The 54392-nt window shown below is 73.1% G+C and carries 54 protein-coding genes and 3 pseudogenes (1 of these 57 running past the window's edge); 30 read left to right on the top strand and 27 right to left on the bottom strand.

Features of this window, described 5'->3' with window-relative positions; genetic code table 11:
* Positions 1-1207: the 5' portion of an urease subunit alpha gene (locus tag ACFV8H_RS29240; protein ID WP_380405860.1), read on the bottom strand. It extends 515 nt beyond the left edge of the window; only the first 1207 of its 1722 coding nucleotides appear in the window; the start codon lies at positions 1205-1207; its stop codon lies off the left edge, out of view.
* On the bottom strand, positions 1204-1878 hold the full coding sequence (locus ACFV8H_RS29235; protein ID WP_380405857.1) for an urease subunit gamma: 675 nt from the start codon (positions 1876-1878) through the stop codon (positions 1204-1206). The genes ACFV8H_RS29240 and ACFV8H_RS29235 overlap by 4 nt, the downstream gene beginning before the upstream one ends.
* Positions 1879-2406: 528 nt before the next feature.
* On the opposite strand from ACFV8H_RS29235, the gene ACFV8H_RS29230 reads away from it, so the two are divergent.
* The gene (locus ACFV8H_RS29230) at positions 2407-2922 is read left to right on the top strand and encodes an ATP-binding protein (RefSeq protein ID WP_380405854.1); all 516 of its coding nucleotides are present in this window, start codon (positions 2407-2409) and stop codon (positions 2920-2922) included.
* A 358-nt stretch (positions 2923-3280) separates the two neighbouring features.
* On the top strand, positions 3281-5557 hold the full coding sequence (locus ACFV8H_RS29225) for a SpoIIE family protein phosphatase (RefSeq protein ID WP_380405852.1): 2277 nt from the start codon (positions 3281-3283) through the stop codon (positions 5555-5557).
* 79 nt (positions 5558-5636) lie between these two features.
* Here the strand turns inward: ACFV8H_RS29225 and ACFV8H_RS29220 are convergent, their stop codons facing one another.
* The 5 genes from ACFV8H_RS29220 to ACFV8H_RS29200 all read right to left on the bottom strand — a co-directional run bounded on the left by ACFV8H_RS29220 (position 5637) and on the right by ACFV8H_RS29200 (position 10922).
* On the bottom strand, positions 5637-6752 hold the full coding sequence (locus ACFV8H_RS29220; protein WP_380405849.1) for a DUF2637 domain-containing protein: 1116 nt from the start codon (positions 6750-6752) through the stop codon (positions 5637-5639).
* Between the two features lie 230 nt (positions 6753-6982).
* Entirely contained in the window at positions 6983-7981 is a 999-nt protein-coding gene (locus ACFV8H_RS29215) for a (2Fe-2S)-binding protein (protein WP_380405846.1), read from the bottom strand.
* Positions 7982-8149: 168 nt separating this feature from the next.
* Positions 8150-8986 carry a hypothetical protein gene (locus ACFV8H_RS29210; protein ID WP_380405844.1) on the bottom strand — a complete coding sequence of 279 codons (837 nt, stop codon included), beginning with the start codon at positions 8984-8986 and terminating at the stop codon, positions 8150-8152.
* Between the two features lie 285 nt (positions 8987-9271).
* Positions 9272-10132 carry a hypothetical protein gene (locus tag ACFV8H_RS29205; RefSeq protein ID WP_375890190.1) on the bottom strand — a complete coding sequence of 287 codons (861 nt, stop codon included), beginning with the start codon at positions 10130-10132 and terminating at the stop codon, positions 9272-9274.
* Between the two features lie 175 nt (positions 10133-10307).
* The gene (locus tag ACFV8H_RS29200) at positions 10308-10922 is read right to left on the bottom strand and encodes an NTP transferase domain-containing protein (RefSeq protein WP_380405841.1); all 615 of its coding nucleotides are present in this window, start codon (positions 10920-10922) and stop codon (positions 10308-10310) included.
* A gap of 141 nt (positions 10923-11063) precedes the next feature.
* On the opposite strand from ACFV8H_RS29200, the gene moaA reads away from it, so the two are divergent.
* From moaA to ACFV8H_RS29185, 3 genes are all read left to right on the top strand, one after another.
* Entirely contained in the window at positions 11064-12059 is a 996-nt protein-coding gene (moaA, locus tag ACFV8H_RS29195) for a GTP 3',8-cyclase MoaA (protein ID WP_380405838.1), read from the top strand.
* A 241-nt stretch (positions 12060-12300) separates the two neighbouring features.
* Positions 12301-13017 carry an HNH endonuclease family protein gene (locus tag ACFV8H_RS29190; RefSeq protein ID WP_380405868.1) on the top strand — a complete coding sequence of 239 codons (717 nt, stop codon included), beginning with the start codon at positions 12301-12303 and terminating at the stop codon, positions 13015-13017.
* A 170-nt stretch (positions 13018-13187) separates the two neighbouring features.
* Positions 13188-14771, top strand: coding sequence for an alpha/beta hydrolase (locus ACFV8H_RS29185; protein ID WP_380405835.1), 1584 nt, complete (start codon positions 13188-13190; stop codon positions 14769-14771).
* 192 nt (positions 14772-14963) lie between these two features.
* Here the strand turns inward: ACFV8H_RS29185 and ACFV8H_RS29180 are convergent, their stop codons facing one another.
* Complete coding sequence (locus ACFV8H_RS29180) at positions 14964-17438, bottom strand: ArnT family glycosyltransferase (protein ID WP_380405832.1); 2475 nt, start codon at positions 17436-17438, stop codon at positions 14964-14966.
* Positions 17439-17613: 175 nt separating this feature from the next.
* Entirely contained in the window at positions 17614-18735 is a 1122-nt protein-coding gene (locus ACFV8H_RS29175) for an alpha/beta hydrolase (protein WP_375890200.1), read from the bottom strand.
* A gap of 160 nt (positions 18736-18895) precedes the next feature.
* On the opposite strand from ACFV8H_RS29175, the gene ACFV8H_RS29170 reads away from it, so the two are divergent.
* The 5 genes and pseudogenes from ACFV8H_RS29170 (at position 18896) to ACFV8H_RS29150 (ending at position 23325) form a co-directional block, all read left to right on the top strand.
* Entirely contained in the window at positions 18896-19789 is an 894-nt protein-coding gene (locus tag ACFV8H_RS29170) for a hypothetical protein (RefSeq protein WP_380405829.1), read from the top strand.
* A gap of 122 nt (positions 19790-19911) precedes the next feature.
* Positions 19912-20838 carry a hypothetical protein gene (locus tag ACFV8H_RS29165; protein WP_380405826.1) on the top strand — a complete coding sequence of 309 codons (927 nt, stop codon included), beginning with the start codon at positions 19912-19914 and terminating at the stop codon, positions 20836-20838.
* A gap of 186 nt (positions 20839-21024) precedes the next feature.
* Positions 21025-21642, top strand: a pseudogene (locus tag ACFV8H_RS29160) (trypsin-like peptidase domain-containing protein); the annotation flags it as partial.
* Between the two features lie 201 nt (positions 21643-21843).
* Positions 21844-22572, top strand: a pseudogene (locus ACFV8H_RS29155) (putative Ig domain-containing protein); the annotation flags it as partial.
* Positions 22573-22650: 78 nt separating this feature from the next.
* A complete protein-coding gene (locus tag ACFV8H_RS29150) occupies positions 22651-23325 on the top strand; it encodes an HAD family hydrolase (protein ID WP_380405823.1) in 675 nt (224 codons plus the stop codon).
* Here the strand turns inward: ACFV8H_RS29150 and ACFV8H_RS29145 are convergent.
* Positions 23313-24047 (bottom strand): SDR family NAD(P)-dependent oxidoreductase, encoded by a 735-nt coding sequence (locus ACFV8H_RS29145; protein WP_380405820.1) that lies wholly within the window; start codon positions 24045-24047, stop codon positions 23313-23315. The genes ACFV8H_RS29150 and ACFV8H_RS29145 overlap by 13 nt on opposite strands.
* A 102-nt stretch (positions 24048-24149) precedes the next feature.
* Between ACFV8H_RS29145 and ACFV8H_RS29140 the strand changes: the two genes are divergently transcribed.
* The 3 genes from ACFV8H_RS29140 (at position 24150) to ACFV8H_RS29130 (ending at position 26324) form a co-directional block, all read left to right on the top strand.
* Positions 24150-25004: a helix-turn-helix transcriptional regulator gene (locus ACFV8H_RS29140; protein WP_380405817.1), complete on the top strand. Its 855-nt coding sequence runs from the start codon at positions 24150-24152 to the stop codon at positions 25002-25004.
* 56 nt (positions 25005-25060) lie between these two features.
* The gene (locus ACFV8H_RS29135; RefSeq protein WP_380405814.1) at positions 25061-25297 is read left to right on the top strand and encodes a hypothetical protein; all 237 of its coding nucleotides are present in this window, start codon (positions 25061-25063) and stop codon (positions 25295-25297) included.
* A 115-nt stretch (positions 25298-25412) separates the two neighbouring features.
* The gene (locus tag ACFV8H_RS29130; RefSeq protein WP_380405811.1) at positions 25413-26324 is read left to right on the top strand and encodes an aminoglycoside phosphotransferase family protein; all 912 of its coding nucleotides are present in this window, start codon (positions 25413-25415) and stop codon (positions 26322-26324) included.
* Between the two features lie 17 nt (positions 26325-26341).
* On the opposite strand, the gene ACFV8H_RS29125 is transcribed toward ACFV8H_RS29130, so the two are convergent.
* Both ACFV8H_RS29125 and ACFV8H_RS29120 read right to left on the bottom strand, forming a co-directional pair.
* A complete protein-coding gene (locus tag ACFV8H_RS29125; protein WP_380405808.1) occupies positions 26342-27112 on the bottom strand; it encodes a GNAT family N-acetyltransferase in 771 nt (256 codons plus the stop codon).
* A gap of 47 nt (positions 27113-27159) precedes the next feature.
* A complete protein-coding gene (locus ACFV8H_RS29120) occupies positions 27160-27975 on the bottom strand; it encodes a hypothetical protein (protein WP_380405805.1) in 816 nt (271 codons plus the stop codon).
* Between the two features lie 71 nt (positions 27976-28046).
* On the opposite strand from ACFV8H_RS29120, the gene ACFV8H_RS29115 reads away from it, so the two are divergent.
* Positions 28047-28355, top strand: coding sequence for a cupin domain-containing protein (locus ACFV8H_RS29115; RefSeq protein ID WP_380405803.1), 309 nt, complete (start codon positions 28047-28049; stop codon positions 28353-28355).
* Between the two features lie 55 nt (positions 28356-28410).
* On the opposite strand, the gene ACFV8H_RS29110 is transcribed toward ACFV8H_RS29115, so the two are convergent.
* Together ACFV8H_RS29110 and ACFV8H_RS29105 are read right to left on the bottom strand one after the other, a co-directional pair.
* Positions 28411-28608, bottom strand: a complete 198-nt coding sequence (locus ACFV8H_RS29110; RefSeq protein WP_380405800.1) for a DUF397 domain-containing protein — start codon at positions 28606-28608, stop codon at positions 28411-28413.
* A complete protein-coding gene (locus ACFV8H_RS29105) occupies positions 28605-29468 on the bottom strand; it encodes a helix-turn-helix domain-containing protein (protein WP_380405797.1) in 864 nt (287 codons plus the stop codon). The genes ACFV8H_RS29110 and ACFV8H_RS29105 overlap by 4 nt, the downstream gene beginning before the upstream one ends.
* Before the next feature lie 294 nt (positions 29469-29762).
* Here ACFV8H_RS29105 and ACFV8H_RS29100 point away from each other — a divergent pair, with 294 nt between their 5' ends.
* Genes ACFV8H_RS29100 through ACFV8H_RS29090 form a run of 3 tightly spaced genes read left to right on the top strand, consistent with a single transcriptional unit; the run spans position 29763 to position 30546 of the window.
* Positions 29763-30131 carry an ATP-binding protein gene (locus ACFV8H_RS29100; protein ID WP_375890224.1) on the top strand — a complete coding sequence of 123 codons (369 nt, stop codon included), beginning with the start codon at positions 29763-29765 and terminating at the stop codon, positions 30129-30131.
* A complete protein-coding gene (locus ACFV8H_RS29095) occupies positions 30128-30403 on the top strand; it encodes a hypothetical protein (RefSeq protein ID WP_380405794.1) in 276 nt (91 codons plus the stop codon). The genes ACFV8H_RS29100 and ACFV8H_RS29095 overlap by 4 nt, the downstream gene beginning before the upstream one ends.
* Positions 30391-30546, top strand: a complete 156-nt coding sequence (locus tag ACFV8H_RS29090; RefSeq protein WP_380405792.1) for a hypothetical protein — start codon at positions 30391-30393, stop codon at positions 30544-30546. Before ACFV8H_RS29095 ends, ACFV8H_RS29090 begins: the two co-directional genes overlap by 13 nt.
* A gap of 351 nt (positions 30547-30897) precedes the next feature.
* Here ACFV8H_RS29090 and ACFV8H_RS29085 read toward each other — a convergent pair whose 3' ends face one another.
* On the bottom strand, positions 30898-31626 hold the full coding sequence (locus ACFV8H_RS29085) for a GntR family transcriptional regulator (RefSeq protein WP_380405789.1): 729 nt from the start codon (positions 31624-31626) through the stop codon (positions 30898-30900).
* A 627-nt stretch (positions 31627-32253) separates the two neighbouring features.
* Here ACFV8H_RS29085 and ACFV8H_RS29080 point away from each other — a divergent pair.
* Both ACFV8H_RS29080 and ACFV8H_RS29075 read left to right on the top strand, forming a co-directional pair.
* Positions 32254-32391, top strand: coding sequence for a hypothetical protein (locus ACFV8H_RS29080; RefSeq protein WP_380405786.1), 138 nt, complete (start codon positions 32254-32256; stop codon positions 32389-32391).
* On the top strand, positions 32388-33545 hold the full coding sequence (locus ACFV8H_RS29075; protein ID WP_380405783.1) for a methyltransferase domain-containing protein: 1158 nt from the start codon (positions 32388-32390) through the stop codon (positions 33543-33545). The genes ACFV8H_RS29080 and ACFV8H_RS29075 overlap by 4 nt, the downstream gene beginning before the upstream one ends.
* 229 nt (positions 33546-33774) lie before the next feature.
* Here the strand turns inward: ACFV8H_RS29075 and ACFV8H_RS29070 are convergent, their stop codons facing one another.
* From ACFV8H_RS29070 to ACFV8H_RS29060, 3 genes are all read right to left on the bottom strand, one after another.
* Positions 33775-34002 (bottom strand): hypothetical protein, encoded by a 228-nt coding sequence (locus tag ACFV8H_RS29070; protein WP_380405780.1) that lies wholly within the window; start codon positions 34000-34002, stop codon positions 33775-33777.
* On the bottom strand, positions 33999-34871 hold the full coding sequence (locus ACFV8H_RS29065) for a hypothetical protein (RefSeq protein ID WP_380405778.1): 873 nt from the start codon (positions 34869-34871) through the stop codon (positions 33999-34001). Before ACFV8H_RS29065 ends, ACFV8H_RS29070 begins: the two co-directional genes overlap by 4 nt.
* A 208-nt stretch (positions 34872-35079) precedes the next feature.
* The gene (locus tag ACFV8H_RS29060; RefSeq protein ID WP_380405775.1) at positions 35080-35820 is read right to left on the bottom strand and encodes an SMI1/KNR4 family protein; all 741 of its coding nucleotides are present in this window, start codon (positions 35818-35820) and stop codon (positions 35080-35082) included.
* A gap of 45 nt (positions 35821-35865) precedes the next feature.
* On the opposite strand from ACFV8H_RS29060, the gene ACFV8H_RS29055 reads away from it, so the two are divergent.
* Together ACFV8H_RS29055 and ACFV8H_RS29050 are read left to right on the top strand one after the other, a co-directional pair.
* Positions 35866-36705 carry a methyltransferase domain-containing protein gene (locus ACFV8H_RS29055; RefSeq protein ID WP_380405772.1) on the top strand — a complete coding sequence of 280 codons (840 nt, stop codon included), beginning with the start codon at positions 35866-35868 and terminating at the stop codon, positions 36703-36705.
* Positions 36706-36905: 200 nt separating this feature from the next.
* Positions 36906-37610: a DUF4328 domain-containing protein gene (locus tag ACFV8H_RS29050; RefSeq protein ID WP_380405770.1), complete on the top strand. Its 705-nt coding sequence runs from the start codon at positions 36906-36908 to the stop codon at positions 37608-37610.
* A 30-nt stretch (positions 37611-37640) separates the two neighbouring features.
* On the opposite strand, the gene ACFV8H_RS29045 is transcribed toward ACFV8H_RS29050, so the two are convergent.
* Positions 37641-38132, bottom strand: a complete 492-nt coding sequence (locus ACFV8H_RS29045) for an SMI1/KNR4 family protein (RefSeq protein WP_380405767.1) — start codon at positions 38130-38132, stop codon at positions 37641-37643.
* 34 nt (positions 38133-38166) lie between these two features.
* Positions 38167-38721, bottom strand: a complete 555-nt coding sequence (locus tag ACFV8H_RS29040; protein ID WP_380405765.1) for an HAD domain-containing protein — start codon at positions 38719-38721, stop codon at positions 38167-38169.
* 132 nt (positions 38722-38853) lie between these two features.
* Between ACFV8H_RS29040 and ACFV8H_RS29035 the strand changes: the two genes are divergently transcribed.
* Entirely contained in the window at positions 38854-39987 is a 1134-nt protein-coding gene (locus tag ACFV8H_RS29035; protein WP_380405762.1) for a hypothetical protein, read from the top strand.
* A gap of 54 nt (positions 39988-40041) precedes the next feature.
* The gene (locus ACFV8H_RS29030) at positions 40042-40614 is read left to right on the top strand and encodes a hypothetical protein (RefSeq protein WP_380405759.1); all 573 of its coding nucleotides are present in this window, start codon (positions 40042-40044) and stop codon (positions 40612-40614) included.
* Positions 40615-40628: 14 nt separating this feature from the next.
* Here ACFV8H_RS29030 and ACFV8H_RS29025 read toward each other — a convergent pair whose 3' ends face one another.
* Genes ACFV8H_RS29025 through ACFV8H_RS29015 form a run of 3 tightly spaced genes read right to left on the bottom strand, consistent with a single transcriptional unit; the run spans position 40629 to position 43830 of the window.
* Entirely contained in the window at positions 40629-41222 is a 594-nt protein-coding gene (locus ACFV8H_RS29025; RefSeq protein ID WP_380405756.1) for a class I SAM-dependent methyltransferase, read from the bottom strand.
* Positions 41222-41923 (bottom strand): aspartate/glutamate racemase family protein, encoded by a 702-nt coding sequence (locus tag ACFV8H_RS29020; protein ID WP_380405753.1) that lies wholly within the window; start codon positions 41921-41923, stop codon positions 41222-41224. Before ACFV8H_RS29020 ends, ACFV8H_RS29025 begins: the two co-directional genes overlap by 1 nt.
* Before the next feature lie 47 nt (positions 41924-41970).
* A complete protein-coding gene (locus tag ACFV8H_RS29015) occupies positions 41971-43830 on the bottom strand; it encodes a CocE/NonD family hydrolase (protein ID WP_380405750.1) in 1860 nt (619 codons plus the stop codon).
* A 311-nt stretch (positions 43831-44141) separates the two neighbouring features.
* Between ACFV8H_RS29015 and ACFV8H_RS29010 the strand changes: the two genes are divergently transcribed.
* Complete coding sequence (locus ACFV8H_RS29010; protein ID WP_380405747.1) at positions 44142-45278, top strand: HoxN/HupN/NixA family nickel/cobalt transporter; 1137 nt, start codon at positions 44142-44144, stop codon at positions 45276-45278.
* A 106-nt stretch (positions 45279-45384) separates the two neighbouring features.
* Here ACFV8H_RS29010 and ACFV8H_RS29005 read toward each other — a convergent pair whose 3' ends face one another.
* Positions 45385-46323: an SGNH/GDSL hydrolase family protein gene (locus ACFV8H_RS29005; RefSeq protein ID WP_380405744.1), complete on the bottom strand. Its 939-nt coding sequence runs from the start codon at positions 46321-46323 to the stop codon at positions 45385-45387.
* 358 nt (positions 46324-46681) lie between these two features.
* Here ACFV8H_RS29005 and ACFV8H_RS29000 point away from each other — a divergent pair, with 358 nt between their 5' ends.
* The 3 genes from ACFV8H_RS29000 to ACFV8H_RS28990 all read left to right on the top strand — a co-directional run bounded on the left by ACFV8H_RS29000 (position 46682) and on the right by ACFV8H_RS28990 (position 49338).
* A complete protein-coding gene (locus ACFV8H_RS29000; protein WP_375890259.1) occupies positions 46682-47104 on the top strand; it encodes a (2Fe-2S) ferredoxin domain-containing protein in 423 nt (140 codons plus the stop codon).
* Positions 47105-47221: 117 nt separating this feature from the next.
* Positions 47222-47476, top strand: a complete 255-nt coding sequence (locus ACFV8H_RS28995; protein WP_350510191.1) for a hypothetical protein — start codon at positions 47222-47224, stop codon at positions 47474-47476.
* Between the two features lie 194 nt (positions 47477-47670).
* Positions 47671-49338, top strand: coding sequence for a fibronectin type III domain-containing protein (locus ACFV8H_RS28990; RefSeq protein WP_380405741.1), 1668 nt, complete (start codon positions 47671-47673; stop codon positions 49336-49338).
* A 45-nt stretch (positions 49339-49383) separates the two neighbouring features.
* Here ACFV8H_RS28990 and ACFV8H_RS28985 read toward each other — a convergent pair whose 3' ends face one another.
* Together ACFV8H_RS28985 and ACFV8H_RS28980 are read right to left on the bottom strand one after the other, a co-directional pair.
* The gene (locus tag ACFV8H_RS28985; RefSeq protein ID WP_360245635.1) at positions 49384-49716 is read right to left on the bottom strand and encodes a YnfA family protein; all 333 of its coding nucleotides are present in this window, start codon (positions 49714-49716) and stop codon (positions 49384-49386) included.
* A 19-nt stretch (positions 49717-49735) separates the two neighbouring features.
* Positions 49736-50950, bottom strand: a complete 1215-nt coding sequence (locus ACFV8H_RS28980; protein ID WP_375890264.1) for a pyridoxal phosphate-dependent aminotransferase — start codon at positions 50948-50950, stop codon at positions 49736-49738.
* 97 nt (positions 50951-51047) lie between these two features.
* On the opposite strand from ACFV8H_RS28980, the pseudogene ACFV8H_RS28975 reads away from it, so the two are divergent.
* Together ACFV8H_RS28975 and ACFV8H_RS28970 are read left to right on the top strand one after the other, a co-directional pair.
* Positions 51048-51431, top strand: a pseudogene (locus tag ACFV8H_RS28975) (winged helix-turn-helix transcriptional regulator); the annotation flags it as partial.
* Between the two features lie 286 nt (positions 51432-51717).
* On the top strand, positions 51718-52527 hold the full coding sequence (locus tag ACFV8H_RS28970) for an SGNH/GDSL hydrolase family protein (protein ID WP_380405737.1): 810 nt from the start codon (positions 51718-51720) through the stop codon (positions 52525-52527).
* Between the two features lie 4 nt (positions 52528-52531).
* Here ACFV8H_RS28970 and ACFV8H_RS28965 read toward each other — a convergent pair whose 3' ends face one another.
* The gene (locus ACFV8H_RS28965) at positions 52532-53203 is read right to left on the bottom strand and encodes a GNAT family N-acetyltransferase (RefSeq protein WP_380405734.1); all 672 of its coding nucleotides are present in this window, start codon (positions 53201-53203) and stop codon (positions 52532-52534) included.
* A 157-nt stretch (positions 53204-53360) separates the two neighbouring features.
* Here ACFV8H_RS28965 and ACFV8H_RS28960 point away from each other — a divergent pair, with 157 nt between their 5' ends.
* Positions 53361-54293, top strand: coding sequence for a pentapeptide repeat-containing protein (locus ACFV8H_RS28960; RefSeq protein WP_380405732.1), 933 nt, complete (start codon positions 53361-53363; stop codon positions 54291-54293).
* Positions 54294-54392: the final 99 nt, after the last annotated feature.

Below are 54392 nucleotides of genomic sequence, written 5' to 3'. Positions count from 1 at the left end.
GCTCGTTGTCGTCGCCGCTCCCGGTGGTCCCGTACGAGCCGTTGCCGTCCAGTGGTCCGCGTTCGGCCTTCATCTTGCCGGCCATCGCGAAGGTGCGGCGCACCGTCTCGCCCGCGCGGCCCATGCCCTGGGCGTCGGAGGAGGTGATGCCGATGACGCCGAGGTCGTGCAGCACGTCCTCGGCGCCCATGGTGCCGGCCCGGATGCGGTCGCGGGCCATGGCGGCGTCGCCGGGCAGGTCGGTCTTGAGGTCGTGGGCGGAGACGATCATGCCGAAGTGTTCGCCGAGGGCGTCCCGGCCGTACGGGAGGGTGGGGTTGGTGGAGGAGCCGATGACGTTCGGGACGCCGGCCAGCTTGAGCACGTTGGGGACGTGTCCGCCGCCGCAGCCCTCGATGTGGAAGGCGTGGACGGTCCGGCCTTCGAGCACCCGCAGGGTGTCCTCGACCGCCAGGCACTCGTTCAACCCGTCGGTGTGCAGGGCGACTTGGACGTCGTACTGTTCGGCGACGCGCAGCGCGGTGTCCAGTGCGCGGGTGTGCGCGCCCATGTCCTCGTGCACCTTGAAGCCGCAGGCGCCGCCCTCGGCCAGCGCCTCCACCAGCGGGGCCTCGTCGGAGGACGAACCGCGGCCCAGGAAGCCGATGTTGACGGGCCAGGCGTCGAAGGCGTTGAAGGCGTGGCGCAGCGCCCAGGGCGAGTTGACGCCGACGCCCCAGACCGGGCCGAACTCCTGGCCGATGATCGTGGTGACGCCGGAGGCCAGCGAGGCCTCCATGATCCGCGGTGAGAGCAGGTGGACGTGGGTGTCGACGGCGCCGGCGGTGGCGATCAGGCCTTCGCCGGAGACGATGGTGGTGCCGGTGCCGACGACCACGTCGACGCCGTCCAGGGTGTCCGGGTTGCCGGCCCGCCCGATCGAGGCGATCCGGCCGCCGATCAGGCCGATGGACGTCTTGCGGATGCCCTGGATCGCGTCGATCACCAGGACGTTGCTGATCACGACGTCGCAGGTGTCGCGGACGGCGGCGGCCTTGAGGTGGAGGCCGTCGCGGGCGGTCTTGCCGAAGCCGGCCAGGAATTCGTCGCCGGGGGCCTGGGAGTCGGATTCGACGCGGACGATCAGTCCGCTGTCGCCGAGCCGGATCCGGTCGCCGGCCCGGGGGCCGTGCACGGAGATGTAGTCGTGGGCGGAGAGGGAGCTCACGAGGGCACCTCCTGGTCGTCGAAGTCGGTCAGGTAGCCGGTGGCGCGGGCTTTGGCGAGGGCGGCGTCCTTGGCGCCGGGGGCGTCCAGGGGGCCGTCGACGAGTCCGGCGAAGCCGATCGCGACGCGTGCGCCGCCGATCGGGACGAGGCCGACCTCGACGGTGGCGCCGGGGTCGAAGCGCACCGAGGAGCCGGCCGGGACGGCCAGGCGCGGGTTGGCCTCGAAGAAGTGGAAGTGGGAGGTGACCGAGATCGGCACTCGGGAGGTGTTGTGGACGGGGATGAGCAGGGTTTCCTCGACCGGGTCGTAGCCGGCGCCGTCGCCGGGCAGCGCGCCGCCGGGAGCCTCGTCGCCGAGGGAGCCGGCGCCCCGGAAGGGGTCGTTGACGACGGCGAGCCGGGTGCCGTCCTCGAAGACGGCCTCGACCTGGACGACGGTGACCACGTCGGGCACTCCGGGCAGGACGTCGGCGGCGGTGAGGACCGAGCGGCCGGCCTCGACGGCCTCGGCGAGGCGGCGGCCGTCGCGGGCGGCTTCGCAGACGGTGTCGGCGATCAGGGCGGTCGCCTCGGGGACGTTGAGGCGCACGCCCCGGGCGCGGCGGGCGCGGGCCAGTTCGGCTGCTGTGAAGATCAGCAGCCGGTCCCGCTCGGTGGGGGTCAGTCGCACGGTTCCTCGCTCGCGGTCGCCGGGGAGGGGGTGGGTTCGGGGCCCTGGGCTTCCGGACGATGTTAGAACGGCGTTCAAACATCTCGGCTCATTGAACCCGCACCGGGGCTCCATGTCCAGCGTTGCCGCTCCCCGGGCCTTCGGCCCCTCGGACGGGCGACGGGGTGAGCGGCGGTGCGGGTGGCGGTGCGGGTGGCGGGGGCGAGCGGGCCTGCTCCCCGGGCGGCGCACGGCGGTGGTGCGGGTGGGGGCGCGCAGCCCCGCGCACGGTCCGTACGGGCGCCGGGTGTGCGCGGGATCGGGTGGGGGCGGTCTCGAAAACAGCCTCTGCGCTTCGCAAACCTGTCCGGCGCGGGCAGTTGGATCACGTGAACCTCCCCGTGCCCCTTTCACCCCACGTGATCGGACGCACACTGTTGCAAACGCCGTCAACTGGGCATGAGGATGGTGGTTCAGTACGAGGGGGCCACCCGGCCGGCGGGGGATCCGGAGGCGGGGGCCCGGATTTGAGGGCGGGGGCATCTGTTGATGGACGGTCAGTCGCGATTCCCGCGGCAGCGGACGAGTTCGGGCGACGCCTACCGGTCCGGGCCGGTCCAGGGCCCGGTCGTCGGCGCCGGAACGGCCCTGCCGGGTGCGTCGGCCCCGGGGTGCGCGCTGCACCGCCGGCTGCACCTGACGCTCGAACCGGCCGACCTGGTCGGGGTGGGCGCGGTGCGGCACCGGCTGCGCACGGCGCTGAGCCACTGGGGGGTGCCGGAGCTGTCCGACACCGCCGAGCTGCTCTCCTCCGAGCTGGTCACCAACGCGTTGCAGCACACCGGCAAGGGGGCGGTCTTCGACGCGGTGCTCGGTACGGAGGGCCGGCTGCGGGTCGAGGTGCAGGACGGCGCGAGCCGGCTGCCCGGGCGGCGGCGCGAGCCGGACGCCGAGTACGCGACCTCGGGGCGCGGGCTGCTGCTGGTGGAGGCGCTGGCGGACTCCTGGGGCGTGCAGCTGCGCGGCGACGGCAAGGTCACCTGGTTCGAGCTCGCGATGCCGTAGCCCGCCGAAGTTCGGCGGAGCCCGCCAACGTCCGCCAACGTCCACCGAAGTCCGCCGGAGCCCGTCGGCGAACCCGCGCGCGACACCCGTACGATTGTTCGTCTCCGATTGATCCGTTCCCGAAGCAAGCCCTGAACACAAGGCGGAGCGCAAGATTTACGGCCCGTTGCCATTGCCGCTCGGCCGAACATTGGACAGGATGGTGGGAATGTGTGTCCACGTGCGGGAAGCAGCGGGGAGACCGAACCTCGACTGACCACCGCCCGTCGGCACCGCCCGATCCAGCACGACCCATCACACCGCCACGCGGCCCGTCCGGACGGTCGGCGCGGTCCGCCACGGCAGCGGCAGGAGCAGCATGCCCACTGAGCCCGAGTCGCCGGGGCCGACGCTTCCTCCCGGCGTGTCCGCCGCGGAGCGGCACCTGCCCGCCGTGGAGCCGCACCCGCCCGCTCCCCGCACGCCCGCGCAGGCCACCCGCCGCAACTCCGTCCGCACGCCGCCGGTGCTCGCCTCGGGGCGGCTGGCGCCCGTGCTGTCCGGCGGCCTGCCGCCCTCCTCCGCCGACTCCATGCCGGACTGGCTGGAGCCCGCGATGGCCGCCAACGGCATCGGCTCCTTCGACTGGGACATCCGCCGCGACGTCCTGGAGGGTGACCAGCGCGCCTGCGCGATCATCGGACTGGACTCCGTCGAGCGGGACCGCTTCGACCGCACCGCCGCCTCCTTCCTGTCCCTGCTGCACCCCGAGGACGCGCCGGTGGTGCGCCGCCGGGTCGAGCGCGCGGTGGCCGAGCTGGGCCAGTGCGGCGCCTACTACCGCACCGTCGGGCCGAACGGCACGATGCGCGCGGTGCGCTTCCGCGGCCGGGTGCTGGCGGACGCCTTCGGCCGGGCCTCCCGGATGGTGGGCTTCGTCTGGGACGCCACCGTCGAGCTGCACAAGCGCGACCACGCCGACCGGATGGCCCTGCTGCGCGAGGAGCGCTCGCGGTTCATCAAGGAGGCCGCGCGCGCCCTCTCCGAGGCGGTCACCGTGCGTGACGTGGCCCGGGTGTTCACCGAGCTGCCGCTGCCCGGCCTGCCGCCGGACGGTCTGGTGCTGGCCTCCTTCGAGGCCGGCCGGGCCCGGATCCTCGGCGCCTCCGGCTACCGTTCGCAGGCCCTCGCCGTCTGGGACCGCGCGGTGCTGCCCGCCGGCCACCCGGCCGCCGAGGCGCTCAGGCACCGCACCCCGGTCTTCATCTCCAGCCGGGAGGACTTCCGGGACCGCCACCCCGACGTGTGGGAGCAGACCAGCCGCACCGGCCGCGGCTCCTGGGCGTACCTGCCGCTGGTGGCCAGCGGCCGGGCGATCGGCGTCTGCGTGGTCAGCTTCGACGACGAGCGCGAGCTGGACGCGGACGAGCGCACCCTGCTGTCCACCCTGGGCGGGCTGGTGGCCCAGTCGCTGGCCCGGGCCCGGCTGCACGACGCCGAGCACGAGCTGGCGGCCGGCCTGCAGCGGGTGATGCTGCCCCGCACCGTCCCGTCCGTGCCCGGGGTGACCACCGCGGTGCGCTACCTGGCGGCCGGCTCCGGGCTGCAGATCGGCGGCGACTGGTACGACGTGGTGCCGCTGCCCGGCGGGCACGTCGGCCTGGTGATCGGCGACGTCCAGGGCCACGACGTGCACGCGGCCGGGATCATGGGCCAGCTGCGGATCGCGCTGCGCGCCTACGCCGCGGAGGGCCACCCGCCCGCCGCGGTGATGGCCCGCGCCTCCCGCTTCCTCGCGGACCTGGACACCGACCACTTCGCGACCTGCACCTACGCCGAGGTCAACGTGGACTACGGCGTGGTCTACGCCGTCCGGGCCGGCCACCTGGACCCGGTGGTGCGCCGCGCGGACGGCACCGCCGCCGTCCTGCCGGTGGCCGGCGGGCTGCCGCTGGGCATCGACCCGGACCAGGAGTACCGGGTGACGAGGTTCAGCCTGGACCCGGGCGAGACGGTGCTGCTCTGCACCGACGGCCTGGTCGAGGCCCGCGGTACGGACCTGGACGAGGGCATCGGCCGGCTCACCCGGACCATGGCCCGTCCGCTGCCGGCGGCCGGCGAGGCGGCCCGCGACCCGCTGGAGGAGCTGGCCGACCGGATCACCTCCCAGGCCGCCGACTCCAGCGAGCGCGAGGACGACATAGCGCTCCTGCTGCTGCGCTGGGACGGTCCGGAGGGCGGCCTGGCCGCCCAGCAGCTGCGCCGCCGGATCGGCCAGGCGGACCTCGCCAGGGTGGCCGAGGTGCGCGCCGAGCTGCGCGACGCGCTGCGCCGCTGGGGCGTCGCCGAGTTCATCGACACCGCCGAGCTGCTCTCCTCCGAGCTGGTCACCAACGCGATCCGGCACACCGACCGGGACGCCATGTTCACCGCCCGGCTCTACCGGGAGACGGTCTCGGACGGCGGCCGGGCCCGGCTGCGGGTCGAGGTGGAGGACGAGTCGGACCTCTGGCCGACCCGCCGGACCCCGGGGGAGCAGGCCTCCTCCGGGCGCGGGCTGATGCTGGTCGAGGCGCTGGCGGACGCCTGGGGCGTGGAGCCGCGCGGGTCCGGCAAGCGGATGTGGTTCGAGCTCAGCGGGACGAGCGCGGCCTGACCGTTCCCCGCCCCCGCCCCCTGGGGCCCGGGTGACGCGGGGCCCCAGGGGAACGGCCGGGCCGGGGCCCGGTGACGGATCAGCCGAACTGCTGCTCCAGGTCCTTCAGTTTGCGTTCCAGCGAGTCCAGCCGCGGGAGCGTGACGGTGTCCTCGTCGGCGGTGAGGTCGATGGTGCGCCGCTCCGGACGGGCCGGCAGGCCCGGCTGGGCGACGGCGCCCTCGGCCGCCTCGACCTCGCGCGCGCGCGTCCTGGCCCCGCGCGTGCCCGACCCGGCCTCGCGGGCGCCCGCCTCGGCGGAGCCGAGGGCCCCGGCCTCCCGGGCGCCCGCCGGGAGCTCCGCCCCGGGCCCGCCGGTTATCGCGGACTCCGGGCCGGCCGACTCCAACTGCCGTGCGGCGCCGCCGCGTCCGCGCCAGTGGCCGCTGCTGCGGTTGATCGCCCGGATCTCGGCCCGCTCGCGGCGCCCGGCGAGCTTGCGGCGCTCCTTCTCCATGGCGCGCTCGCGCTTCTCGTCACGGACCTCGTCCACCGCCTCGTCCAGGCTGCGCACACCCTCCAGGAGCATCAGCGACCAGGCCGCGTAGGTCTCGCGCGGGGCGCGCAGCCAACGGACGATGCGGATCTGCGGCAGCGGACGGGGCACCAGGCCCTGTTCGCGCAGCGCGGCCCGGCGGGTCTGCTTGAGCGCGCGGTCGAACAGGATCGCGGCGGACAGCGACATGCCGGAGAAGAACTGCGGGGCGCCGGCGTGGCCGAAGCCGCGCGGGGCGTGCACCCAGTTGAACCAGGCCGAGGCGCCGGCGAAGAGCCAGACCAGCAGCCGGGAGCCGAGCGCCGCGTCGCCGTGGCTGGCCTCGCGGACGGCGAGCACCGAGCAGAACATCGCGGCGCCGTCCAGGCCGAACGGGACGAGGTACTCCCAGCCGCCGGACAGGCCGAGGTTCTGCACGCCGAAGCCGACCAGGCCGTGGAAGGAGAGCGCGGCCGCGACACCGGCGCAGCAGAACAGCAGCGTGTAGGAGGCCGCGCCGTACAGGGATTCCTTGTTGCGGCGCCGTTCCTCGGAACGCTCCCAGGAATCCGCGCCGGCGGCGGATCCCCGGCTTCGGGCCAGGGCCACCAGGAGGGCGCTGACCAGCAGCCCCACGACCCCGGTGACGGCCCAGCCGAGCGGTATGTCGGACAATTTCATTGCCGGAACCAGCCTCGCTTTCTGCGTCGCGTTCCTGCGCCGATCGCTGCGTTCCAGCAGCGCGGCGGGGACCATCATGACGGATGCCCGGCGGGGGAAAGGCGGATTCGCCGTCAATGCGCTGAGGAGAGGGATTTCTGACCCGTCGCCAATCACATGGTCATATGAATTCGGCGCTGGACATTCCCGGAATCACGGGCTTTTCGAATCCCTGGTCGTACGGATTTCCGTCAACGTCGCGTGACGCGGGGGCAGCCGTTGCACATTTCCGCGGATTCCACGGTGTAGACGAGGCAACAGCTGGCCCGAGCCCGGTCCGTACCCGAAGCACCGCCGCACGCGGGCGCCGGGGGTGCGAAACCGGCGCCCGGGGTGAAGGGGGCCGGGGCGGGAGCGGGGCCCCGGCCCGCGCCGGGCGTGCGCGCCGGTCCGGGGGAGGAAGCTCCAGGGGAGGACGGCGCAGCGGACTCCCCGGACTCCCCGGACTCCCCGGGCTCTCCGGGGGCCAGCAGGGCGGACAGCTCGTCGCGCGCCCGTTCCTGCTCCCCGAGCAGCCCGCCCGCGTACCAGAGCCCCTCCACCACCGCGTCGGTGGCCATCGCCCACAGCACCCGGGGCCCGCGCCGCGCCTCCGGTCCGAAGGCGGCCAGCACCGGGGTCAGGAACTCGGCCAGGGCGCGCCGCAGTTCGGCCCCGAGCGCGTCCTCGTCCGGCACCGTACGGGCCCCGGCCGTGCGGGCCGCGGGGTCGTCCGGCAGGCAGACGAAGGCCTCCGGGCGCACCGTCAGCTCCATCGAGGCCGGGGCGCGGTGGACCGAGACGTCGCCGGGTCCGAGCAGCGGGACGCGCCGCTCCAGGAACCACGGCACGGTGAACAGCAGCGAGACCGGCCAGACGAAGCGGTGCAGCCCGAAGCCGGCCGCCACGTCCGGGCGCAGCGGCCGCCCGTAGCGGGTCAGGCCCTGCCGGGCGTCGTGGGCGACCAGTTCGCGCAGCGCCGCCGGGTCGGTGGTGAGCGTGGCGACCGGCAGCCAGCCGTCGCCGTGCCGGGGTGGGGCGCAGCGCAGGTCCAGCATCGGGGCGAGCGCGGTCAGCCGGTGGTACGAGGGGGCGCAGGGGGTGGGGGTGTCCGGTGCGTGGGTGGGTTCGTGCGCCTGGGCGTGGTCGTGCGCCTGGGTGGTGCGGGGGGCGCGCGGCGCGGGGCCGGGCCGGGTGCTGCTCGCGGTCATGGGCGGGCCCCATCGGGTCGACCGGGGCCGCCGGTGGACCGCCCGGCAGGGCCGGTCGCGGACGGTCCGCCGCGGCCGGGCCCGGCCGGTCCGGGGCGTGGCGGTGCCCGGGGAACAGCAAGGCGACCTGTCCGAGGCGCTGCTCACCCCGGACAGGTTAGGCTCACCTTAGCTGATTGTTCCCCGGGTCTCGCTGGTGATGCGTCCGTCCGGGGGAGGCCCCGGCGCACGTCCGAGCTGGCGTGCGAGCCAGACCGGCACCCCGCCCAGGGCGTGCACCAGGCGGGTGGCCTCGGCGCGCAGCCGCACCGCCTCGGCCGGTTCGGACACCTCGGCGAGCGCGGCGAGCGCCGGCGCCACCCCCACCGTGAAGCCGAGTTGCTCGCGCAGCCGCAGTGAGGCGTCGAAGCCCTCCCGGGCGTTGCCGCGGTCGCCGCGTGAGAGCGCGAGCGCGCCCAGGTGCCGCCAGGTGTAGGAGCGGAGCAGTTCGTCCCCGCGTTCCCCGGCGCCCTCGTGCGCCCGGCGGTAGGCGATCCAGGCGGCGCTGCGGTCGCCCAGCAGGTTCTCGGCGACCAGTCCGCGCCGGAAGTCCAGCAGGGGCCGGCCCGGCGCGTCCGGCGGCAGCAGCGCCGAGGTGCGGCCGAGGGCGGCCTGGGCCTCGTCGAGGCGGTCGCGCGGGCCGAGCACGCTGGCCAGGTAGGCGAGGAAGCCGCGGGCGCAGCCGGCGGCCGCGCGCTGCTCGGTGCCCTCCGCCAGGGCCTCGGCCAGCCGTAACGCCTGTTCCGCCTGGGTCCAGTGCGCGGCGGTGAACAGGCATTTCTCGATGAGGAGTTCGGCCCGTGCGAGGGCCGCGGCCGGGTCGTGTTCGGCGGCGGGTCGCAGTAGTTCGGCGGCCTCCTGCCAGCACCCCCGGGATCGCAGCCGCCACACGGTGTCGCCCGGTTCCTCCGCTGTCGCCCGCCCCCGTTCGTCCGGGCCGCTCGGGCTCCATCCGTGCTCCGACAACGCCACCTCCTTGTGTGCGCCATCCAGCAAGGGCGCGGACCTGCCTTGGAGCCCTGCCGTCACGGCCCGTTCGCATGGCGGCGGCAGGGTGAACGGCACGGCGAAAGGCCCGCGCTGTGGCGGCAATTCAACACGGGGGTGAGCTTGTGCACCAGATCACGAGCGGAGGTTGTTGCTTTTGTCGGGGAGATGATCTAGTGGGGCGCCGGGCGCCGGGCGCCGGGCTCCGGGTGTCGGGGCGCCGGGTGTCGGGGGACGGGCGGATCGGGGGACGGGCGGGTCGGGTCAGGAGGTCCAGCCGGTCTCCATCAGGGCCTCGGCGGCGCCGTTGGCGGGTTGGGGCACGCCGGCCAGGTCGAGGCTGAACAGGGCGACCAGCAGTTGTTCGCCGCGCACGGTGGCCTGGTGGGAGTAGCCGGCCAGGGTGAACATGGCGGCGGCCATCTCCTCGGCGTGCAGGGTCTGCAGCCACAGGCACTCGACCGACTTCACGTCGGCGGGCTCGGTCCAGGTGTCGACCTGGGCGACCATCCGGCCGCCCAGCAGGGTGACCCCGTCGCGTTCCTGGGCCTCGGTCAGCTCCAGGTCGTCGAAGCCGAGCCACTCCAGGTAGCGGGCGGCGGTGAACACCGCGTCCTGGGAGGTGCGCACCGGGTGGGGGCGGAACGGGGCGCGGTGGCGGAACGGCCTGGGGCGGCCGGCGGGGCCGCCGCCCTGCGCGGGCGGGGCGGGCACCGGGGCGTTCACCGGGTGCGCCGGGTAGGGACGGGCGCTCTGCGGGCCGGGAGCGGCGAGCGGGCCGGCGGTGCCGCCGCCCAGCCGGGTGGTGCGGTCCACCGGGAGCCGGACGGTGGCGCCGCAGTTGCAGGTGAACTCGGGCTGCGGCCACTGGTCGGAGCGGCCGCAGTGCGGGCAGCGCATGCTCAGCCAGGAGTCCTCCCAGGAGCGGAACCGCACCTGGACCGGCACCCCGCCGCGCAGCAGCGGGACCTTCAGCGAGGCGCCGCACGGACACGGCAGCGACGGCGGCTCGTACAGGTGCTCGCGGCGGCAGGCGGGGCAGCGGATCGCCCGGGCGCCACCGCCCGCCCCCGGCCCCGACCGCGCGGGGTCGTGTCCGGTGAAGTCGTCGGGCAGTCCTGCCATCGCGGGCTCCGTCCGTCGGTGTCGGGTCGGGGTGAATGGTTCCCATGCTCCCCGAAACGTCCGGCTTCGGGCGCGGAATGGGGCAATCCTCAGGGACGGATCAGGGACGGATCAGGGGCCGGTCGCCGGTACGGGCGAGGCCGGGCCCCTCCGCGGGGAGGATGCGCGGCCGGCGTCAGCGGGGTGGTCGGTCGACGGACCAGCGGGCCAGGTCGGCGGGGGTGTCCAGGTCGTCGGGGACGGCGACGTCCGCGCACTCGACCAGGACGAGTTCCCCGGCGTGCGCCGCCAGCAGGGCGCGGGCCCCGGCGTCCCCGGCCGCGCCCTCGGCGGCCTCGGCGAAGTGCCGCGCGCCGATCAGCACCGGGTGCCCGCGCCGTCCGCCGTACGCCGCGGCGGCCAGGTCGGCGCCGGCCCGGTGCGCGGCCAGCAGCCGGGCGACCGCGGCCGGGGTGACGCCCGGGGTGTCCACCAGCATCACCAGCACTGCCGGGGCCCGCGGCGGCAGTGCGGCCAGTCCGGCCCGCAGCGAGGAGCCCATGCCCTCGGCCCAGTCCGGGTTGGCGACCAGCCGGCAGCCCGGCAGGTGCGCGGTGGAGCGCACCCGCTCGCGGTCCGCGCCCAGCACCACGGTGACGTCCGGGCAGCCGCCGGCCCGGACGGTGGCCACCGCGTGCTCCACCAGCGGCCGGCCCGCGTACCGGATCAGCGCCTTGGGCCGCCCGCCGAGCCGGCGTCCGCCCCCGGCGGCGAGGACGAGGGCCGGGACGGCGGGCGGTGTGGTCTGCATGCGCCCAGCCTGCCCGGTCCGGGCCCGGTCGCGCAGCCGTTCGGCGCTTGTACGAATCCACAAGGCGAAGGCGCAGGTCGCGGGCGGTCCCCGGCGGTTCGGCCGCTGGTCCCGCGGCCCGCTTGCCCCTGTACTGGGGCGATGAACACCGCACCGCGCCCGCTGGTGGACCGCTTCGGACGGGTCCACACCGATCTGCGGGTCTCCCTGACCGATCGCTGCAACCTGCGCTGCACGTACTGCATGCCGGCCGAGGGGCTGGACTGGCTGCCCCGGGCGGACGCGCTCGGGGACGACGAGGTGGTGCGGCTGGTGCGGATCGCTGCGCAGCGCCTGGGGGTGCGCTCGGTGCGGCTGACCGGTGGGGAGCCGCTGCTGCGGCGGGGGCTGCCGGGCCTGGTCGGGCGGCTGGCCGCGCTGGGCGTGGAGCTGTCGCTGACCACCAACGGGATCGGTCTGGCGCGGACCGCGGTCGCGCTGCGGGAGGCCGGGCTGGGGCGGGTGAACGTCAGCCTGGACACGCTGCGCGCGGACCGGTTCGCGGAGCTCACCCGGCGGGACCGGATCGCCGACGTGTTCGCGGGCCTGGCGGCGGCGAAGGCGGCCGGGCTGGACCCGGTGAAGGTCAACGCCGTGCCGGTGCGCGGCGTGAACGACGACGAGATACCGGAGTTGGCGGCCTTCGCCGTCGAGCACGGCTACCGGATGCGCTTCATCGAGTCCATGCCCCTGGACGCGCAGGGGAGTTGGGACCGCGCCGCGATGGTGACGGCCGAGGAGGTGCTGGCCCGGCTCGGCGAGCGCTTCGACCTGGTGCCGGTCGGGCGCAGCGGCAACGCCCCGGCGGAGGAGTGGCGGGTCGCCGGGACGGACACGGTGATCGGGGTGATCGCCTCCGTCACCCGGCCGTTCTGCGGGGGCTGCGACCGGGTCCGGCTGACGGCCGACGGGCAGTTGCGCAACTGCCTGTTCGCGACCGAGGAGTCGGACCTGCGCGCGCTGCTGCGCGGGGGCGCGGACGACGGGCGGATCGAGGAGGCCTGGCGGGCCTCGGTGACGGGCAAGGGGCCCGGACACGCCATCGGCAGCGCCGGGTTCGTCCGGCCGGACCGGCCGATGTCGGCGATCGGGGGCTGAACTCCCGGGCGCGGACGGGGATGCGGGCGGGGATGCGGGCGGGGACGGGGACGCGGTTGGGGCCCGGGCGGCCGGAGTCGACGGAGTGTGAGCTTCGACATGCTCCTGGGCTCCCCGTGGCGTCGGCTTGACCTTCTCTTGGGGCGGCTGGTCTGCTGGTTCGCCGTCAACCCGCCCCTGACCCCGGGAGTTCTCCGTGCCCGCCCGCCGTACCTGGCTGTCCGCCGCCACCGTGTTCCTGATATGCCTGCTCGCCCTGGTCGGCTGGCTGGTCGAGGGCCGCGGCGGGAAGTCGCCGGGCGGGTCCGGACCGTCCGCCGTCGGGACCGGCACCAGCCCGCTGCAGAACCCGGACGGCACCAAGCCCGGCCTGGCGCCGCTGACCACCCCGGAGGAGCAGAAGGCGGGCCGGGAGCTGATCGCCAAGGTGGCCACCGCCCGTACCGGCCCCAAGGACGGCTACGACCGCAACGAGTTCGGCCCCGCCTGGACGGACAGCGTCGAGGGCGTCCCGTACGGCGGCAACAAGTGCGACACCCGCAACGACCTGCTGGCCCGCGACGGCAGCGGTGTCGAGCGCAAGGACGGCTCGGACTGCGTGGTCACCGCGATGACCATCCACGACCCGTACACCGGCCGGACCGTCGAGTGGACCAAGCAGCAGGCGTCGAAGATCCAGATCGACCACGTGATGCCGCTGTCCTACGACTGGCAGATGGGCGCCGCCAAGTGGGACAAGGCCAAGCGGGTCCGGATCGCCAACGACCCGCTCAACCTGATCCCCGCCGACGGCTCGCAGAACGCCTCCAAGGGCGACTCCGGCCCGGCCGACTGGCTGCCCGCCAGCACCGAGATCCGCTGCTCGTACGCGGTGCGCTTCGCCCAGGTCTCGCTCAAGTACCAGCTGCCGGTCACCGAGGCGGACAAGAAGGCGATGCTCCAGCAGTGCGGCGGGTGAGGAAACGATCCTCCTTCGCCGGTCGTACCGCGCGGTGACGAGGCGGCGCGGCCTCGCGGCGGCGCTAAGGACCTCGCGGCGGCGCTAAGGAAGTGACAAGGAGGCGGCCGGGGGCAGCGGGCGAGATGCCCCGGCGGTGCCTCGGATGGTATTCGTGGGCGGTGCCCCCGATGACCCCCCGCCTGCGGCGACGCGCCCTGCCCGCCCTCGCCGCCCTGCTCCTCGCCCTGGCCGCCGGCTGCTCCGGCCCCGGCGGCGCACGCCCCGCGGCCGCGCCGACCAGCCGCCCGCCGCTCGCCGAGCGGGCGCCCACCAGCGCCTCCCCGGCCCTGCAGGCGTACTACGACCAGCGGCTCGCCTGGGCACCCTGCGACGGCGCGGGCGGCGACGCGGGCGCCGACGGCGCGGAGGCGGCCGCACCCGCCGTCCAGTGCGCCACCCTCAAGGCCCCGCTGGACTACGCCGACCCCGGCGGCCGCAGCATCGACGTCGCCGTCGCCCGGGTGCCCGCCGCCGACCCCGCCCACCGGATCGGCGCCCTGCTGGTCAACCCCGGCGGGCCCGGCAACTCCGGTGCCAACATGGCCCGGGGCTGGAAGGACGGCCAGGGCCCGATGCGCGACCGCTTCGACGTGGTCGGCTTCGACCCGCGCGGCTCCGGCGCCACCCTGCCGATCGACTGCCTGGACGACCGCACCCGCGAGCAGTCGATGCGCACCGACGACCCGGCCTACGACCGCGGCCGGGTCCTCGCCGACGCCTGCCGGACCAAGTACGCCGACATCCTGCCGTTCCTCGGCACCCGCAACAGCGCCCGCGACATGGACGTGCTGCGCAGCGCCCTCGGCGAGCGCAAGCTCGACTTCCTCGGCCTCTCCTACGGCACCTACCTCGGCGTCCTCTACGCCGAGGAGTTCCCCGACCGCACCGGTCGGCTCGTCCTCGACGGCGCCGTCGAACGCAGCACCGACCTGATGCACCTCGACGTCGAACAGGCCGCCGCCACCGAGGCCGGCTTCCGCGCCTTCGCCACCGCCTGCACCGCCGAGGGCGCCGACTGCCCGCTCGGCACCGACCCGGCCGCCGCCCCCGGGCGGCTCGCCGACTTCCTCGACGGCCTCAAGGACCACCCGCTGCCCACCCACGACGGCCGCACCGTCACCGCCTCCCTCGGCTGGGGCGTCGTCATCGACACCCTCGCCGACGGCCACGGCAGCTGGTCCCGGCTGCGCTCCGCCCTCGACCCCGCGCTCACCCGCGGCGAGGGCGACGAACTGCTCCGGTTCTCCGACGGCAACGCCGGCCGCGACGACGACGGCCACTACGAGAACTCCGCGGACGCCTTCGCGGCCATCCACTGCGCCGACGCCCCGCTCGCCCCCAGCGACGCCGACCTGCGCACCTCCCTCGCCGACCTCGCCGCCCGGGCCCCGCTCACCAGCCGCCACGACACCCGGATCGCCCTGCTCGAACCCGACTGCCGCCCCTGGCCGTACCGCTCCACCGAGCGGCCGCACACCGTGACGGCGCCCGGCAGCGCCCCGATCCTGGTGATCGGCGGGACGGAGGACCCGATCACCCCCTACGTGTGGGCGCAGCGGATGGCGGCCGGGTTGCAGCACGGCGTGCTGCTCACCCGCGACGGCGACGGGCACATGTCCTGGTACCACGGCTCCTGCGCGCGCGACGCTGCCGAGGCCTACCTGGTGGACGGGGTGCTGCCGGCCGCCGGGGCGCGCTGCGGCTCCGACTGACGGGGCGTCGGGCCGGGCGTGTGGGAGGCGCCCGTGAGAGGGGCCCGTGAAAGGGGCCCGTGAAAGGGGCCCGTGAAAGGGGCATGCGAAAGGGGCATGCGAAAGGGGGCGCGCCGCGCGAACGCGGCACGCCCCCTGGGGAGTTCGGGCTCCGGGATCAGGGTTCCCGGAGCCCGGGTCGGGCCGACCGGATCAGGCCTTCGGGGCCGTCAGGTCGTAGAAGGTGGTGGTGCCGACCGTCTTGGCGGTGAAGTGGCTGGTCACCCAGGCCTCGATCTGCGCCGACTCGGTCTGCTGGTCGCCCTCGGCGCCCTCGCCGCCCGCCCCGCCGGCGCCGCCGAAGCCGCGGTGCGAGCCGCCGCCGATGAACCAGTGCACCTTGCCCTCCTGGACGTACTTCTGGAAGTCCGCCAGGCTGAGCGAGGGGTCCGTGCCGTTGAAGCCGCCGAGCGCCATCACCGGCTTGCCGGTGGCGAGTTGGTAGCTCGCGGCGTTCTGCGAACCGGTGGTGGCGGCCGCCCAGGTGTACTGGCCGGCGTCCTGCGAGAGCAGGGACTTCGCCTCGTCGCTCACCTTGGTGCCGCCGAGCAGGCCGCCCATGCCGCCACCCATGCCACCACCCGTGCCGCCGCCGAAGCCGCCGGGGCCGCCCGCGCCCTCGGGGCCCTGGCCGCCGCCGGGGAACCCGGGGAAGCCGGGCGTACCGGAGGCGCCGCCGGACCCGGTGGACCCGCCCGCACCGCGCTCGTGGCGGCCGCCGGGGGCGGTGCCGTCGGCGCCCCGGCCGGAGCCGCCGTTGAAACCGCCCTGGCCGCCCTGGCCGTTCTGACCGCCCGGGAAGCCGTGGCCGCCCTGACCACCCCGCCCGCCGAAGCCGCCCTGACCACCCTGGCCGGCGCCGCCCTGACCACCCTGGCCGCCCTGGCCGCCACCGAAACCGCCCGGGAAGCCCCGGCCGCCCTTGCCGCCCTTGCCGAAGGAGCCCGGCCCGAAGCCCGCGCCCTTCACGGACGGACCGGCCGTGATGATCGAGCCGTTGTGCGCGGTGCCCACGGTGTCCACCGCGTACGCGGCCGGACCGCCGAGCGCCGCCGCCAGACCCACCAGGCCCGCCACCGAGGCGATCCGCGCGCCCGTCCGTCCGGAGACCCGGCCCGCCACCTGCCCGGCGACCAGCGCCCCCGCGGCCGCCAGTCCGCCGACCAGCACCGCCCAGCGCAGCCAGGGCAGGAAGTCGGAGCTGCGCCCGAGCAGGACGAACGCCCATCCGGCCGTCACCGCGAGCACGCCGGCCAGCAGCAGCGCGTACGGCAGCCGGTGCCGGGCCCGCCACAGGCCGTCCACGCCCATGCCGAACAGGGCCGCCACGGCCGGGGCCAGCGCCACCGTGTAGTACTGGTGGAAGATCCCGGACATGAAGCTGAAGATCAGCGCGGTGGAGACCAGCCAGCCGCCCCAGACCAGGAACGCCGCGCGGGCCGTGTCCGGACGGGCGTAGCGGCGGGTCGCCCACAGGCCGACCACCAGCAGGATCAGCGCCGCCGGCAGCAGCCAGGCGATCTGCCCGCCGATGTCGCTGCCGAACAGCCGGGTGATGCCGGTCTGGCCCCAGCCCCGGTTGTGCCCGGCGCCGTCCGGCAGGTCGAGCCCGGCGGGCATCCGGCCGCCGCCGCCCACGCTGCCGCGCTCGTTGCCGTCGACCCGGCCGAGGCCGTTGTAGCCGAAGGTCAGCGACAGGAAGTCGTTGTCCTGCGAGCCGCCGACGTACGGGCGGGCCGAGGCGGGCAGCAGCTCCACGACCGCCACCCACCAGCCGCCGGCGACCACGACGGCCACGCCCGCGAGCAGGGTCTGCCGCAGCCGCCGCCAGAAGCCGGTGGGCGCCACGACCAGGTAGATCACCGCGAACGCGGGCAGGATCAGGAAGGCCGCCAGCGTCTTGGTGAGGAAGGCGAAGCCGAACATCGCGCCGGTGAACAGCAGCCACCTGGTGCTCGCCGTCTCGACCGCCCGCACCATCCCGTACGCGGCCAGGGTCAGCAGCAGCACCAGCAGCGCGTCCGGGTTGTTGAAGCGGAACATCAGCGCCGCGACCGGGGTGAGCGCCAGCGCGGCGCCCGCCAGCAGGCCGCCGAGCGGGGAGAAGCGGCGGCGCACCGTCGCGTACAGCGCGCCCACGGTGGCGGCGCCCATCAGCGCCTGCGGGGCCAGGATCGACCAGGAGGAGAGGCCGAACAGCCGCACCGACAGCGCCATCGGCCAGAGGGACGCCGGGGGCTTGTCGACGGTGATGAAGTTGCCGGCGTCGGAGGAGCCGAAGAAGAAGGCCTTCCAGCTCTGGCTGCCGGCCTGCACGGCCGCCGAGTAGAAGGCGTTGGCCCAGCCGGAGGCGCCCAGGCCCCACAGGTAGAGCACGACCGTCGCGGCCATCAGCGCCAGCAGGGCCGGGCGCACCCAGCGCGGGTCGTCCGCGCGCCCGCGCCAGGCGCGGGCCGGGAGGGTGCGCAGCCGTCCGGACCAGGAGGCCGGGCCCTTGGGGCCGGTCGGCGGCAGGGGCTGCTCGGGGAAGAGCGGCGCCGGGTCCGGCCGCGGCGCCTCCGGTGGCGGGTAGTTCGCGGCCTCGGGCCACGGATCGCCGGCCGGAGGGGAGTAGCTGCTCGTGGTCATGCGCCATACCGTGCGTGGCGTGGCTGAGAGAACCGTGAGATGCGGCTGTGAGGCGGGTGTGATCTGCCCGGTTTCACCCGTGCGGCGGCGGGCTCAGGGGGCTCTCATCCGGTGGGGCAGCTCATCCGCTTGAGTCGTCGCTCAGGCGGTCGTGCCGCTCGTCCCGTCGGGTCGCTCAGGCGGCGGCCGGCATGGTGATGTGCTTGCCCAGCCACTCCAGGGCCGGGGGGATCTCCCGGGTCCAGGTGTGGAAGTTGTGGCCGGCGGTGTCCAGGGTGATCGTGGACATCTTGGTGGGCGCCTTGAAGGCGGCGACCATGGCCTTGGTGTCGTCGTAGTTGTTCTCGTCGTTCGCGGTGGTCAGCAGCAGCGAGACCGGGGCGGCCGGCTGGTTCTTGAGCCGCCACAGCAGGTCGTTCTCCTGCTTGAGCTTGTCGTTGCCGCCGAACAGGTCGCCGGTGGTCGGGTCGTGGGCGGCGCTGTAGTAGCCGGAGAGCGCGACCGCGGCCGGGTAGGAGTCGGGCTTGCGCAGGGCGAACTTGAGCGCGCAGTAGCCGCCGGTCGAGTTGCCGATCACGGCCCGGTTGGAGGGGTCGGTGCCGATCCGGTAGGTGGTGGCGAGGGCCTTGGGTAGGTCGCTGGTGAAGAAGGTCTCGACCTGGGGGCCGTTCGGCACGTCGACGCACTCGGTGTCGCGGTTGTCGACGAGGGTGGGGCGGGTCATCACCAGGATGGTCGGCGGCAGCTTCTTCTGCTCGATGGCGTCGAGGGTGGACGCCGGGTACTGCATCAGCGAGATCAGCTTCTCCGGGGTGCCCGGGTAGCCGGTCAGCACCACGGCCATCGGGAAGCGCTGCTTGGCGAAGCCCGGCTGGAAGTACTGCGGCGGCAGGTAGACGTACGCCTCGGTGCTCAGGCCGGTGCCGGCCCCTTTGACGTCGACCTTCTGGATCATCCCGGAGCGGTCCGGCTCCGAACCCTGGGACGAGTAGAACTTCTGCTCGCCGGTGACGGACACCCCGGAGGCGTTCGGCTGGTGGTCGACCACCGTGCCGAGGCCGCCGCTGGTGCCGAGCAGGTCGGTCCAAGAGCTGTAGAAGCCGAAGTAGCTGTTGGCGATCAGGCCCATCGCGGCCAGCACCGACAGCTGGGTGGCCAGGAAGGCGCCGATCCGGCCCAGCCAGGACTTCCAGCCCTTGCCGCCGAACTTGGGCCAGAACCACATGGTGGCGGCGAAGACGACGATCGCGATGACCGACGTGATGACCTGGAGGGGGAGTCCGGTGAGGCTGAGCACGTGCCCGATCGTAGTTGACCCCGACGTCGACCCCGCCGGGCGGGGCGGGACGGCCCCCGGGGGTGGTCGCCGGAAACGGATTGACCGGGGTGGTTCGTACTCGGGACCATGTCGCGGGGTGTGCGCGCGGTGCGCGTGCCGGGTGACATGGGGTGGGGTCATGAAGTCCATCGGCAAGGCCGGTCTGGCCATCGGTTCGGCGCTGCTGCTCGCGGCGTGCTCGGGCGCAACGACGGCGGGCAGGCCCGGGCCCGGGGCCACGACGAGCGCGGTGCCGTTCGGCCCGGTGCTCAGCAAGAACATCGAGCCGGTCGACAACGCGCTCGCCCGGATCCCCGGGGCCAAGAACCTGAGCGACCTCGAGGCCGTGATGAGCGCCCTCAGCACCGCCGCGCACGACGCCTCCAGGGCGCTGAACGTGGCGGACGCCCCCGCCGCGGTCACCGGGGACCGGCACGACCTGGCGAACGCGCTGAGCGTGCTCCAGTCCGATGCGACGAATGTCCGTCTCGGCATCAAGGCCCGGGACGTCTGCGCACTGGACTCGGCCGAGGCCCAGCTGGGCGCGGGCGAGGGGTTGAAGTCCGTACCGGCGGTCCTGGCGAAACTGACGGCGGCCGGCTACGCGGCGAACCTCACCGTCCCCCGGCTGCCCAAGCAGCAGTCCCGCTCGCTGGACAACGGCACGATGATCAGCAAGGGGAAGCTGCACGGCGACGGCGAGTTCAAGGTCGACAACGGCAGCAAGGAGGACGCGGTCGTCTCGCTCGTGCTGGGCGGCAAGGCGGTGCACTCGATGTTCGTGGCGAAGGGACAGAAGGCCGACATCCAGGGCGTGGAGGACGGGACGTACGACGTCTACGTCTCCCAAGGGGCGGACTGGGACTCCGCGGCCAAGTCCTTCACCCAGAGCTGCGCGTTCACCAAGTTCGAGGACACCTTCCCGTACGAGACCGGCCGCACCTCGACGTCCTGGTCGATCACCCTCCAGCCGGTGGTCGACGGCAACGCCAAGACCAACGACGTGGACCCGAACTCCTTCCCGCAGCTGTAGCGTCCGGCCGGACGGCCCCTTCCGGCGTTCGTCCGAAACCGCTTGACCGGGACGGGTCGAACTCGGCAGCATGTGGCCCGTCTGTGCACGGAGTGTGCACACGGTGTCATCGGGGTGGGGTTGTGACGTTATCGGGGTCCGCAGGCAGGTCCGGTCTGGTCGTCGGCGCGGTGCTGCTGTTGGCGGCGTGCTCGGGCGGTGGCGGCGGCGGGGGTGGCTCCGCGGCGGCGGGTGCGACGCCGACGGCCACCGCGACGCCGTACGGGACCACGCTCGACCAGGCCCTCGCGCCGATCGGCGGCGGGCTGGGGAAGGCGGCCGAGGCCAAGACCATGCCCGACCTCAACATCGCGCTCGCCACCATCGAGACCGAATCCAGCCACGCCGCGAAGGCCTTGAAGGACGCCGCGGCGCCGGCCGGGGCCGAGGCGGCGCGCATCGACCTGGTGAACGCCTTGCGCTCACTCTCCGACGAGGCGTCGGCGATCCGCACCGACATGAGGCTCGACAGGCTCTGCGGCGTCAGCGCCGGAAAGGCGCGGATCGGTGGCGGGCAGGGCCTGTCGGGCGTCTCGGGCGCCGTCACCAAGCTGACGGCGGCGGGCCACCGGAGCACCTTCACCGTCCCGGATCTCCCGAAGCTGCCCGCGCAGCCGCGGACCCTGGAGAACGGCACCATGGTCCGTGAGGGCGGCGGGGAGGGGAAGGGGACGCTGGAGGTCGACAACAGCGGCAACAAGGCGGACGTGGTCTTCACGATCGCCCGGAACGGGGCCTCGGTGGCCTCGGTGTTCGCCGCCAAGGGGAAGCAGGCCACGATCGAGGGCATCGCGGACGGCTCGTACGACTTCTACTACGCCACCGGTGTGGACTGGGACTCCGAGGCGCGACAGTTCACGCAGGACTGCAGCCACGTCAAGTTCCAGCAGCAGCACGCGTTCGACTCGAAGGGCGGCGGGACGATCTGGACGATCACCGTCCGCCCGCAGGACGGCAAGGGCAACGCCAAGGTCGACGGGCAGAGCGCGGACTCCGCGCCGCAGCCGTGACCTTCGCCGACTCGTCCCGTAACGGGCATACCAGGACGGGTTGTTGCCGAACGATGGCACAACCCGGCCCCTGGGGTGGCGAGTTGTGCGGGAACTGTTGACCGCTTGAAGTGACCATGGCACTTTCGTGCGGGCGTGGGCCTCGGCGACCAGCCGGGCGGCCCGCGATCCCCCACAAGGAGAGCCATGTTCAAGAGACTTGTCGCGATGGCCGGTGCGAGCGCCGTCGTCGCCGGAGGGCTGGTCCTCGCCGCCGCCCCCGCCCACGCCGTCCAGGCCGCCGACCTGACGTCGACCATCGCCCTGGACGACTGCTCCGCCTCGCTCGTCCGGTTCCCCACCTCGGCCTCCGGCGACCGGGCCATGATGCTCACCAACGGGCACTGCCTGCCGTCCATGCCCCCCTACGGCCAGGTCATCCAGAACGTCAGCGCCAGCCGCAGCGGCACCCTGCTGGACGGCGCGGGCAACAGCCTCGGCACCGTCCAGGGCGACAAGGTGATCTACGCGACGATGACCGGCACCGACGTCGCCCTCTACGAACTCACCGACACCTTCGCCTCGATCACCTCCAAGTACGGCGCCACCGCCCTCACCATCAACGACGCCCACCCGGTCGACGGCTCGTCGATGTACATACCGTCCTCGTACTGGAAGCAGGTGTGGAACTGCTCCGTCAACGGGTTCGTGCCCACCCTGCGCGAGGACCAGTGGAGTTGGCACGACTCGCTGCGCTACAGCTCCGGCTGCAACACCACCCACGGCACCTCCGGTTCGCCGATCATCGACTCCGCGAGCGGGCGGATCGTCGGCATCAACAACACCGGCAATGACGACGGGGAGATGTGCACCCTCAACAACCCCTGTGAGGTCGCCGCCGACGGCTCCACCAAGGCCTTCAAGGGCCAGAGTTACGGCGAGGAGACCTACTGGTTCACCACCTGCGTCAACTCCGCCCGGACCGTCGACCTGACCGTGCCCGGCTGCCTGCTCACCAAGCCGGCCGGCGCCGCCGTCTCGGTGGGCAACCCCGGTGACCAGTCCACCGCGGTGGGCGGCTCGGTCAACCTGCAGATCAACGCCTCCGGCGGCACCGCCCCGCTGTCCTACTCGGCCACCGGGCTGCCGGCCGGCCTGTCGATCAACTCCTCGACCGGCCTGATCTCCGGCACCGCCTCCGCCGCGGGCAGCTCCAACGTGACGGTCACGGTGAAGGACTCGGCCGGCAAGTCCGGTACGGCCGGCTTCGCCTGGACGGTCACCGGTGGTGGCGGCGGTTCCTGCACCCCGGCGCAGCTGCTCGGCAACCCGGGCTTCGAGACCGGGACGGCGTCGCCGTGGACGGCTTCGAGCGGTGTGATCGACAACGGTTCGTCCGAGCCGTCGCACGGCGGTAGCTGGAAGGCGTACCTGGACGGCTACGGCAGCACCCACACCGACACGCTGTCCCAGACGGTGAGCATCCCGGCGGGCTGCAAGGCGACGCTGAGCTTCTGGCTGCACATCGACACCGCCGAGACCGGCAGCACCGCGTACGACAAGCTGGCCGTCTCGGTCAACGGCACCACGCTCAAGACCTACTCGAACGTGGACGCCGCGGCCGGCTACCAGCAGCGCACCTTCGACCTCTCGGCCTACGCGGGCCAGAGCGTCACCGTGAAGTTCACCGGCACCGAGGACTCCTCGCTGCAGACCAGCTTCGTGATCGACGACACCTCCGTCCAGACCAGCTGACGCACAGTCGGCTCAGGGGCCCGGCGGCTACGGCCGCCGGGCCCCTGACCGTTACCGGGCCCGCCCTATGCTGATCGGATGATCGAACCGATAGACCTGGTGATTTTCGACTGCGACGGCGTCCTGGTGGACAGCGAGATCATCGCCGTCCGCGTGGTCGGGCAGCTGACCGCCGAGCTCGGCTGGCCGCTCACCGAGGCCGAGGTGGTCGAGAAGTTCGTCGGCCGGTCGGAGGCGGCCAACCACGCGATGCTGGCGGAGCGGCTCGGGGAGGAGGCCGCGACGCTGTTCGACAAGCGGTTCCGCGAGCTGCACGCCGAGGCCGTGGACGCCGGGCTGACGCCGGTGGACGGGTTGCCGGAGGCGCTGGACGCCCTGGCGGGGCTCGGGTTGCCGATGTGCGTGGCGTCCAGTGGCACGCACGAGAAGATGCGGCACACGCTGGGCCGGACCGGGCTGTACGGGCGCTTCGAGGGCCGGATCCACAGTGCCACCGAGGTCGGGCGCGGCAAGCCCGCGCCCGACCTGTTCCTGCACGCCGCGCGCAGCATGGGCGTCGACCCGGCCGCCTGCGTGGTGGTCGAGGACAGCGGCCCCGGGGTGGCGGCCGCCCGCGCCGCCGGGATGCGGGCGCTCGGCTACGCGGGCGGCGTCACGGCGGCGGAGCGGCTGGCCGGGCCGGGCACGGTGGTGTTCCGGGACATGCGCGAGCTGCCCGCGCTGATCGCCGCCGGGGCGGTTCACCAGGGGTAGGTGCCGCCCTCGGGGTGGAAGAACTGGCCGGTGGGTGCGGTCAGCGCCGCGCCGAGCTGGCGGGCGATCCGGCGGCCGCCCTCCTGGACGTCGGACGGGCCGGAGTGACCGTTGAGGTCGGTCGCGCAGTGGCCCGGTTCCAGGGCGCTGACCTTGATGCCCTCGGCGCGCAGGGTGCGGGCGTAGACCAGGGTGACGGCGTTCAGCGCGGCCTTGGAGGTGTTGTAGCCGAGCAGCGCCGCGTACTCGCCGGCCGGGGTGTCCGGGTCGGCGAGGACGGAGGAGCTGCCGAGGCCGCTGGAGACGTTGCCGATCAGCGCGGCCGGGGAGCGGCGCAGCAGCGGCAGCATGGCGTTGATGACGGTGACGGCGCCGAAGACGTTGGTCTCGTAGGTCGCGCGCAGGTCGTCCAGGGGCAGGTTCTCCGGGGCGGTGCCGAGGTCCCGGGTGATCCCGGCGTTGTTGACGAGGGTGTCCAGCCGCCCGTACTCGGCGTCGACCAGTGCGGCCGCGGCGGTGACGCTCGCCGGGTCGGTGACGTCCAGGCGGACGGCGCGGGCGGTCAGGCCCTGGGCGGTGAGGCCGGCGGCGGCCGCGGCGCCGCGCTCGGGGTCGCGGGCGCCGAGCAGCAGGGTGTGCCCGGCGCGGGCGAGTTCGGTGGCGGTGGCGAGGCCGATGCCCTTGTTGGCGCCGGTGATCAGGACGATGCGGTTCGTGGTCATGCCCCGACTCTGGCCGGGCGGCGGCCGCGCCGGGAGAGCACTGTCGAGGGTGGTACCGGGAGTGCCATGGTCGGCGTGCGGCGGGCGGGCCAGACTGGGGGCGTGGAACACGTGGACCGGGCGGAGCTGGCCGCCTTCCTGCGGCGCTGGCGCGCCCGCATCCAGCCCGCCGACGTCGGCCTCCCGGACGGCGGGCGGCGCCGTACGCCGGGCCTGCGCCGGCAGGAGGTCGCGCAGCTCGCGGGCATGTCGGTGGAGTACTACATCCGGCTCGAACAGGGCCGGGGGCCGCGCCCGTCCCGGCAGATGATCGGGGCGATCAGCCGCGCGCTGCGGCTGTCCGCGGACGAGACGGCCCACCTGCACCACCTGGTCGGCGAGGCGCCGCTGCCGCCGACCGCGCTGCCCCGCGACGTCCGGCCCGGCGTGCTGCACCTGCTCGACCGGCTGGACGACACCCCGGCGATGGTCTGCAGCGCCGCCCGCGACGTCCTCGCCTGGAACGCCATGGCGGCCGCACTGCTCGGCGACTTCTCCGCCCTGCCGCCCGGCGAGCGCAACCTCATCTGGCGCTTCTTCACCGACCCGGACACCCGCGCCCTCCAGGACCCGGCCGGCCAGGCGGTGTTCGGCCGCCGGGCGGTCGCCGACCTGCGCTCCGCGTCCGCCCGCTACCCCGCCGACAGCGGCCTGCGCCGCCTGGTCGACCGGCTGCTCGCGGCCAGCGAGGAGTTCCGCGAGCTGTGGGCGCGCCAGGACGTCGAGATGCGCCGCTCGACGACCAAGCGCCTCCTGCACCCGGTGGTCGGCCCGCTCGACCTCGACTGCGAGGCCCTGCACGACCCGCACCGCGACCAGTGGACGATCTTCTACACCGCCGCCCCCGGCACGCCCTCGCACTCGGCCCTGCGGCTGCTCAAGGTCCTGGGCAGTCAGGACCTCGCGGTCCGGGGCTGAGCGAGCGCGATCCTCGGCTATATTGAACGCGTTCAAATAACGTCCGAGGAGGGCGCATGGACGTCGTGGCGCGCGCGGTGATCGTTTGGATGGCGACCTGGGGGGCGCTCGTCACGTTGCTCCTGCTGCCGTTGCTGCTTCCGGACCGATGGCACTACTACATCTACTCGCCCGCCAGCGAGGGGCTGTGGATGCTGTCCGTGCTGGTCGGCCCCTTCGCGGCCGGCGGGGTCGGCAGGCGGTGGATCCGCACCGGCGTCTGGCGGGGCGGGGCCGGCGGGGACGAGGCCTGAACCGGTTGCCCGGTTGCCCGGCTGCCGGGTTGCCCGGTTGCCGGGTCCGACGGGACAGGTCGGGCCCTGGTAATTCGCTTGCCGGGGGCGGTCGGCGCTGGCAGGGTCGGGCGCCATGCCCCAGAAGATGCACGCGGACGAACTGGACGTCGACGAGGCGCTGGTCCGCCGGATGGTGGCCGCGCAGTTCCCCCAGTGGGCCGGCCTGCCGGTCGAGTTGGTGGACTCGGCCGGGACCAGCAACGCGATGTTCCGGCTCGGCGCCGAGCTGGTGGTGCGGATCCCGCGCATCCCCGGGGCGGTCGAGGACATCGGCAAGGAGTACACCTGGCTGCGCCGACTGGCCCCCGAACTCCCCGTCGCCGTACCGGTTCCGGTGGCCCTGGGGGAGCCGATCGACGGCTGCCCGTGGGAGTGGTCGGTGCTGCGCTGGCTGGACGGGGCCAACCCGGCGGCCGGGGACGTACGCCAACCGACCCTGCTGGCAGCGGACTTGGCCGGGTTCGTGACCGCGATGCGCCGCGCCGACCCGGCGGGCGCCCCGGCCTCCTACCGCAGCGAGACGCTGGCCGCGCGGGACGCGGCGGTCCGGCGGGCGCTCGCGGCGCCGGCGGGTGAGGTGGACACGGCAGCGGTAACCGCCCTGTGGGAGGCGGCAGTTGGCGCGCCCGAACACCCCGGGCCGCCGGTCTGGATCCATGCCGACCTCCAGCCCGGCAACCTGCTGGTCGACGGGCCCGGCCGGCTCGCCGCCGTCATCGACTTCGGCTGCGCCGGCCTCGGTGACCCGGCCGTGGACCTGCTCCCCGCCTGGTACGTGCTCCCGGCGTCCGCCCGTGACGCCTTCCGGACGGCCGTCGGCGCCGACGCCGCCGAGTGGGAGCGCGGGAGGGGCTGGGCGCTGTCCGTGGCGCTGGCGGAGCTGGACTACTACCGCGACAGCAACCCCCGGATGGCGCGCACCGCCCGGTACGTGCTCGGCGAGCTGCTCGCCGAGCTGCTCGCCGAGCACGGCGGGGCGGCCTGAGGGGGCCCGCCGAGGTCCTACGGGGCGGTGACGACGACCTGGGCCCCCGCCAGGGGCCGCTTGCTCATACCCAGGCGCTCGTACACGGCTATCGCCGACCGGTTCCCGCCGTGCACCATGAGGGCCGCCCGCCCGTACCGGTGGACCAACTCCCCGAGGACGAAGCCGCAGACGGCCCGTGCCAGTCCGCGCCCACGGGCGCCTGGGTGCGTGCACACGCCGGCCAGGAACCCGCAACCGGCCGCCGACCAGACGTCGGCCGCGACGGCCAGGGGCTCCGGCGGGGTGCCGCTGTCGAGGGAGTCGACGATCCCGGCCCAGCGGTGGGTGCCGCCGTCGTCCGGCTGGGCGAAGGAGTCGGGGAAGAAGCGGTCGAACAGCGAGGCCGCCTCCTTCACCTGCACCTCGTCCAGCCACTGCACCCCGACGGCGGGTGGGTCGGGGACGGTCGAGGTCTCCATCCAGTAGAACGCGGGGAACAGCGACAGACCGGGGATCGTGCCGGCCAGCGACTCGATCAACGACGCCTCGCCGACGGGCCGGTAGGTCGGTCCGACCTCGGTCAGTACGTGCCGCACCAGCCGTGCGGCGTCATCGGCACTGCCCTTGACCGCGAGCCGGTCCCGCGCGGAGAGGTCCGGGCTCGCCACGGCGAGGGCCGTGCCGTGCCGCCAGGCCCGCACTCCCGAGCCCAACCGGCCGTCGTGCTGCCCCTGGGCCGCCCACAGCAGGTGCCCGTCGCCGGCGGCGGCTTCCTCGACGTCGTCGAGGCGGATGAGTTCTTCCATGCGGCTTCACCTATCGAGCGGCTTGATCATGTGCAGTGGTCCAGCGCTCATCCGGGCTCGTTGATTCCGTCCGGCAGGCGCCACTCGAAGGGCCACAGCTCGGCCGCCCACGCGGCGTCGGCTGCGGCGGGGGCCGCGGGGACGCGCAGGAGGGTGCGGTGGCGCAGCAGTTCGCGGCGCTCGGCGGGGGTGAGCAGGCGCTCGTCCGGCCCGAGGTCGCCGTAGGCGTTCGGGGCCAGGTCGGGGCGGCCGTCGATCGGGGCGTCCTCGGCGACGTTGAGCAGGTCGCCGGCGGCGGTGCGGTAGTCGAGGCGGAAGTCGGTGCGCCACTGCGAGTTGCCGCCCCAGCCCTGGGAGAGGTCCCGGGTGGGGCGGTGGGCGCGGCGGTGGGTCCAGAACAGCGGCCAGCGGTCGGCGACTCCGCGTTCCGCGTGGGCGGCTCCGGCTCGTACACGGACGCCGGCCCGGTTGAACAGCAGCTCGCCGAGCATCAGGCCGGGGTGGCGGACGTCCAGGATCTCGATGGGGGAGGCCGGGTCCGCGGCCTGCTCGACCTCGGTGATCTCGTGCAGGAACGGGTCGAAGGGGGTCTCTTCGAGGATGGGTGTCATGCCGAGGGTCGTGAAGAGGTGTAGGTAGGGCGGGAGTTGGGGGTCGAGGAGGAGGTAGTCGCTGACCCGGCCGAGGGCGTAGAGCTCTTCGAGGAGGCCCGCGTCGTCGGTCCACCAGCGCGTGTCAGCGGTGGCGGCGAGACGGAGGCGCGCGCGGTAGTCGGCGGCGGCCTGGTCGAGCCAGGAGTCGATGAGGCCGTCGTAGGGGCCGTCGGTGTCGAGTAGCGCCTCGTACAGCGCGCGGGCGTTCACCCTGGAGATCCTGGCAGGTTTTGCCAAACGGTCGACCAATCGAGCGGTCGGCGCGGGTAGCGTCCCTGGTCATGAGCTTGCTGGACGTGAACGAAGAAGCGACCCAACTGCCCGATGCCTGGCGCTCGGTGGTGCTGGAGCGGGTCGGTACGGGGGCGGTGAAGGTGCTGCGGATGGACAGCCGGGAGCTGGAGGTGGAGGTGCACAGTACGGCCGAGGTGCTGTTCGTCGCCGACGGAGTCCTGGAACTGGAGCTGGAGGGGGAGGCGCTGACCGTCGGCGCCGGTGAACTCTGCCGGATCCCTGCGGGCACCCGGCACGCGGTGCGGGCGGGGAGTCGGGGCACGCTGTTGATCGTGGAGGTCCCCGAGGGGGAGTGAGGTGGCGGGGGGGGGCGCCGCGGGGGGGGGGGGCCCCCCCACCGCGAATGGGCACTCAGAGGAGCCCGAAGTCGAACTCCCCGGCGGAGGCGGCCTTGATGAAGGCCTCATGCGCTGTTCGGCCGAAGGCCAGGGCAGGACCGGAAGGGTCCTTGCTGTCGCGGACGAGTGTGACCGGACCATTATCGATCGCGAACTCGACGCAGTTCGTCGACTCGTTGCTATGGGATGACTTCTGCCAGATGGACGTCATGTGAGCTGGTCTCTCTGTTCGATGATCAGGGCGAGGGAGTCGTCGAGGCCCAGAGCGTCCGCTCGAATGGCGTCGAACTTCGCCGTGTAGAGCGCCACAGCGGCAGCATCCTCGACCCAGAGGTCGTTCAACGCTCCTTCTACGAGGACGACATCGAGATCCTGCCGCTGCGGAAAACCGAGGATGGAGAAGGCGCCGCCCATGCCGTGGTGTGCGGGCGCGCCGATGGGCATCACCTGGATGTTGATGTTGGGTTGACTGGCGCGGTCGGCGATCCTCGCGAGTTGCTCTGCCATGACCTTCGGTCCGCCCACTCCGGACCGGATCGCCGCCTCGTGGATCACCGCCCACAGTGTGAGGGGTTCTGCCCTGGTCAGCGCGCTCTGGCGTGCCATGCGGACGTCGACGAGTGCCTCGACATTGACCTCGGGGTGAAGAGTGAGTTTCTTGATGATCTCGCGGGCATAGGCGGGCGTCTGGAGAAGGCCGGGAATGAAGAAGCCCTCGTAGGACCGCATGGATGCAGCGCTCGCCTCCAGCGAGATGAGGTTGCCGAGCGGCTCGCCGATGTCGGCGCTGTAGCTCTGCCACCAGGTCCCGCGCTGGGATCCTCGTTTGGCCAACTCCACGAGGGCGGAGATCAACTCATGGTCCTCGCACTTGTACAGCGCGAGGAGCCGCTTGACGTCGTCCACCTTGGTGGCGCCACGGCCGTTCTCGATGCGGGACAGCTTCGGCTGGCTCATGCCGCCCAGGGCTTCGGCGACTTCCTCGTGCGAGAGGCCGACTTCCTCTCTCCTACGGCGCAGCTCGGCTCCGAGCTGCCTCCGCCGAACCGTTGGACCAGTTGTTCCGGCCATCCCCGCCCTCTCTGAACCTCGCGAACCAGTCTGCCTTCCCGGCGGTCACGTTCGCCACCGGCAACTACCACTGTAGGAGCCGGGATTGGCGTTCGATTTGGATATATCCAAAGTTCTGAGATGAGTTGCCAAACACAAGCCTTTGGCTCCATGCTGAGTGTGACGAGCTGCACACGGACGGCAATCGCCAGGTGTCCTGCTGTGCGCTCACGTCACGATCACGCTCCGAGTGGTCTCTCCTGATTGACCATCAACCGCTCGGAGGTATCTCTCCACTCCCACGGAGGTTCCTTCGTGTTCTCCCTCGAACTCCCCCCTGACTGGTCGGCCCCGCGCGAGGAGTTGCGCGAGGCCACCTCGCGCGCCGGGTGGAAGCCCGACCTGGTCGCCGATGCCGAGCTCGCTCTGCTCGAACTCTTCGTCAATGCCTACCGCCACGGCGGTAGTGCGGCGCCGGTCGTGGTCGTCCTCATCATCGGCGACATCCTCCGCGTCTCGGTCAGCGACGGGAGCCCGGTGCTCCCCGCCCCGCGCGAGGACTCCGACCCGCTCGCCCTCTCCGGCCGGGGCCTGCACCTGGTGCGCTCGCTCACCCACCGCTTCGGCACGGAGCCCCGCAGGACCGGTAAGTCCGTCTGGTTCGAGCTGGACGCCGCCGCGTGAGCGCCGTCGACCGCCCGATCGAGCCGGGTCACCCGCTGATGCGCACCTACACCGAGCTCGAAGTCGGCTACCTGCTCGTCGAACTCGCCGAACGGGGGCGCAAGTTCGGCCTCCTCTGGCCCTCCGCGACCACCGACAGCGTGGTGGACGGCCGCGTCCTCGTCCGCTTCGGCAACGCCCCGGCGAGCACCGTGGTCAACCTCCTCGCGCTCCTCCGCTCCCACGACTACGACCGCGACGCGACCGAGGACGACTCCCCGTGCGACTCCTGATCGGCCTGGCCCTGCTCACCCTCCTGATCCTCGCCATCGCCGTCGTCGGCCTCGGCGCGGTCGCCGTCCTGCGGATGCCCCACCGCCCGGACGACGCCACTTCCACCCCGCCCCCCACCCGAGACCGCCAACCGGTGGCCTGACCTCACCCCACTCGCGCCGCCCGGCCGGACCCGCCGGGCGGCTACTGGTCGGCCTCGTCGACCTCCGGTGCGGCGGTGGGCGGTTGGGGGCGGCCGGGGCGCTCCGGAAGTTCGCCGGCATGGCCGCTGGCGATCCTGGCCCCAGCTCGACAAACGCACGCTGGGCGTGACGCCGTTTTCCAGGCCCCCGGACGCCAATGTGGTTGCAAACCAGAAACGTTGACGGATTCCGCCCACGAGAAAGGCGCCCTGTAAGCGCACTTAACCGTGTGATCAGGGGCCGCAGGATCCCCAAACGGCAAAGAGTCCCCAGCGGATTCCCGCTGGGGCCTTTCTGCGTTCCGGGACGATCTACGGGGTGTACTCGTAGCCGATGGTGAACTGGGCTGGCAGGCAGGACTCCGTGTACTCGATCAACCCTTCGTCGTCCGACCACCGGTGGACGAGTGCCAGGATGGAACTGCCGACCGGCACCGCCAAGGCGGCGGCTTCTCGCTGGTCAGCTGTTCGCGCGTGCATGTCGTCGCGTGCCGCTGTGATGGTCCGGCCCGTAGCTTCGAGGACCCTTGCCGTGATTCCGTCGTTCCGTCCCGGTGCCGTGTTGAGTAGGTCGGGCACCAGTGCAGCAAAGTGCGCGGGATACCAGGACACCGCGAAGAGGGTTCGCGACTTGCCACGCCCAGCGATGTACTCGCGACGTACCAGCTGGGCCCCGTGTTCCAGGTCGAACAGATCCGCTACATAGAGCGGCGGGGTGACGATTTCGGCAGCCGTCACACGGCTGGTTTCGCCGTCCATGAGGTTGGACTGCACCCTTTGCACCCGGGCAAGGCGGTCGCGGCTGCTGGCACTCACGCGCGGGTCGTCTGCGACGAACGTTCCGCGTGGTGACGTGCGCAGATAGCCCTCCACCTGGAGGTGCTGGAGTGCTCGGCTGACCGTGGCTACGGCGACGTTCCAGCGCCCGGCGATCTCCTTGTTGCTGGGCAGCTTTGCACCCGGTTCCAGCTCTCCCGAGAGGATTCGCTGCCGGTAGTGATCCGCGATCACAGACCATGTCTTCGGCGTCTTGCTCGGCACGTTCGCTCGCTTCCGCTCGATGGACGGTACCCCGCTTGAGCAGACTAGTTCACTCGGAACCGTAGCGACTGAACTAGGCCACTCTTCATGCTGGACTAGTTCGCTGACTGGTCGTCGGTTGATCCGCGACCAGCCCTGTCCTGAGGGAGTGCGCATGCAGGATGCGGAGCCCAACCGGTGCCCGTGCGGTGAGCTGATCCGCCCCGACCCGCCGGCGCTGGACGGAATCGCCACATGGCAGTGCGCTTGTCGCCGCTTTGGCTACGAGCTGCCGCCTGACTTTGTGGCGACGCACCCCCACGAGAGTGCCGTTCAGGTCTGCGGCCGGAAGCGGCTCCGCGGCGCGCCCGCGTCGGTCATGGCCTGACGGCACCGGCGATCAACATCAGGAGCACGACAATCAAGATCCGGCGGATCGAAGAGGGTGCGCCGATCGACCTGTCGTTCACGCGCGCGGGCCCGGTGCCGGTGGAAAGCCGGTGCGAGAGGAACCGCCTGGGGCGTCCGCCCCGCTCATGAACTCCCGTCCTGACGAAGCCGGAGTCAGACCGGCCAGGACGGGGCACCAACCTGCCACGGCAGGCTCATTGATCAACCCTAGTAGCCGAACCGAGAGAGGAAGCTGACATGGGAGACCAGAACAAGGGCGGCCCCAGCGACGGCAAGGGCGGCGGGCACGCCAAGCCGGGCGGTGGGGCCATCGGGCCGAAGCCGTCGAAGGACGGAAAGGACCCCGACCCCGCTCCGAAGCACAAGAAGTCGTGACCCCCGGGAGCCCCGAAGCGCTGCGGGCGGCCCTGGTGACGAAGCTCGTCAGCTCCGGGGCGCTCTCGGCGGAGTGGGTGCCGTCCGTGGCGGCCGTGCCGCGACACGAGTTCCTTCCCGAAACCATCTGGGCGAACGAGAACGGCGGCGACACGGAGTGCAGCCGTTCCGAGAACCCCGACCGGTGGATGAAGTTGGCCTATGCCGACGTGCCGATCGTCACCCAGTGGGACGACGGCGCGGAAGCTGACCGGAGTACGCCCACGTCGTCGGCGTCGATGCCGACCATGGTGGTCGAGATGCTGGGTGACCTGGGCACGGCCCCGGGGCATCGGGTACTCGAAATCGGGACCGGCACCGGCTATAACGCCGCGCTCCTGTCCCACCGCCTGGGCGCCGAGAACGTGTCGACGGTCGAGGTGGATGCGAAGGTCACCGCGCAAGCCCGTACGGCGCTCCGCTCCGCCGGCTACACCCCCGAAGTCGTCTGCGGGGACGGCTCGTTCGGATGGGGTGTCCGGGCGCCGTATGACCGGATCATCTCCACCGTGTCCCTGCGGGACATCCCGCCTGCCTGGCTCGCACAGACCAAGCCAGGCGGTGTGATCGTCAGCCCCGTTTCGCCCCTGTTCGGGGGCGGGGCAGTCGTGCGCCTCACGGTCGGCGACGACGGGACGGCGAGCGGCCCGTTCACTCGGTCGGCAGCTTTCATGATGCTCCGCCAGCAGCGCTACCAGGCTGCTTCGGTGGACGACTACCTTCCAGGCGACTGGCCGGGCGGCTCCGGGCAGTCCTGGACCAAGTTCGACCCCGAGATCATCGGGGGCGACTGGTTGGCACAGTTCGCCACCGCGCTTGCCCTGCCGGACGTGTACTACCGGCGGCACGAGTTCGGTGACGGTGGCTGGACGTGGTGGTTGTTCGACACGGCCGTGACGTCCTGGGCGACCGTGGACTCCGTGCCCGGGGAATCCCGGTTCGAGGTTCGGCAGTCCGGGCCCCGGCGGCTCTGGGACGAAGTGGAGGCCGCCTACAACCAGTGGACGGCAACCGGACGCCCCGGGTACGAGAGGTACGGGCTCACGGTGACCCCTGCCGGACAGACAGCCTGGCTGGACAAGCCCGACAATGTCATCCCGGAGCACCGTCCGTAGGGTGACACCAGGGGTGCGGGTTTCTCCATCGATTCGACCCGTGCCGAAGCCCCGCGGGCACCCTCCTCACCCTCCTGATCCTCGCCGTCGTCGGCCTCGGCGCGGTCGCCGTCCTGCGGATGCCCCACCGCCCGGACGACGCCACTCCCACCCCGCCCCCCACCCGAGACCGCCAACCGGTGGCCTGACCTCACTCCACCCGCGCCGCCCGGCCGGACCCGCCGGGCGGCTACTGGTCGGCCTCGTCTACCTCCCTTACAGCAGTGGGAAGTTGGGGGCGGCCAGGGCGCCGGAAGGACGCGGCGATGGTCTGGGCCACCTCGGCGCGCTGGCGGGCGGTGCAACCGGCCATCAAACGCTCCAGGCGACGGAGCACGAGGACGTCACGCCACGCCCGGATCGCTCCGCTCACCACGCCGCACAGCAGCGCGCCCGCCAGGGCGACGGTGGGGGTCATCGGACGGCCTCCGCCCGGTCCGCCGCGTGGGCATCGGGAGAGTCCCCGTAATCACAGAGGCCGTGTCGCCTCAGGATGACCGTTCGACCGCCGATCATGGCGGTCGCCGAGGCGCCGTAGAGCTCGGCGGCGCCCACCGGATCGAGCCCGTCGACCAGGCCGTGGGCCAGCATGGCGGCGAAGACCGCCTCCACACTGTCGCCGCAGCACCATTCGATCACCAGGTCGGACATGCCATGGGTGTGGCAGTTGGCCACTCCGTGGGCGAGGGCCGCCCGGTCCAGTAGGGCCGGACGACGCAGGAGCCTGCTCCACAGCAGATCGCGGACGACCGGGGCGCCGGTGTGGTCCCATTTGTTGGCGCGGGTGACCTCGGCCCGGTGGACCGGCACCACGAACTCGTCCGGCAGCACGCTGGGCACCCCGAGCGGCGCACCGTCGGCTCGCAGCAGGGTGATGCGGGCAGGGAGGATCGCGCTCTCGATCACGAGCCGTCCGTTCCGGACGGACCATCGCACGCCGGCGACTCCCCCGACCATGCGATGCGTTGCCATCAGGCCGACCAGCAGTTGGCCCACGGCCTCGTCGGCCATCGCCGGGTGGAGATGCAGCGTGAGCCCGTCTCCGTCGTGCGTGGTGAAGAGGACCCCCAGCACGGCCCCGTCACGCTGACGATCGCGGAACGTGTTGGCGAGCGCACTCACCACCATGGCCTCGAAGCGCCGTTGGGCCGGGGTGACGGCATCGGGTACCGGATGCTTGACGAATACCCTTACCTGCCCGGCGAGTTCACGAGACCGCCAGAGCGGCAGACCGCTCAGCTTCTGGATGCGCCTGGCCAGGCGGGTGACATTGTCCGACGCGGACATGCGACTCCATTCCCCCCACGGAGCCGTCCGGCGGCGGCTGGAGAGACAGGTCGACTGTCTGCGTGTACGGAAAGAAGAGGAACAACGCCTGCGGGTGACTCTCCGGAGCCCTTCGCCCACCCCGGTCGCCGGTGACCGAGTGCGTGGGCCTGTCGCCACATCAACGCAACCAGCTTACACACGCGAGGGGTTGGCCCGATGCGAATCCTCAGTGCCCGCAGTTCTCCTCGCCCCAGGTGTCGAACCAGCGGAGCCAGATGGGTGTCTCCTTGCCGACCGTCCGCCGCCCGCGCTCGGCTTCCCGTTGCTCCGGGGTGATCAGTGGCTCCTCGCGGACCAACCAGTCGAGGTACCACTCGGCGAAGCTCGCCGGCCGCCCCTCGTCCGTCAGCAGCGGGTTGAGGCGGTCGCAGGTCGGGCGGCCGTCGAACCACATGGTGCCGCGGTGCGGGCCGGTGACGACGAGCAGGGCGGCGAAGCCGTGGCCGTGGCCCTGGAGGAACACGGCGCCGGTGGCCCGGTCGCGCTCCGCCGCCTCTGCCGCCTCCGTCCAGGCGGTGCGGGCGGCGAGCCACTCCTCGGGGCGCTGGTGGCCCTCTTCGCGCGGGGGGTTGTCCCAGCAGGCGTCCGCCGCGGCCAGCGCGGAGTCGTGGTCGGGGAACGGCGTGCCGAGGCGGGACAGTTCGGTGGACTCGTCGCCCGCCCAGTGCCAGCCGTCCGGCCCCTCCCGCAGTTCCCGGGGGAAGCGGCCGCCCGCGCTGACCCGGAGCAGGAACGCGCGGTAGTCGGCCGGGAAGGTGATGCCGAACTGGCGTTCCGCCGCGCCGACCTGGGCCTCGGTGAGCGGCGGCGCCGGGGCCTCCTCGGCCGCCCCGGCGCCGTAGCCGGCCCGCTTCTCGTACAGCGCGCGCAGCCGCCGCCCCACCTGGTTCCAGTCCGTGTCCCGCACGGTCGGTCACCTTAGCGACCGGTCTCCGCTCCTACACTGGCGGCCATGGCAGACCCCCAGCCCTTCTCGGCCTTCCGCGTGCCCGACGCCGACCCGGAGGTCGTCGAGCGGCTGGTCACCGTGCTGGACGTCCAGGCGGCGAACGCCGGTGTGCGGCGGCTCCGCGCGTGGGCGCACACACACCTCGCCGTCCGCCCCGGTGAGCGGGTACTGGACATCGGCTCCGGTACCGGTTCGGAGACCCTCGTCCTCGCGGCCGCGGTCGGCCCGGACGGCGCCGCGACCGGCCTCGAACCGAACCCCGGCCTGCGCGCCGTCGCCGAGCGTCGTGCCGCCGAGGCGGGCAGTGCGGCGCGGTTCCTCGACGGTGACGCGCTGGCCCTGCCGTTGCCCGACGGTGCGGTGGACGCGGTCCGGTGCGAGCGCGTCCTCCAGCACCTGACCGACCCGGCGGGGGCCGTCGCCGAGATGGCGCGGGTGCTGCGCCCGGGCGGGCGGGTCGCGCTGCTGGACACCGACTGGTCCACGCTCCTCCTCCACCCGGCCGCCGCGGAGGCCCGGACTGCGCTGACCGGCGTCACCCTGGCCAACTCCGCCACCCCGGAGGCCGGACGCCGCCTGACGGGCTGGCTCTCGGCAGCCGGTCTGACCGTCGACCACGTCGGCGCCGACGTGCTGCTGCACGACCCCGACACCGTCCCCTGGCCGCTCCTGGGCGGCCTCGCCACGGTGGCCGTCGGCCGCGGGCTGCTCACCGAGGCGCAGCGCGACGACCTGTACGCCGAACTCACGGCCGCGGCCGAGCGGCGTGCTTTCCACCTCTCCGTGACGATGTTCGCCGCGGTCGCCCACCGGTCGGACGGCCCCGCCCCGTCCACCGGTTGAGTTCGCCTGCACAGGAAGTCGGCCCGGTCGACTTCCTGTGTACCCTCCCGGCCTGTCCGAGGGTGCCGCCATACTGGCGGCGCACATAGCTCGCGCACGTACCACGCGCACGCAGGCTCGTGCACGTACTCGCACACGAAGCTGCCGGGGCGCCGAGGTGGTGCCCCGTCACGCTGGTCCACTCCTGGAGCCGTTCACCCATGTCCTCGCCCGCCGCGTACCGGTCGCCGAGATCGCTCGCCACCGCCGCCACCGTTCTGCTCGTCGTCTGCGGTGCGCTCACCGTCTTCCGACTCGTCGCCGACTCCCTCCTGTACCGCGCGGCGGGTGACCTGCCGAGCGGCGTCGAGTTCGGTGACGGCAGCGCGTTCGGCCCCTCGTACGGGCTCCAGATGCTCGCGTACCTGCTCTACAGCCCGGCCCTGATGGGATCGACGGTCGCCTTCCTCGGCTGGTTCCACCGGGTGCGGGTGAACGCCGAGTGGCTGAGTCCGCATGGGCACCGGCACAGCCGCGGCTGGGCCGTCGGCGGCTGGTTCACGCCCGTGGTCTTCCTCTGGTTCCCGTGGCGGATCGCCTGCGACATCTGGCAGGCCGGCGTCCGGCCGGACGCGTCCGGGGTGCGGACGCCGCTCCCGACGACGGTCGTCAACGCCTGGTGGGTCAGCTTCTGCCTGTTCAACGTGATGGACGCGGTGGGAAGCCAGGTGACCGACGGGGCGCGCCACCCGGACCAGTACCAGCAGGGCGTGGCCTGGCTGATCGCCTCCGACGCGCTCCAGCTGGTCGCCGCCGTCCTGGCCGTCCTGGTGGTGCGGACGGTGACGGCCATGCAGGAGGAACGTTTCGCCGAGCACAGCGCCGCCACCTCGTACGGGGTGTACGTCTCGGCCGTCGAGGGCTGAGCCACCCCCGCTCCGCCGAGGCGGCACGGCTCAGGCGTATGCCTCGGGATCGGTGAGTCCCTCCACGAACTCCTGGAAGTCCGCGGCCAGGGGGAGTTCGGATCGGAAGTCGGCGTCGAACCAGCCGACCGTGGGGGTCGGACCCGTCCGGTAGTCCAGGGCGATCCAGCAGGGGCCGCTACCACTGAGGAGCACGAGCGGAGCCGGCAGGCCCCACTCCCCGACCAGGTAGGCGCTGTCGAGCAGGGACAGCGTCCCGGGGCGGTGGCCGATCCCCATCAGGTGCTCGAAGGGCACGTGGTCCGAGGCCCAGGAGGTCGGTGCCGAGGTCGGGAAGGCGCACAGGCCGTCCGTGACCTGTCCACCGTTCTGGAGCCGGAGCAGTGCCACCAGGGAGGCGGGGAGACTCACCCCCAGGGTGTGTTCGGCCTGGTGGACGAGCTGATCGGTCAGTGGCGGCTGAACGCCGCGGTCGACGGAGCCGTCCCAGAAGACATCCTGCAGAACCTCGAAGCCGGGCATGGGCGGCATCCTACGAGGCGCCGCCCGCCGCGCCTCAGCCCGGGACGCCGCCCGCCCAGGCCGCCAGCCGGCCGAAGTCGTCCGCCGTCAGGCCGACCTTCGGGTCGACGTGGTGCAGCAGCGCCGGGCCGGGGTGGTGGGCCGCGACCCAGGCGCGGTCCGCGTCCGTGATGTTGTCGTCGACCCAGGCGAAGGGGCGGCCCCGCGCCCAGGCGACGATCTCCGGGGTCTTCCAGAACACCCCGCCGGCCGGCTCCGGCCGGGGCTCGGACCAGGCGATGTACGGCAGTTCGGGCAGCCCCAGCAGCGGGCCGATGAAGGAGTTGGCCTCCTCCTCCCAGGTCGTCGCCCACACCAGCTCGAAGGGCAGCGCCGCCAGGGCCGGCCCGTGCTCAGGGTTGAGCCACACCCGCAGCGGCTTCGGCGCCTTGTGCGGCAGCCCCCACAGGGCGAGCCGCCGCCGCTCGTGGGCCACCCAGCGCGGGGTCAGCAGTCGGTGGGTCCGGTAGCCCTGCGGCCGCCGGTGCGGCTTCGCCGCATCCGGGTTCAACGGACCGTCCACGTCCAGCAGCAACGCCGGCCGCACCATCCCGCACCTCCTCGATAGTCGTCGAACGGTACCGGGTGGAGCGGTCGTGCCGAAGCGGATATCTCCGCCCGCCCGCTGTCGTAGGCGGCGGGCAAGCTGTGTCCCATGACGCTCGCTCAGCCTCTGCCTCCCATGGCACAGTCCGTGGCGCCGCCCGTGGCACCGCCGTGGCGGCGCCCGCTGCGGCGCCTGCACCACCGGACGGTGGAACGGCGCGCGGCCACCGGGGCGAAGGATCTCCGGGCTGTCCTGGGAGTGCCGCTCGACGGGGGACTGCTGCGCCGCGCCCTGACGTACCAGGCCGAGGGGCAGGTCGTGCTCCGGATCCTCGTCACCGGCTTCCTCACGGTGATGGTGACCGGGTTCCTCTTCGTGGCGATGAAGGGGAACTGCACGCCCGGGGGATGGCTCCCGGGGCCGGGTGCCGAGCCCAGCCCCTGCCCGACCCACCGGTACAAGGTGACCGTGGCGCAGGTGATCGGCCTCGCGGCAGCCGCGTTCACGGTGGCGGCCGTGCTGCGCAACGCAGTGGGGGCCGTCGCCGTCCGGCCCGCCTGCAAGCCGGTGTTCACGGCGCTCGACGTCCTGCGGGCGTGCGCCCAGGCCTGTGAGCCAGGTGCGGGGCACCCGGAGGCTGCCCGGCTGAGCAAGAAGGCACAGGCCTTGGGGCAGGCCCTGGTCGATGCGGCGGGCCCGGTCGCGAGCGACTACGGAGCCCGGCCGACCACTCGCAAGCGGTTGCGCCAACACGCCCGGCTGGTCGCCGCCCTCCTGGAACGGACCGCCGACGAGCTGCTGCCGGACCGGGACCGCGCCACCCGGAAACTGGCCGAACTGGCGGCGGTGATCGCCGAACAGGTCGCCGATGGACAGTTCACCAACCTGCTCAGGGAGCACGGGCAGCCACCGGACCTGCCGACGAGCGCCCCCGAGTCTCCGGACCGCGCCGACGGACGACGGCTGGCCGTGGCGGCCGTGACGGCGCTACTGGTCACCATCTCCCTGGCCGTCACGACCGGGATGCTCGGTCTGCCCGCCTTCGTCACCGCGCCCCTGGCGGCGATCACCGTCCCGCTCCTCACCTTCCTGCTGCTGGCGCACCGCTTCGGCCTCAGCGAGGCAGTGCGCCTCGTCCAGGTCCTGCGGACGGTGCGCGGGGAGAACCCCGTGGAGCCCACGGCCGCGCCCGAGCGGCAGGAAGCCGGGTCGGACACCGGTGGTGACCCGCCCGCCGGGGAGGCTCGGGGTGCGGGGAACTCCGCCTGAGATTGCCGGGAAGCGGCATGGTGCACGAGCGGTGAGTGGGTCTACGGTCGCGCGGTGAGTGCTTCCACCGCTGCCGTCCGAAGACGGCGTACGTTCTTCGCCGTCGGCTGGGCCGTCCTCCTGCTGGCGATCGTCCTGCCGCCGCTGGTGGTCGGGCCGGCCTTCGTGGATTCGGGGGCGCCGATCGTGTCCGGGCTGGTGGCCGCGATCGGGCCCGCGATCCTGCTGGACGCGGGCACCGCGCGGCGCAAGGGCTGGCGGGTGGCCGGCGGCGTGGTCCGGGCCCGTACCTGGTCGGGTGCGCGGGAGGTGGACCTGACCGACCTCGCGACCGTACGGGCCTGGGAGATGCCGTCGAAGTCGTCCGGTTCGGCGACGCTGGTGTCCGTGGCCGACCGCTCCGGCGGGTGGGTGATCCTCACCGTCGCCGACAAGCACATGCACCTGCTCACCGACGCGGTGCGCAGCCACGGCGCCGGTTATGTCTCGCCGTGGGCCCAGGCGCTGCTGGGCCTCAAGCCGACCCGGTGGTACGTCTCCGGAGCGCGGATGCTCGGATTCGCCGTGGTCTCGATCGCGCCGCTGGTGGCGGGTGCGCTGCTGGCCGCGGCGGCCGCCCAGCGCTGACCGGCCCGGAGGCCTCAGGGCTTCCGCCAGGTCAGCGAGTAGCGCCGCAGGACGTGCCACCGGTAGCGCACCCCGGGCAGCACCTGCCCGGCGGTCTCCCGCACCTCCCGGTAGCTCATCACGGGGGCGGCCGTCGGCATGCCCTCCGGGCCGGACGCCCGCCGCAGGGCCTTCACGGCCCGTACCAGCGGCGCGGCCGCGACCCACCGGGCCCGGTCCGCCACCGTCTCCTCCCTGGCCAGGCCGACCACCACCAACACCCCGCCGGGGCGCAGCAGTTCCCGCATCCTGGTGAGCGCGGCCGTGAAGTCCATGTGGTGCACGGCCGTCACCGAACAGATGAAGTCGAAGCCGCCGGTGGGCAGTTCGAGGGTGAGGAAGTCCCCCTCCAGGAAGGTGATGTCACCGTGGGCGGCCCGCGCCCGCGCGACCATCCCCGCGTCGCTGTCCACCCCGACCACCCGCCCGCACCGCGGCGCGAGCTTCGCCGCCAACAGCCCGTCCCCGCATCCGACATCGAGCGCGGCCCCGCACCCGGGCGGCACCGCCCGCAGGATCCCGGGGTGCCGCGCCACGTTGGTGTTCCAGTACGGGGTTGCGTCGCGCATCAGGCCCGCTCGTCGGCGAGGGCGGCGGTGACGGCGGCCTCCGCGTGGAGGCGGGCGGTGGGGAAGAGGGGGACGGGGCTGTCCTCGGGGTGGACGAGGAGTTCGATCTCGGTGCAGCCGAGGATGATGCCTTCGGCGCCGGCGGCGACCAGGTCGGCGATGACGCGGCGGTAGGCGGCGCGGGATTCCTCGTGGACGAGGCCGAGGCAGAGTTCCTGGTAGATCACCCGGTGGACCAGGGCGCGGGATTCGGGGCCGGGGACGAGGACGTCCAGGCCGTTGGTGGTCAGGCGGCCGCGGTAGAAGTCCTGTTCCATGGTGAAGGCCGTGCCCAGCAGGCCGACGCGGCGCAGGCCGGCCGCGTGGACGGCGTCGGCGGTGGCGTCGGCGAGGTGCAGCAGGGGGATGGAGACGGCTTCGGCGACCTGGTCGGCGACCTTGTGCATGGTGTTGGTGCAGATCAGCAGCAGGTCGGCGCCGGCGGCCTCCAGGCCGCGGGCGGCTTCGGCGAGGATCGCCCCGGCGTCCTCCCAGTGCCCGGCCGCCTGGAGCCGTTCGATGTCGGCGAAGTCGACGGAGTGCAGCACCAGTCGGGCGGAGTGGAGGCCGCCGAGCCGGTCGCGGGTGAGTTCGTTGAGGGTGCGGTAGTACTCGGCGGTGGATTCCCAGCTCATGCCGCCGATCAGGCCGAGGGTCTTCATGGGCCAGTTATAAGCCAAGGGAGACGGGGAAGGCAATTGTATAAGGATTACTTTGAGGAGCTATCCCGCGCCACCCGGTGCTGCCATTCCCGGGCGAACACCACCGACCCCGCCTCCAGCGCCCGCAGCTGCACCACGCTGAGGAAGTGCCCGGCGTCGCAGCGCAGTTGGGTGCGGGTCTGGACGGTCACGTCCCAGCCGATGTCCGGCCGCTCCAGCCGTACGGTGCGGTCGGTGCGGGCCTGGGCGCTGAGCGGGGCGCCGGTGAGGATGCGGTAGGCGGTGACGGTGTGCTCGTCGCGGACCAGGCCGTCGGGGTGGGTGCGGGTGCCGTCGGTGGCGGGGGAGAGTTCGGTGCGCCACTCGTGGCGGCCGATGTCGTGCACGGTGACGTGTTCGGGCCGGGCGGTGAGCGGTTCGGTGAGGTGGATGTCCGGCGGGTCGGGCAGGGTGGGGGCCGCGAGGGTGACGGGTGCGGCGCCGGCGTCCGCGGCGAGGTGGCGGACGGGCAGGACGAGGGTGGAGTGGGACGGGTCGAGGGCGTACCCGGTGTCGTCCGCGTTCGGCCACACCCACGGCCAGTAGACGGAGGAGAGCGCCAGCCGCAGCCGGTGCCCGGCCGGGACGGTGGCCGCGCAGGCCGCGAGTTCGACCTCGACGTCCGGGCCGGCGGCGGTCAGCACGCCGCGGGTGAGCAGGGCGGAGGTGCCGTCGGGGCCGACCGCGCACAGCCGGGCGACGACCTGGGCGGGCCCGCCGCCGGAGCGCAGCCGCAGCCGGGCGGTGGGCGCGCCGAGCAGTTCGACGGGTTCGGGCAGCGGCTGGGAGTCGAAGCAGACCGAGCGGCCGTCCTCCTCGCGCTGGTCCGGCGGCTGGTCGGCGGGGCGGCCGTGCGGGACGTAGGCGCCGGCGTTGAGGCCGGTGTGCTGCGGGGAGCGGACGGGGACGTACCGGTCGTGGGAGGCGGTGCCGGCGGTGCGCAGCTGGCCGTCGAGGTCGTAGTGGATCTCCCGGACGTCGGGGGAGGGCCAGGCGTCCTCGCCGGTCCAGCGGGTGCTGATCCAGCTGCGCAGGGCGGGTTCCTTGACGGCGCCGGTGTCGATGCCGCGCAGCCAGTGGTCCCACCAGCGCAGGGTCTCGGGCAGGGCGGCCTCGGGCAGGCCGTGCGGCCAGGGGCCGAGCAGGGCGCGTGCGGTGGGGGACTCGGCGAGCAGGCGCAGCACGAAGGAGCAGGACGGGTCGCCCCAGCCGGCCACGGCGAGGACCGGGACGGACACCGGCACGGTGGTGTCCCCGGCGGCGAGCCAGGCGTCGACGGGGGGTTCGAGGGATTCGAGCCGGGCCAGCCAGCCGGGCCGCCAGGCGTCGCCGAGGCGGCGCGGGTCCGGGGGGAGCGCGGCGTCGGCGATCAGGGCGGTGAGCCGGGTGTGCAGGTCGGCGGCGAGGACGGCGCCGCCGAGCCGGTGGCCGCCTTCGGGGCAGGCGGTGACGGCCGCGCCGACGGTCTCGGGTGCCCGGGCGGCCAGGCGCAGCGCGGTGGTGCCGGCCGCGCCGACGCCGAGCAGGCCGACCCGGCCGTTCGCCCAGGGGCGGCGGGCGAGCCAGTCGACGGCGGCGGCGCCGTCGGTGAGTTCCTGCTCGCCGCCGGGTTCGCCGGGCAGGCCGCCGGAGTCGCCGTGGCCGCGGGTGTCGACCCGGACGGCGGCGTAGCCGTGGCCCGCGTACCAGGGGTGGCGGCGGGCGTCCTCGGCGGCGGTGCGGTCGCCGAGGCGGTCGGCCGAGTACTCCAGCAGGACGGGGACGGGCTCGTCGCTGACCGGGCGCCAGAGTCGGGCGGCGAGTTCCGTGCCGTCGGGCAGCGGGATGCGCAGGTCCTCGCGGGTGGTGTGGAAGGGGTACGACGGCATGGCCGCTCCCATCGGGGTCCCGGGCCGGTGAGCGCCGAGCGGCCCGCGGCGCGTTCGGGGGTCGCGCCGCGGGCTCGGCCCCTCCGACCCTAGGGGAGGAATCGGGCGATTTCCTGATGAGGGGCCCGCAGTGGTGACGCTGCGCAGGCGTGCGGCGGCCGGACGCGCGCCCCTGGCCTGCGCCGTCGTGGTTCGGTTCGCCGCCGTCCGGCATCTGCACATGACTTGCAACTGCTCGCCGGAGAGGGGAAAGATGGCCCAGCTTTCTCCGGACCGCCCGAGTCCGGACCGCCCGAAAGAAGGACCACACGATGCCCAGCGCCGCCACAGCCGCCCCGGCAGGTGCCCCAGCCGTCAGATGGCGCGACCGGCTCACCCGCGAGGAGTGGATCCGGCTGGCCGGGATGGGCGGCTTCATCCTCGCGCTGCACGTCATCGGCTGGTTCACCCTGCTCGCGCTGGTGGCGCCCGAGCACTACGACGTCGGCGGCCAGGTCTTCGGCGCGGGCATGGGCCTGACCGCCTACACCCTCGGGATGCGGCACGCCTTCGACGCGGACCACATCGCGGCGATCGACAACACCACCCGCAAGCTGATGGGCCAGGGCAAGCGACCGCTGTCGGTCGGCTTCTGGTTCTCGCTCGGGCACTCCTCGATCGTCTTCGGCCTCTGCGCGCTGCTGGCCTTCGGCATCCGCACGCTCGCGGACCAGGTCCAGGCGGACGACTCGACCCTGCACAAGATGACGGGTCTGATCGGCACCGCGGTCTCCGGCAGCTTCCTGCTGCTGCTCGGCCTGATCAACCTGGGCGCCTTCAACGGGATCCTCAAGGTGTTCCGCCGGATGCGCGTCGGCGAGTACGACGAGGCGGAGCTGGAGCGCCAGTTGGAGCGGCGCGGGCTGATGAACCGGATCCTCGGGAAGGTCACCCGGGCGGTCACCAAGCCCTGGCACATGTACCCGGTGGGCCTGCTGTTCGGGCTGGGCTTCGACACCGCGACCGAGGTGTCCCTGCTGGTGCTGGCCGGCGGCGCGGCGGCGTTCTCGCTGCCCTGGTACGCGCTGCTGACGCTGCCGATCCTGTTCGCGGCCGGGATGAGCCTGCTGGACACCATCGACGGCTCGTTCATGAACTTCGCCTACGAGTGGGCGTTCTCCAAGCCGGTCCGCAAGATCTACTACAACCTGACGGTCACCGGCCTGTCGGTGCTGGTCGCGCTGGTCATCGGCCTGGTCGAGCTGATCGGCCTGCTCGGCGAGAAGCTGGACATCACCAGCGGGCCGATCGCCTGGATCGGCGGGCTGGACCTCAACTTCGTCGGCTACGCGATCGTCGGCCTGTTCGTGCTGACCTGGGCCGGGGCGATCGCGTTCTGGAAGTTCGGCCGGGTCGAGGAGAAGTGGTCGGCGGGGCTGGCGGCGGGCTCCGCGACCGACGCCGAGTAGCGTGCTGCCCGCAGACGGGCCGAGGATGGCCCGAGGACGGCCCGAGGGGCCGGTGACCAGACCCTGGTCACCGGCCCCTCGTGGCTCTCCACGACGGACGGGCAGGCTACTTGAGCGCGGCGAGCACCGCGTCCGCCATCACCTTCTCGCCGGTGGCGTTGGGGTGGAACGGTACGGCGGGCGAGCCGGGCAGGGCGCCCTCGATCCAGCGGTCGTCCGAGCAGACGTCGTGCCCGCGGGTCGGCGTCGCGGTGTCCACGTACGTCGCGCCGTTGGCGGCCGCGGTGGACTTGAGGGCGGCGTTCAGCTTGTCGAGCACGCCGTGCATGTACTCCACGTCGCCGGGGGTCACCGGCTGGCGCAGGACGCAGGTCGAGCCGTCGGCGGGCAGCACGGACGGGTAACCGACCAGCAGCACCCGGGCCTTGGGGGCCTTGGCGTGGATCTGCCGGAGGGTGGTGGCGATCTGGGGGGCGATGGTGGTGGTGATCCGCTCGGCCAGGTCGTCGTTGCCGTACTGCCAGGACCACGTCCGCCAGTCGAAGTAGCCGTGGTGGTAGACGTCCTTGCAGGGCGTGCCGAGCGGGTTGACGACCGCGCCGGCGACGCAGGTGGCGACGAGCTCACCGAGGCCGAGGTCGCTGGCGGCGAGGTCGTTGCCGCCGATCCCGAGGGTGACCAGGTCGGTGTCGCCGGTCACCGAGTCCAGCTGCGGGTCGTTGACCCGGATGAAGGCGTCGTACTGGGGCTGCGTCATGGCCTTGACCTTGGCGGCCGCGCAGGTGACGTCGGTGTACGCGCCGGCCTTGAGCGAGGCGGCGACCAGGTGGCCGTAGTTGTGGTCGGAGCGCAGGCACAGGCCGGCCGACTGGCCGGGGACGCCGGCGCCGGCGGCGTAGGAGTCGCCGAGGGCCACGTAGTGCTTCGGCGCGGGGGTGGCCGCCTGGGCGGTGGTGGAGGTGAGCGCGAGGGCGGCGCCGACGGCGACGGCCGCGAGGGCGCTGGAATTACGGAGTCGCCGGGAATTCCGGGCAGGGCGGAGCACGGTTCCTCCTGGGGGGAGAGAAACGACGGGTGGGGGGGGGTCGTGCCGAGCCGGGCCACAGCTACTACTCGCAGGTAAGTTACTTCCAGGTTTCGTGGCCGTCCATAGGTGACGGAGGAATTTCCGGAAATCCCGTCAGATGACACCGGGTGCCATTTCGAATTCCGCTCCACCGCGTTTCGGAATTGCCGCCGATACGTGCGGGAGAGGGAATTCGGTTCACTCGGCGGGGGCGGTCGGGGTGGTCGGGGCGCCCAGGGCCCCGGGCGGCCTCGATGCCCGGTGGGCTGACAGGTACAGTTCCGGTGCAGAGCGTGCCGCCGAACCGGGCCGCCGACCAGGAGGGGGACCAGCGGGGATGAGCCGCCGAGAGCGCGACCGTGACCGCGACCGCGACGGCAAGCGGGGCACCGGTGCCCCGGTGACCGTCACCGTCTGCCGCGACTGCTGCTGCGGCAGCCTGACCAAGCACCCCGAGGTGGACCACGCGGGCCAGTTCGAGCGACTGCGGACGGCGGTCGGCTCGGCGGGCCGGGTCCGGGGGTCGAAGTGCCTGGACGTCTGCTCCCAGTCCAACGTGGTGGTGGTCGGCCCGTCCAGCGAGGGGCGGGCGGCGGGGGCGCGTCCGGTCTGGTTCGGCTTCGTGCTGATGGACGAGATGATCGACGACATCGCCGCCTGGGTGCGGGCGGGCGGCCCCGGCGTCGCCGAGCCGCCCGGGCTGCTCGACCTCCAGCTGATCTCGGTCTCCCGTCGGGTCCGCGAGGGCCTGCCGGAGTGACCGCGGGGACCGCGAGGTGCTGACGGTTCGTCAGATCGACGTCCCGGCACGGCTCCGGGGTCGGCCCACTACCATGACCGGTGGCGTCGAGCCGTTCCGCGCAACGGGAGGAAGACGATGACGACGGTCTGCCGCATCTGCGCGGGCACCGGCCGGACCGCCGGCCTCAACTGCCGTACCTGCCAGGGCACCGGCACCACCGAGGTGGGCGGCGGGGGCGGCAACTGCTTCCTCTGCGACGGAACCGGGGTGTACGTGCGCTACCGGGTGGACGCGACCGGCGCCAAGCAGGCGTACCGGGACGAGATCTGCCGCACCTGCGACGGCACCGGCAACCGGTCGGCGAACCTCTGGGACGAGCCGTCCTCCTGAGCGGTCCTCCGGGGTGGGCCCTCGAACCGCCCGAACCACCCGCCCGGCCGGGGCCGATGATCCGCCATCACTTCGATGTGGACATGCTCTTTACCGAACCATGGTCGAACGTTGGTGTTCGAGTGGCCGATGCGCTGACCCCCGTTCACCGGAAGTCCGTGCGCGGTCAACGCGCCGCTGACAGAGTCCCGCGCATGGATATCCCCAACATGGGCGTGCCGGCCAAGCTTGCCGACCGCATGAGCATGGCCGAGCAGCACGAGTACCTGCGGGCCCGCTTCTCCCGCCGCCGGATGCTGCGCGCCGGTGCCGTCACCGTGGGCGCCGTCGCCGTCGGCGGTGCCCTGGGCAGCGCGCCGGCCTTCGCCGCCCCGGCGAGCCCCCAGCTCCTGACGGGTGCCACGACGGCCGGCATCGACGGCGCGCTGGTCGCGCCGGTCGGGCGTCACCTCCAGTTCGGCGCCGAGCCGGACACCCAGTTCCGCATCTCCTGGCAGGTCCCGGCGCCGGTCAAGAAGCCGTTCCTGCGCTTCGGCAAGCACCCGTGGGAGCTGAGCCACAAGATCCAGGCCGAGGTCCGCGCGCTGCACACCCCGGCGCTGACCCCGACCGGCAAGCCGGTGGACCAGTACTACCTGCACGTGGCGCTGGAGGACCTCCAGCCCGACACCACCTACTACTACGGCGTCGGCCACGAGGGCTTCGACCCGGCCTCGCAGCAGCAGATCTCCACCCTGCACACCTTCCGCACCGCGCCCTCCCGCGACCACCGCTGGGGCAAGGTGTACGAGCCGTTCACCTTCACCGCCTTCGGCGACCAGGGCGTCAGCGCCCACGCGGCCGGCAACGACAACATCATCAAGGCCCAGAAGCCGGCCTTCCACCTGCACGCCGGCGACATCTGCTACGCCGACCCGGCCGGTTCCGGCACCGACCCGGACAAGTCCGTCTTCAACGCCAAGACCTGGGACGACTTCCTGGTCCAGACCGAGACGGTCGCCGCCGACATCCCGTGGATGGTCGCCTACGGCAACCACGACATCGAGGCCTGGTACTCGCCGAACGGCTACGGCGGCGAGAACGCCCGCTTCTTCCTGCCGGACAACGGCCCGGACCCGCGCCAGGTCCCCGGCGTCTACACCTTCCGGTACAAGAACGTCGGCGTCATCTCGCTGGACGCCAACGACGTCTCCTACGAGATCCCGGCCAACCTGGGCATCTCGGCGAACAAGCAGACCAAGTGGCTGGAGCGTACCCTCAAGGACCTGCGCAACGACGAGACCGTCGACTTCGTCGTGGTCTTCTTCCACCACTGCGCCTTCTCCACCACCGTCGCCCACGCCTCCGAGGGCGGCGTCCGCGAGGCCTGGGTGCCGCTGTTCGAGAAGTACCGGGTGGACCTGGTCATCAACGGCCACAACCACATCTACGAGCGCACCGACGCCATCCTCGGCAACAAGGTCTCGAAGCAGGTGCCGAGCGGCGCCACCATCGAGCCGGTCAAGGACGGCGTGGTCTACGTGACCGCGGGCGCGGCCGGCCGCAGCCTGTACAACTTCGCGACCCCGGACACCTACGAGGGCCACGAGAACCACCAGGACGAGGTGCAGAGCTACTACTGGAGCAAGGGCCGGGTGAAGACCCCCGAGACCATCCAGTGGTCGCGGGTCCGCTACACCGGCTACTCCTTCATCAAGGTCGACGTCACCCCGGCCCACCTGGGCCAGAAGTCGTCCATGAAGGTCACCGCGCTGGCCGAGAACGGCACCCGGATCGACCACTACACGATCCTGCGCAAGGTCGGCGAGGGCTGGGACTCCAACAGCGACGACGACGGCCAGGGCGGCGGCTGGGGCTGGTAGCCCCCGAACCCCCCTGCCGGGCCCCGGTGTCGAGGAGCGAAGCCCTCAGCGCCGGGGCCCGTACATGATCACGCCGACCCCGGCCAGGCAGATCAGCGCGCCCAGCACGTCGTAGCGGGTCGGCCGGAAGCCGTCCACGGCCATGCCCCACAGCAGCGAGCCGGCCACGAACACCCCGCCGTAGGCGGCCAGCACCCGGCCGAACTCGGCGTCCGGCTGCAGCGCCGCCACGAAGCCGTACACGCCCAGCGCCACCACGCCCAACCCGGCCAGCCACCACGGCCGTTGCTCCCGCACGCTCTGCCAGACCAGCCAGCAGCCGCCGATCTCGGCGACGGCCGCGAGGGCGAACAGGACGACGGAGCGCAGAACGGTCATGGTCCGTGAGCGTACGGGCTCAGACCTGCCGGTACGTGGCCAGGAAGCGCCCGATCCGGTTGATCGCCGTCTCCAGGTCGTCGGCGCGCGGCAGGGTGACGAAGCGGAAGTGGTCCGGGCGGGGCCAGTTGAAGCCGGTGCCCTGGACGACGTGGATCTTCTCGCGCAGCAGCAGGTCCAGCACGAAGCGCTCGTCGTCGACGATCCGGTGCACCGCCGGGTCGAGCTTGGCGAAGGCGTACAGCGCGCCCTTGGGCTTGACGCAGCTGACCCCGGGGATCTCGTTGAGCGCCTTGACCGCGATGTCGCGCTGCTCGGTGAGCCGGCCGCTCGGCAGGACCAGGTCGTTGATCGACTGGTGGCCGCCGAGCGCGGCCTGGACGGCGTACTGCGCGGGCACGTTGGGGCACAGCCGCATGCCGGAGAGCATGGTCAGGCCCTCCAGGTAGTCGGTGGCGTGCTGCTTGGGGCCGGAGACGACCAGCCAGCCGCTGCGGAAGCCGGCCACCCGGTAGGCCTTGGAGAGGCCGTTGAAGGTGAGGGTGAGCACGTCCTCGGCGAGCGCGGCCAGGCAGTGGTGCTCGGTGCCGTCGTAGAGGATCTTGTCGTAGATCTCGTCGGCCAGCACCATCAGCTGGTGGCGGCGGGCCAGGTCGAGGATCCCCTCCAGCAGCTCCTTCGGGTAGACCGCGCCGGTCGGGTTGTTGGGGTTGATGACGACGATCGCCTTGGTGCGGGCGGTGATCTTGGCGGCGATGTCGTCGAGGTCCGGGTACCACTCGGCCTCCTCGTCGCACAGGTAGTGCACGGCCTTGCCGCCGGCCAGCCGGACGGAGGCCGTCCACAGCGGGTAGTCGGGCATCGGGACGAGCACCTCGTCGCCGTCGTCCACCAGGGCGGTGATCGCCATCTGGATCAGCTCGGAGACGCCGTTGCCGAGGTAGACGTCGTTGACGCCGACGCCCTGGACCCCGCGCTGCTGGTAGTACTGCACCACGGCGCGGCGGGCCGGCAGGATGCCGCGCGAGTCGCTGTAGCCGTGTGCCGAGGGCAGGTTGCGGATGATGTCCTGGATGATCTCCTCGGGCGCCTCGAAGCCGAACGGCGCCGGGTTGCCGGTGTTCAGCCGCAGCACGCTGTGCCCGGCCTCCTCCAGGGCGTTGGCCTGGTCGACCACCGGACCCCGGATCTCGTAGCACACGTCGTTCAGCTTGCTCGACTGCCGAAACTCCATCTGCGGCCTCCCGACCGTCACCACCGCTCCGCTGCTGCCGCTTTGTTCTACCAAGTAGGCACTTGGAAAGTCCAACCTTTTGGCTATGCTGATCCACATGTCACGCCGAAGCTACGACCAGTACTGCGCCGTCGCCCGCGCCCTGGACGCGGTGGGGGAGCGCTGGAGCCTCCTGATCGTCCGTGAACTCCTGCGCGGCCCGCGCCGCTACACCGACCTGCACGCCGACCTGCCCGGGGTCTCCACCGACATCCTGGCCGCCCGGCTCAAGCAGCTGGAGGGCGAGGGGCTCGCGGAACGGCGGCGGCTGGAACGGCCCGCCAACGCCACGGTGTACGAGCTGACCGACCGGGGGCGCGAACTGCGACCGGTGATCGAGGCCCTGGGGGAGTGGGGGCTCGGCGCCCTCGGCGACCAGCGGCCCACCGACGCGGTCCGGGAGCACTGGTTCACGGCTCCGGGCGCCGGTGCGGGCGCGGGCGCGGGTGTCGCGGCGGCCGTCGGGGGCTGAACGGGCGCTGGGCGGAGGCTGGGCGGGCGCCGGGCGCTGGGCGCCATCCGCTGGGCGGGGGCTGAGCGGGGCGGCGGCAAGGCCCCCGTCGCCGGCCGCCGCCCCGTGGCCCCAGGATGGCGCAGGGCGATAAACGAACACTGGACGCCGAATGAGCGGCCGGGCCCCCGCGACACTGGTTGGCAAGTGCACACGTACGATCGTCGGATCGCTGAGTCGTCTCAGCGGAGCCAACTCAGGAGAGCGGAGGCAGCCCGTGCCCGCCACCAGCCGCAGTTACACCAGCTACGTCGCCGTCGGGGACTCCTTCACCGAGGGCATGTGCGACGACCTCCATCCCGACGGCCACTACCGCGGCTGGGCCGACCGGGTCGCCTCCGCGCTCGCCGCCGAGAGCGGGTCCGAGGGCGGGTCCGAGGGTGGATCCGACGGCTTCCGGTACGCCAACCTCGCCGTCCGCGGCAAGCTCATCGGCCAGATCCACGACGAACAGCTCCCCGCCGCCGCCGGGATGGGCGCCGACCTCGTCACCCTGGCCGGCGGCCTCAACGACGTGCTGCGCCCCGGCTGCGACATCGACCGGGTCGAGCGGCTGTTCGGCCGCTGCGCCGCCGAACTGCGCGCCACCGGCGCCACCGTCGTCCTGTTCACCAGCACCGACCCCAGCCGCAGGAAGGCCGGCGGCGCCCGGCTGCTGCCCGCCATCCTGCGGATGAAGGCCTTCGTCCAGGAACTCGGGCGGCAGGACGGCTACGCCGTCGTCGACCTGTTCTCCGCGCCCTGCTTCGACGACCGCCGGCTCTGGGCCGAGGACCGGCTGCACCTCTCGCCCGAGGGCCACCGCCGGGTCGCCGAAGGCGTCCTGGAGGCCCTCGGCCGCCCGGCCGCCTTCGACTGGCGCGCCCCGCTGCCCGCCGTCGCCCCGCCCGGCCGCGCCGAGCGGCTGCGCTCCGACGCCCGCTGGCTGGGCACCCACCTCGGCCCCTGGATCGGCCGCCGCCTCACCGGCCGCTCCTCCGGCGACGGCCGGCCGCCGAAGCGGCCGGAGCTGCTGCCGTTCCCCTAGTCGATTAGTCCACCCAGCTCCGCTCGGGCTTCCCCGCCTCCAGGACCAGGCTCGCCATCGGGGCGTGGGTGGTCCAGCCGAGGGCCCGGTAGAGCCCCTGGCCGTCCGCCGTGCCGACCAGGACGCCGGTGCGGGCGCCCGCCTCGTACGCGCCGGACAGCAGGGCCCGCATCACCACCGAGCCCAGGCCCCGGCGGCGGTGCTCGGGGGCGGTGCCGATCTGGTCCGGTACGGCCACCGGGCCGGCCAGGCCCACCTGGCCGCGGGCGGCGAGGTGCCCGTCCGTGCTGCGCACCAGGGCGCGCAGCACGCCGCCCCTGGTCCAGGTGGTCAGGGTGTAGCCGGCCGGCGGCTGCGCCCGCTCGGGGGTGAGCGCGGTGGTCATCAGGAAGCCGGGGTGGTCCAGCCGCCACTGCGGGCCCAGCCAGGGCCGTACCGTCCCGTCCTCGGCGAAGAGCTTGAGCCAGGTGGTCGGCGCGGTGGTCGCCCCGGCGAGCGCGCGGACGGCCTCCTCGGTCGGCTCGGGCAGCACGTACCGCCCCACCTCCCGGTCCGGCGCACCGACGTCGATGCTCCAGCCCCAGGGCCGCTCCACCGGGTCGGCGGCGCCCCGGGAGACGGTCCAGCCGCTGATCCACATCCGGACCAGCTCGGTGACGTTCGACTCCGGTGTCATGTGCGGCATCGTGTGCGGCATCGTTCGGATCCCCCGCATGTAATGGTCTCCGCTTGCCTGCATACCTTACCCAGGCGGAGGGCGGCCTGCCCAGTAATCTTGACGGGTTCGACCTGCCGGCTCCCGCCGGCGCCCAGCAACCGGAAGGACCCCGGACGTGAGCGAGACCGAGCCGCCGCAGGACCCCACGGCGGCCGCGCCGACCCCGCTCCGCTCCGACTGCGGCAGCTGCTTCGGACTGTGCTGCGTCGCCCTGCCCTTCGCGGCCACCGCCGACTTCGCGGTGAACAAGGCCGCCGGCACCCCCTGCCGCAACCTGCAGACGGACTTCACCTGCGGGATCCACGCCCGCCTCCGCGACAGCGGCTTCCAGGGCTGCACCGTCTACGACTGCTTCGGCGCCGGCCAGCGGGTCTCCCAGGTCACCTTCGGCGGGGTCAGCTGGCGGGAGGAACCCGCCACTGCCAAGCCGATGTTCGACGTCTTCCCGATCGTCCGGCAGCTCCACGAACTGCTCTGGTACCTCACCGAGGCGCTCACCTTCGCCCCCGCCCGGCCCGTCCACGCCGAGCTGCGGCAGGCCCTGGAGGAGACCGACCGCCTCGCCTCCGGCACCCCCGAGGAACTCCTCGCCGTCGACGTCGCGGCCCACCGCGGCCGGATCAGCGAGCTCCTGCTGCGGGCCGGCGAACTCGTCCGCGCCGCCGTCCCCCGCCGCCGCGAGCACCGCGGCGCCGACCTCTTCGGCGCCCGTCTGCGCGGCGCCGACCTCCAGGGCGCCAACCTGCGCGGCGCCCTCCTGGTCGCCGCCGACCTCTCCGGCGCCGACCTGCGCCTCGCCGACCTCATCGGCGCCGACCTCCGCGACGCCGACCTCTCCGGCGCCGACCTCAGCACCGCCCTCTTCCTCACCCAGGCCCAGCTCAACGCCGCCCGCGGCGACGCCACCACCCGCCTCCCGGCCGCCCTCACCCGCCCCACCCACTGGCCCGCCACCGCCCCGACGGGCGCGACCCCCGGCAATGGCAAGCCCCGCAGCGGCCCCCGCCCCCAGAACGGCACCCGCTCCGGCAGACCGCGCCGCCGCTAGGGTCCGTCTTCAAACTCCCGTCGTCCGCCCGGAGGGCGGGCGGGGCGGCGTTGGGGTGCGTGCATCGCAAGGCGGAGGAGGGAGCCCAATGCAGCGCAT

The organism is Kitasatospora sp. NPDC059827 (genome assembly GCF_042731675.1).
GTDB lineage: Bacteria > Actinomycetota > Actinomycetes > Streptomycetales > Streptomycetaceae > Kitasatospora.
This window is presented reverse-complemented; position numbering and strand designations above follow the sequence as displayed.

Excerpts from the sequence above, each read along its gene's own strand:
- ACFV8H_RS29000 (WP_375890259.1), top strand. The coding sequence starts at position 46,682 with ATGAGCCGCCGAGAGCGCGACCGTGACCGCGACCGCGACGGCAAGCGG.
- ACFV8H_RS29200 (WP_380405841.1), bottom strand. The coding sequence starts at position 10,922 with ATGCAGACCACACCGCCCGCCGTCCCGGCCCTCGTCCTCGCCGCCGGG.
- ACFV8H_RS29080 (WP_380405786.1), top strand. The coding sequence starts at position 32,254 with ATGGGAGACCAGAACAAGGGCGGCCCCAGCGACGGCAAGGGCGGCGGG.
- ACFV8H_RS29025 (WP_380405756.1), bottom strand. The coding sequence starts at position 41,222 with ATGCGCGACGCAACCCCGTACTGGAACACCAACGTGGCGCGGCACCCC.
- ACFV8H_RS29170 (WP_380405829.1), top strand. The coding sequence starts at position 18,896 with ATGAAGTCCATCGGCAAGGCCGGTCTGGCCATCGGTTCGGCGCTGCTG.
- ACFV8H_RS28985 (WP_360245635.1), bottom strand. The coding sequence starts at position 49,716 with ATGACCGTTCTGCGCTCCGTCGTCCTGTTCGCCCTCGCGGCCGTCGCC.
- ACFV8H_RS29145 (WP_380405820.1), bottom strand. The coding sequence starts at position 24,047 with ATGACCACGAACCGCATCGTCCTGATCACCGGCGCCAACAAGGGCATC.
- ACFV8H_RS28990 (WP_380405741.1), top strand. The coding sequence starts at position 47,671 with ATGGATATCCCCAACATGGGCGTGCCGGCCAAGCTTGCCGACCGCATG.
- ACFV8H_RS29225 (WP_380405852.1), top strand. The coding sequence starts at position 3,281 with ATGCCCACTGAGCCCGAGTCGCCGGGGCCGACGCTTCCTCCCGGCGTG.
- ACFV8H_RS29055 (WP_380405772.1), top strand. The coding sequence starts at position 35,866 with ATGGCAGACCCCCAGCCCTTCTCGGCCTTCCGCGTGCCCGACGCCGAC.
- ACFV8H_RS29045 (WP_380405767.1), bottom strand. The coding sequence starts at position 38,132 with ATGCCCGGCTTCGAGGTTCTGCAGGATGTCTTCTGGGACGGCTCCGTC.
- ACFV8H_RS29230 (WP_380405854.1), top strand. The coding sequence starts at position 2,407 with ATGGACGGTCAGTCGCGATTCCCGCGGCAGCGGACGAGTTCGGGCGAC.
- ACFV8H_RS29130 (WP_380405811.1), top strand. The coding sequence starts at position 25,413 with ATGCCCCAGAAGATGCACGCGGACGAACTGGACGTCGACGAGGCGCTG.
- ACFV8H_RS28980 (WP_375890264.1), bottom strand. The coding sequence starts at position 50,950 with ATGGAGTTTCGGCAGTCGAGCAAGCTGAACGACGTGTGCTACGAGATC.
- ACFV8H_RS28995 (WP_350510191.1), top strand. The coding sequence starts at position 47,222 with ATGACGACGGTCTGCCGCATCTGCGCGGGCACCGGCCGGACCGCCGGC.
- ACFV8H_RS29070 (WP_380405780.1), bottom strand. The coding sequence starts at position 34,002 with ATGACCCCCACCGTCGCCCTGGCGGGCGCGCTGCTGTGCGGCGTGGTG.
- ACFV8H_RS29185 (WP_380405835.1), top strand. The coding sequence starts at position 13,188 with ATGACCCCCCGCCTGCGGCGACGCGCCCTGCCCGCCCTCGCCGCCCTG.
- ACFV8H_RS29115 (WP_380405803.1), top strand. The coding sequence starts at position 28,047 with ATGAGCTTGCTGGACGTGAACGAAGAAGCGACCCAACTGCCCGATGCC.
- ACFV8H_RS29220 (WP_380405849.1), bottom strand. The coding sequence starts at position 6,752 with ATGAAATTGTCCGACATACCGCTCGGCTGGGCCGTCACCGGGGTCGTG.
- ACFV8H_RS29180 (WP_380405832.1), bottom strand. The coding sequence starts at position 17,438 with ATGACCACGAGCAGCTACTCCCCTCCGGCCGGCGATCCGTGGCCCGAG.
- ACFV8H_RS29135 (WP_380405814.1), top strand. The coding sequence starts at position 25,061 with ATGGACGTCGTGGCGCGCGCGGTGATCGTTTGGATGGCGACCTGGGGG.
- ACFV8H_RS29125 (WP_380405808.1), bottom strand. The coding sequence starts at position 27,112 with ATGGAAGAACTCATCCGCCTCGACGACGTCGAGGAAGCCGCCGCCGGC.
- ACFV8H_RS29040 (WP_380405765.1), bottom strand. The coding sequence starts at position 38,721 with ATGGTGCGGCCGGCGTTGCTGCTGGACGTGGACGGTCCGTTGAACCCG.
- ACFV8H_RS28965 (WP_380405734.1), bottom strand. The coding sequence starts at position 53,203 with ATGACACCGGAGTCGAACGTCACCGAGCTGGTCCGGATGTGGATCAGC.
- ACFV8H_RS29015 (WP_380405750.1), bottom strand. The coding sequence starts at position 43,830 with ATGCCGTCGTACCCCTTCCACACCACCCGCGAGGACCTGCGCATCCCG.
- ACFV8H_RS29150 (WP_380405823.1), top strand. The coding sequence starts at position 22,651 with ATGATCGAACCGATAGACCTGGTGATTTTCGACTGCGACGGCGTCCTG.
- ACFV8H_RS29215 (WP_380405846.1), bottom strand. The coding sequence starts at position 7,981 with ATGACCGCGAGCAGCACCCGGCCCGGCCCCGCGCCGCGCGCCCCCCGC.
- ACFV8H_RS29050 (WP_380405770.1), top strand. The coding sequence starts at position 36,906 with ATGTCCTCGCCCGCCGCGTACCGGTCGCCGAGATCGCTCGCCACCGCC.
- ACFV8H_RS29205 (WP_375890190.1), bottom strand. The coding sequence starts at position 10,132 with ATGGCAGGACTGCCCGACGACTTCACCGGACACGACCCCGCGCGGTCG.
- ACFV8H_RS29035 (WP_380405762.1), top strand. The coding sequence starts at position 38,854 with ATGGCACAGTCCGTGGCGCCGCCCGTGGCACCGCCGTGGCGGCGCCCG.
- ACFV8H_RS29105 (WP_380405797.1), bottom strand. The coding sequence starts at position 29,468 with ATGGCCGGAACAACTGGTCCAACGGTTCGGCGGAGGCAGCTCGGAGCC.
- ACFV8H_RS29110 (WP_380405800.1), bottom strand. The coding sequence starts at position 28,608 with ATGACGTCCATCTGGCAGAAGTCATCCCATAGCAACGAGTCGACGAAC.
- ACFV8H_RS29065 (WP_380405778.1), bottom strand. The coding sequence starts at position 34,871 with ATGTCCGCGTCGGACAATGTCACCCGCCTGGCCAGGCGCATCCAGAAG.
- moaA (WP_380405838.1), top strand. The coding sequence starts at position 11,064 with ATGAACACCGCACCGCGCCCGCTGGTGGACCGCTTCGGACGGGTCCAC.
- ACFV8H_RS29010 (WP_380405747.1), top strand. The coding sequence starts at position 44,142 with ATGCCCAGCGCCGCCACAGCCGCCCCGGCAGGTGCCCCAGCCGTCAGA.
- ACFV8H_RS29020 (WP_380405753.1), bottom strand. The coding sequence starts at position 41,923 with ATGAAGACCCTCGGCCTGATCGGCGGCATGAGCTGGGAATCCACCGCC.